Source organism: Bacteroides sp. 43_46 (genome assembly GCF_001915455.1).
Classification (GTDB): Bacteria; Bacteroidota; Bacteroidia; order Bacteroidales; family Bacteroidaceae; genus Bacteroides; species Bacteroides caccae.
The window spans coordinates 1-57,671 of record NZ_MNQN01000044.1 but is presented as its reverse complement, the minus strand read 5'-3'; the positions used below and the strand labels follow the sequence as shown (position 1 = coordinate 57,671).

Sequence of the window (57,671 nt, the reverse complement as noted above, 5' to 3'; positions counted from 1 at the left end):
ATGCTTTCCTCTGGTTTTCGGGAGGAATGCGAAAGACGTATGCACTGCAATACCCAGGCGTACTCGCCGTTTGGAAAGCTCTGGAGGATGCTCACGAACGAGGTTTCCGCCATCTGGAGTTCATGGATGTGGGACTTCCTTTCCGTCGGCATGGTTATCGCGATTTCGTACTCCGCTTCGGAGGAAAACAAAGCAGTACCCGACGTTGGTTCCGCGTCAATTGGCCTTGGCTGAATAAGTTAATGGTCAAATTTTACGTTTAAATGCAATCTCCAGATTACAAAACCATTCTTCATGCTCCCTCCCTACCATTTTTTATACTTTATATCCCAATAATTAAATGCTGAAAAATTTCTTTATTAGGTAAGAATTGTCTTTCTTTGTGCTGTTTTATGCCGTATAAGCACATAATTAAAACCAAATAAAAAAGTATAGTTATGAAGATTTCACACATTGAACATCTGGGCATTGCTGTAAAAAGCATTGAAGAAGCCCTTCCTTACTACGAAAATGTATTAGGTCTGAAGTGTTACAACATTGAAACAGTAGAAGACCAGAAAGTAAGAACTGCTTTCTTGAAAGTAGGCGAAACCAAAATCGAACTGTTGGAGCCCACTTGCCCCGAGAGCACTATTGCTAAGTTCATTGAGAACAAAGGTGCAGGTGTTCATCACGTTGCATTTGCCGTGGAAGATGGTGTAGCCAATGCCTTGGCAGAAGCAGAAAGCAAGGAAATCCGCCTAATCGACAAAGCTCCGCGCAAAGGTGCCGAAGGTTTGAACATCGCTTTCCTTCACCCAAAATCAACTCTGGGTGTGTTGACAGAACTCTGCGAACATTAATCTATAAACTCTAAAACCAACAAGAACTCATGAGTAATCAACTTGAAAAAATTAAAGAGCTTATTGAACGCCGTGCCGTAGCACGTATCGGAGGCGGTGAAAAAGCAATTGCGAAGCAACACGAAAAAGGGAAATACACAGCGCGCGAGCGTCTGGCTATGTTGCTGGATGAAGGTAGTTTCGAAGAAATGGACATGTTCGTTGAGCACAGATGCACGAACTTCGGCATGGAAAAGAAACACTATCCGGGTGACGGTGTAGTGACCGGTTGCGGTACGATCGACGGACGTCTGGTGTATGTATTCGCTCAGGACTTCACTGTTTCCGCCGGTTCGTTGTCGGAAACCATGTCACAGAAAATTTGTAAAATCATGGATCAAGCTATGAAAATGGGTGCTCCATGTATCGGTATCAATGACTCGGGTGGTGCACGTATCCAAGAGGGAATCAACGCTTTGGCAGGTTACGCAGAAATCTTCCAACGCAATATTCTTGCATCCGGTGTGATCCCGCAGATATCAGGTATCTTTGGCCCTTGTGCCGGTGGTGCCGTTTATTCTCCGGCTCTGACAGACTTCACGCTGATGATGGAAGGTACTTCTTATATGTTCCTCACCGGACCGAAAGTTGTGAAAACCGTTACAGGTGAAGATGTAAGCCAGGAAAACCTCGGCGGCGCAAGCGTACACTCTACTAAATCGGGTGTGACTCACTTCACCGCTCAGACAGAAGAAGAAGGTCTGGCGCTGATTCGCAAGCTATTGAGCTATATTCCTCAAAATAATCTTGAAGAAGCTCCTTATGTGGATTGTGCAGATCCAATCGACCGTCTGGAAGATTCTTTGAACGATATTATCCCCGACAGCCCCAACAAACCATACGATATGTACGAAGTAATCGGTGCGATCGTAGACGGCGGCGAATTCCTCGAAATCCAAAAGGACTATGCAAAGAACATCATTATCGGTTTCGCACGTTTCAACGGTCAGTCCGTAGGTATCGTAGCCAACCAGCCGAAGTTCCTGGCAGGTGTACTAGATAGTAACGCTTCCCGCAAGGGCGCACGTTTCGTACGTTTCTGTGATGCCTTCAATATTCCTATCGTATCATTGGTAGACGTACCGGGATTCCTTCCGGGAACAGGTCAGGAGTATAACGGCGTTATCCTCCATGGCGCCAAATTGCTGTATGCTTATGGTGAAGCTACTGTACCTAAGGTAACTATCACTCTGCGTAAGTCTTACGGTGGCTCTCACATCGTGATGAGCTGTAAGCAACTCCGTGGTGATATGAACTACGCATGGCCGACAGCCGAAATTGCAGTAATGGGTGGTGCAGGTGCAGTAGAAGTGTTGTACGCACGCGAAGCAAAAGAACAGGAAAACCCGGCTCAGTTCCTTGCAGAAAAAGAAGCAGAATACACGAAACTGTTTGCCAATCCTTATAACGCAGCGAAATACGGGTACATTGACGATGTGATTGAACCGCGTAACACACGTTTCCGCGTTATCCGCGCTTTACAGCAGCTGCAGACTAAGAAGCTGACTAACCCGGCTAAGAAGCATGGCAATATTCCATTGTAATCCAACTTTTCACATTAAAACAAGAAAGATTATGAGCAAAACCAAAATTGGAATATTCCTTTCTTTGCTGTTACTGGTTGGACTGACCTCTTGCGGAGAGAAAAAGACAAACAGTAAGCTAATGCTGAACGAAGTCCTGATAGACAATCAAAGTAATTTTCAGGATGATTACGGACTGCACAGCGCATGGATCGAAGTATTCAACAAATCATACGGTAGCGCAGACTTGGCGGGATGTTTACTGAAAGTAAGCAATCAGCCGGGTGATACAGTTACCTATTTTATCCCTAAAGGTGATGTACTAACGTTAGTTAAACCCCGCCAGCATGCTCTATTCTGGGCGGATGGTGAACCTAACCGTGGTACCTTTCACACAAGTTGCAAATTGAACCCTGAGACTGCCAACTGGATTGGCTTATTCGATTCCGGCAAGAAGCTACTTGATCAGATTGTAGTACCGGCAGGAGTTCTGGGTCCTAACCAATCATACGCACGTATAAGTGACGGAGCGGCAAATTGGGAAGTAAAAGGTGGAAGTAGTGACAAATATGTGACTCCAAGTACGAATAACAAGACGCTCGACAGCAATGCTAAAATGGAGAAGTTCGAAGAACATGACTCTGTAGGTATCGGTATGTCTATCTCGGCGATGAGTGTGGTATTCTGCGGATTGATACTTCTTTATATCTCTTTCAAGATTGTAGGTAAAGTAGCCGTGAACTTGAGCAAACGCAATACGATGAAGTCAAAAGGTATCGACAAGGAAACAGCCAAAGAACTGTCACAAGCTCCGGGCGAAGTTTATGCCGCAATTTCTATGGCATTGCACGAAATGCAAGATGAGGTACACGACGTAGAAGAAACGGTACTGACTATCACTCGTGTGAAACGTAGCTATTCACCGTGGAGTTCGAAGATTTACACCTTGCGTGAAACTCCCAAAAAGTAAGTCAACCCTTAAAAAGATAAAACGATGAAAGAATATAAATACAAAATCAACGGTAACTCATATAAAGTGACCATTGGAGATATCGAAGACAATATCGCTCATGTAGAAGTGAACGGTACGCACTATAAAGTAGAAATGGAAAAACAGCCGAAGGCGGCACCTGCAAAACCGGTAGTACGCCCATTGCCGAACTCTCCGGCTGCTCCTACCACACCGGTAGTGAAACCGGCTGCACAGTCTACCGGAAAATCAGGTGTCAAATCTCCGCTACCGGGTGTTATACTCGACATAAAAGTGAACGTAGGCGACACAGTGAAGAAAGGACAAACCATTATTATATTGGAAGCCATGAAAATGGAAAACAATATCAATGCAGACAAAGACGGTAAGATTACCGCTATCAACGTAAACAAGGGAGATTCTGTCCTTGAAGGTAATGACCTCGTAATTATTGAATAATATGGGAGATTTTATAAACTTTTTAGGAAACAACCTTGCCGATTTCTGGACGTATACAGGATTTGCCAACGCAACAGGAGGACACGTCGTTATGCTCCTTATTGGCCTGTTCTTTATTTATCTGGCTATAGCCAAAGAATTCGAGCCAATGCTGCTGATTCCTATCGGATTCGGTATTCTGATCGGTAATATACCTTTCAACATGGATGCGGGACTGAAAGTCGGCATCTATGAAGAAGGTTCAGTATTGAACATATTGTATCAGGGAGTGACGTCCGGCTGGTATCCGCCGCTCATCTTTTTGGGTATCGGCGCCATGACCGACTTCTCTGCACTTATCTCTAACCCGAAGCTGATGCTAATCGGTGCAGCCGCACAATTTGGTATCTTCGGTGCTTACATGATTGCATTGGAAATGGGATTTGACCCGATGCAGGCCGGTGCTATCGGTATCATCGGTGGTGCAGACGGTCCGACGGCTATCTTCCTTTCATCCAAACTGGCCCCTAACTTAATGGGAGCTATTGCGGTGTCTGCCTATTCCTATATGGCGTTGGTCCCGGTGATACAGCCGCCTATCATGCGTCTGCTCACCACAAAACACGAACGTGTAATCCGCATGAAACCGCCGCGTGCTGTTTCTCACACAGAGAAAGTGATATTCCCGATTATCGGTTTGTTACTGACTTGCTTCCTGGTTCCTTCCGGTTTGCCTTTGTTGGGTATGCTGTTCTTCGGTAACTTGTTGAAAGAAAGTGGTGTAACACGCCGTTTGGCAAACACTGCCAGCGGTCCGCTGATTGATACGATTACTATCCTGTTAGGTCTTACAGTAGGTGCTTCTACGCAAGCGTCCGAGTTCCTCACTTTCGACTCTATCAAGATTTTCGCCCTCGGTGCTTTGTCATTCATCATTGCAACTGCATCCGGCGTACTGTTCGTTAAGCTCTTCAACCTCTTCTTGAAGAAGGACAACAAGATTAATCCGTTGATCGGTAATGCAGGTGTATCTGCTGTTCCCGACTCGGCACGTATCTCACAAGTTATCGGTTTGGAATACGATCCGACCAATTACCTGTTAATGCACGCTATGGGTCCGAACGTAGCAGGTGTAATCGGTTCGGCTGTTGCCGCCGGTATCCTGTTAGGATTCTTAATGTAGAGATAAGATGCCCTGCCGGATTTCTATTCGGCATGTCTTAAACTATAAAAGTAAAATTCTTCTCTACGAAAATGCCTCTTTCTGCGGAAAGGGGCATTTTTTATTGTTCTTCTTTTCTTTATGTCATATTCTCTGTTATGTTATCCTGTGTTATCGATACGTTAATCTATCTGAAACACATTACGAATATTTCGTAAGTACAATAATTTTAGTAACTTGCGCTTTATAAACGACACACTAAAATTACAATTTATGAAACGGATACTTCTACTACTCCTGCTCTGTTCCACCACCCTATTAATGGCACAGCAGACTGACCCTATCCAAGAGGCTATGGCAAGTTACGACTACGAAACGGCACTCTCGCTCATTGCACAAAAAAAGCCCGCCACTCCCCTATTGCTACAGAAAGGCAAAGCCCTGCGTAGCCTTGGACTGAACGCGGAAGCACTTTCCACCTATCAGGAAATCATAGGCAAGGATAGCACTAACACTCGCGCACTGATTGAGGCCGCCGAATGTTGCCGCACCCTTGCCAAATATAAGCAAGCATCAGCATATTATGAAAAAGTGCTCGACCTCACTCCGGAGAATAAATATGTACGCATACAGTATATCAACCTGCTTCTCGCCCAACAAAAGTTCCGCGAAGCATTGGGTGAAAGCAGCCTAATGACAGAAAAAGACAGTTCTGCTATCGCCCTGCATTTGCAAGCACAGAGTTTCGAAGGTATGAATGAACTTCTGCCTGCCGCGGGTTGCTACTACAATATTCAGGAAAAATATCCCGCCGACTATCTTGCCGCCGCCAAATTAGGGGCAATCAATATAGCAGCCTCTTACTATGACGAAGCAATAGAAGCAACAGAGAAATACCGGAAGATTGATACCACCAACATTGCCGTCAATCGCCAGAATGCTTTGGCGTACTGTCTAAAACAGGATTATCCAACTGCAATCCGCCGTTATCAGTACCTGGTAAACCAGGGAGACAGTACCTTCCATACCTGTTACTATCTCGGTATCAGTTATTATGCCATTGAAAGATATTATGAAGCACATGATTTTCTGGAAGCTGCCCGGAAATATGATCCGGAGAATGTAAACCTCCTCTATTACCTCGGACGTTCCTGTGCCAAGACTTCATGGAAGAAACAAGGAGTAGAGTATCTGGAACAAGCTATCAATTTGTCAATACCGAAAGACAGCAGCATGGTACGCCTTTATATAGGCATGACTGACTGTTATAAAATGGCGCAAATGTATAAAGAACAATTAGCGTCTATAAAAGAACGGTATCAGAAATACGACAGACAAAATCATAAATTACTATATGACATGGCACACCTTTCCTTTTTCGCCTTAAAAGACAGAAAAAGCACAGAACGCTACCTGGAAGCATTTCTAAAAACACGTCCCAAAGATGAGAAAGCAGAACAGGCGAAACTGAATGAAAAGGGAGAACTCGTTTTAGGAATAACCAATTATTATAACGCTGCTGACAACTGGCTGAAAGACCTGAAAAGCAAACAGAAAATAGAGGATTTCTTTCAGAATGGAAATCCTGAGACTACAAAGAAAGAATAAAATCAGCGTTTTACCACTAACTAAAAAGGCTGCCACCGTCAACCGGAAGCAGCCTTTCTTTTTATTTATGAAATAATCCGAAGATTACTGTGCCAACTTGTTGTCAGAACCGAGCACGTTAAGGATTTTGTGCTTATACAGTTTTTCCATGTTGTCGCGAGCCGGACCAAGATACTTACGTGGGTCAAATTCTGCCGGTTTTTCAGCAAAAGTCTTGCGGATAGCAGCAGTCATAGCCAGACGAGAGTCTGAGTCGATGTTGATTTTGCAAACTGCAGACTTAGCAGCCTTACGCAATTCTTCTTCAGGGATACCAATAGCAGCTTTCAAAGCACCACCGTATTTGTTGATCGTTTCAACTTCTTCTTCAGGAACTGAAGATGAACCGTGAAGAACGATAGGGAATCCCGGAAGTTTTTCCATAACAGCATCCAATACTTCGAAAGCCAACGGAGGAGGAACCATACGACCAGTAGCCGGATCGATGTGACACTGTTCCGGAGTAAATTTGTAAGCACCATGAGAAGTACCGATTGAGATAGCCAAAGAGTCGCAACCAGTGCGAGTAGCGAAATCAATTACTTCTTCAGGGTCAGTATATGTGTGGTGATCAGAAGAAACTTCGTCTTCAACACCTGCCAATACGCCAAGTTCGCCTTCTACAGTTACATCAAACTGGTGAGCGTAATCAACTACCTTCTTAGTCAGTGCTACGTTTTCTTCGTAAGGAAGATGAGAACCGTCAATCATCACTGAAGAAAAACCTGAGTCGATGCAAGATTTACAAGTTTCAAAAGTATCTCCGTGGTCAAGATGAAGAACGATTTCGGGATGTGCACAGCCTAATTCTTTAGCATATTCTACAGCACCCTGAGCCATGTAACGCAACAAAGTAGCGTTAGCATACTGACGAGCACCTTTAGAAACCTGAAGAATCACAGGAGATTTAGTTTCAACAGCAGCCTTGATGATAGCCTGCATCTGTTCCATATTGTTGAAGTTGAATGCTGGGATAGCATATCCACCTTTGATAGCCTTAGCAAACATTTCTTTTGTGTTTACCAATCCTAAATCTTTGTAATTTACCATTTTGTTTAAAGTTTATTGTTAGTGAATAAAAATTCTACGCAAAAGTAAGCATTATCCCCCGAATAACGAACATCGGAAAGGAAAATATAGCAGAAAAAGGTTTAAATAGAACCGTATTTTTTTAGCAGGAAGACACAATGACATTATATTGTAATGTCGAGCTAGCAATCAGTTTAATTTATCGTCATAGCATCAGAACAAGTTCAGTGCCCCCAAACAATACACAGTAAATCAGTAATTCGAAGCTATATATTATAAATTTTAAAAGAATTCACTATTTCTTACCAAAATAGTAACAGAATATAAATTAAAAAAACAGATACTGAAATGAAAAAAGGCCTTCATCCAGAATCATACCGTCCGGTAGTATTTAAAGATATGTCAAATGGTGACATGTTTTTATCTAAATCAACTGTAGCAACTAAAGAAACCATCGAATTCGAAGGTGAAACTTATCCGTTGCTGAAGATTGAAATCTCAAACACTTCTCACCCGTTCTATACTGGTAAATCTACATTGGTAGACACTGCAGGACGTGTTGATAAGTTCATGAGCCGTTACGGTGACCGTAAGAAGAAATAATTAGTCTTTCTTGTAAGATGAAAAAGAGGAGATTCCGAAAGGAATTTCCTCTTTTTCGTTTTGAGACATTACACTGGCAACAATATATCCGGAAGTTTTCAGGACTATCAGCCGAAAAATAAATAAAAGAAAAATGTCCGGATTCCGTTTATTACAAAATAAAGGAAGTACCTTTACAGAATTAATAAACAAAAATGGAAATAACTAACTTAAAACAAATGACAAAGGAGGAAGTTTTTAACCTTATCAGACAACGCCTTTCTTTTGGTGACGAATTGCAGCAACAATTAAGGCATGTGGACAAAGACAAATTTATGAAAGAGCATCGCAGATTCGAAATGTCGGGATTCGAAACCCAAACAGGATGGTGTACTGTTTTTAACAATGACATTTTAAACAAATTTGCCGACTTGGGCATTTATAACTATACTTCTTATCTTTTTCTTGACTTTTATATGGGTGTGCCAACCGTTTACCTCAAGTATTTCTCCGAAGATGAGAATTTGGAATACACTCTCGACGGATATACAACAACAGAAATCATATTTACGATTTTTGAATTGACTATCTTCTCAGGAAAACCGACAAGAAGACGGAAATAAAAATACTATTCTCATATCAACCCCACCCCTTTCAGCCTGTCTCTAGAGAACACATGAACTCTCCCCAAAACAGAGGCTCTGTTTGATGTAAACAGACGCTCCAACTGCCACAAACAGACACTCTATTTTCCTCAAACAGAGCCTCTATTTTACCGCACTCCCCAATAAAACAAATTAAGAATCCAACTTGTAGCGACAATCAACGAAAAGCACACAAATCCTGAACATAAACACTTGTAAGTTGTTTACTCTCTTTAAAAAAGAGAAACGAATCAACGCAAAAACTCTAAACATCAGTGTGCTGTATGAAAAAGAAATATGGATTTATGCTCGCAGTAGCCGTCCTATTAGCGGGCTGCGGACAAAAAAAAGAAACGAGTGTTATAACGGCCCGTCCGGTGAAAACCACGATTGTAGAGTCAAGATCGATCATCAGAAAAGATTTTTCGGGTATTGTAGAAGCCGTGGAGTATGTGAAGCTGGCATTCCGGGTCAGCGGACAAATCATCAACCTGCCTGTCATAGAAGGCGAGAAAGTAAAGAAGGGACAATTGATTGCAGCTATCGACCCCAGGGACATCGCCCTGCAATATGCCGCTACCAAATCGGCGTATGAGACGGCTGCCGCACAAGTGGAACGCAACAAGCGCCTCCTCTCCCGCCAAGCCATATCGGTTCAGGAATATGAAATCAGCCTGGCTAATTACCAGAAAGCGAAATCAGAATATGAGTTATCCGTCAATAATATGCGCGACACTAAATTGACGGCTCCCTTCGATGGTTCCATCGAAAAACGTCTTGTGGAAAATTATCAGCGTGTCAACTCGGGTGAAGGTATCGTGCAGTTGGTCAATACACACAATCTGCGCATCAAGTTTACAATTCCCGACGCTTACCTTTACCTGCTCCGCACCAAAGACCCGCGTTTTCTAGTAGAGTTCGACACATTCAAAGGACATGTTTTCCAGGCAAAGCTTGAAGAATATCTTGATATCTCGACAGACGGAACGGGGATTCCGGTCAGTATTACTATTGATGACCCGTCTTTCGACCGGGATTTATATGCAGTGAAACCGGGATTTACGTGCAGTATCCGTTTCACGGCAGATGTAGGCCCGTTGGTACAGGATAGTTGGACAATTATCCCGTTAAGCGCCGTGTTCGGTGAAAGCGAAGGAAAGAAGATGTACGTCTGGGTGGTGGAAGACAACAAGGTACACAAACGAGAAGTGACTGTTAACGCACCTACCGGAGAAGCACAGGTACTTATCTCCAAAGGGTTGAAACCGGAAGAGAAAATTGTTATTGCCGGAGTATATCAGTTAGTAGAAGGGGAAAACGTAAAAGATATAGAGAAATGAACTTAGCCAAATATTCATTAGACAACACGAAGATTATCTATTTCTTTCTTGCTGTGTTGCTTATCGGAGGGATTTCTTCCTTCGGAAAGCTAGGGAAGAAAGAAGATGCTCCCTTCGTCATCAAGTCAGCGGTTATCATGACCCGTTATCCGGGAGCCGAGCCGGCAGAAGTGGAACGTCTGATAACAGAGCCTATCTCTCGCGAAATACAAAGTATGAGTGGTGTGTACAAGATTAAATCGGAATCTATGTACGGGCTTTCCAAAATCACATTTGAATTGCAACCGTCACTATCGGCAAGTTCCATTCCGCAAAAGTGGGACGAGCTACGTAGGAAGGTACTCAATATACAACCGCAGTTGCCGAGTGGTGCATCTACGCCGACTGTGTCGGACGATTTCGGCGATGTATTCGGTATCTATTACGGTCTGACGGCCGATGATGGTTTCTCCTACGACGAGATGCGAAACTGGGCGGAACGGATTAAAACACAAGTCGTCACTGCCGACGGTGTGATGAAAGTGGCACTGTTCGGAGTACAGACAGAGGTAGTAAATATCTTCATCTCGACCAATAAACTGGTAGGCATGGGCATCGACCCGAAACAGCTCGCCAGCCTGCTGCAATCACAAAACCAGATTATCAACACCGGAGAAATCCGCGCAGGGGAACAACAGCTACGGGTAACTGCTAATGGTATGTATACGACCATAGATGATATCCGCAATCAGGTTATCACCACGAAAGCGGGACAGGTGAAGTTGGGAGATATTGCCGTTATCGAAAAGGGCTATCTCGATCCTCCTTCCAATATCATGCACGTAAACGGAAAACGTGCTATCGGTATCGGTGTCTCTACCGACCCGCAACGGGACGTAGTGCAGACAGGTGAAAACGTAAAAGCCAAACTGAGTGAACTACTCCCGCTTATGCCCGTAGGACTGGAATTGCAAAGTCTTTATCTGGAAAACGAAATAGCCAACGAAGCCAATAACGGATTTATCATCAATCTGATTGAGTCCATCTTAATTGTAATTGTGATTATCATGCTGGTAATGGGACTTCGTGCCGGTGTCCTGATTGGCTCATCGCTGATATTTTCTATCGGAGGTACACTACTTATCATGTCTTTCTTTGGTGTCGGACTGAATCGTACGTCGCTGGCGGGATTCATTATCGCAATGGGTATGCTGGTAGACAATGCCATTGTGGTGACGGATAATGCACAGATTGCCATTGCTCGTGGAGTAAACAGGCGAAAGGCATTGATAGACGGTGCCACAGGACCGCAATGGGGATTACTCGGAGCCACTTTCATTGCTATCTGTTCATTCCTGCCACTTTATCTGGCCCCGTCTTCGGTAGCGGAAATCGTGAAGCCGTTGTTTGTGGTACTCGCCATTTCGCTGGGATTGAGTTGGATACTTGCATTGACACAGACGACCGTATTCGGTAATTTTATCCTGAAAGCCAAGGCGAACGGCGATGCAAAAGACCCATATGACAAGCCTTTCTATCATAAGTTTGCTTCTATTCTCCGGACGCTGATCCGCCGCAAGGTGTTGACGCTGGGTTCTATGGTAGCACTTTTCATCATCTCACTCGTCATCATGGGGACGATGCCACAAAACTTTTTCCCTTCTTTGGACAAACCTTATTTCCGTGCAGACGTATTCTACCCGGACGGGTATAGTATCAACGATGTGGTGAAAGAGATGAAATCGGTGGAAGAACATTTGGTACAACAGCCGGAAGTAAAGAAAGTATCAATTACTTTCGGAAGCACACCATTGAGATATTATCTGGCATCTACTTCAGTAGGACCGAAACCGAACTTCGCCAATGTACTGGTAGAACTGACGGACAGTAAATATACGAAGGAATATGAGGAGAATTTCGACGGATATATGAAAGCGAATTATCCGAATGCGATTACCCGGACGAGCCTGTTCAAATTATCCCCTGCCGTAGACGCTGCTATTGAGATCGGTTTTATAGGGCCGAATACAGATACGCTTGTGGCACTAACCAACCAAGCGTTGGAGATTATGCACCGGAATCCGGATTTGATTAATATCCGCAATTCGTGGGGGAACAAGATTCCGGTATGGAAACCTGTGTATAGTCCGGAACGTGCACAACCGTTGGGAGTATCCCGACAGGGAATGGCACAAAGTATCCAGATTGGTACAACGGGAATGACGTTGGGAGAATACCGTCAGGGCGATCAGGTGCTCCCTATTCTGCTAAAGGATAATACGGTGGATTCGTTCCGTATCAATGACTTACGCACGCTTCCGGTGTTCGGCACGGGAAACGAGACAACAAGCCTGGAACAAGTAGTGTCGGATTTTGATTTTCAATACCGGTTCTCTAATGTGAAAGATTACAACCGACAAATGGTGATGATGGCACAATGTGACCCGCGCCGCGGAGTAAATGCGATTGCAGCCTTCAACCAAGTGTGGTCGCAGGTACAAAAGGAGATTAAAGTTCCGGAAGGATATACGATGAAATATTTCGGAGAACAGGAAAGCCAGGTAGAATCCAACGAAGCATTAGCCAAGAATCTTCCGTTGACGTTCTTTTTGATGTTTGTTACGCTACTGTTCCTATTCAAGACATATCGTAAACCGACAGTGATTTTGCTGATGTTACCGTTGATATTCATCGGTATCGTGTTAGGATTGCTATTACTTGGCAAATCATTCGACTTTTTCTCTATCCTCGGATTACTCGGATTAATCGGCATGAATATCAAGAATGCAATCGTACTTGTGGAACAGATTGATTTGGAAGCTAAGATGGGAAAGAAGCCGCTTGATGCGGTGGTTAGTGCCACAACGAGCCGTATCGTTCCTGTAGCAATGGCATCGGGGACAACGATTCTGGGTATGTTGCCGTTGCTGTTCGATGCGATGTTCGGCGGAATGGCAGCCACTATCATGGGAGGTTTGCTGGTAGCTTCGATACTGACACTGTTTGTGTTGCCGGTGGCTTATTGTGCCATTCAACGGATTAAGGATTAAATGGGAATTTACTATTTATAATGGATAAAATGAAAACTCAATTTATAATTATATCACTGTTGCTTCTCGGCTTCACTGCCCGGGCGCAACAACCTTATCTCAGCCGGGAAGCCTATCGCGACAAAGTGGAGGCTTACAGCCAGATATTGAAACAACAAAAACTAAAGACAATGGCAAGTGCGGAAGCACGAAAGATAGCTCATACGGGATTCTTACCCAAAATAGACGTAAATGCGGACGGTACTCTGAATATGAGCGACCTAAAAGCATGGAACGAACCGCTGGGAGAATATCGGAACCACACTTATCAAGGGGTGTTTGTCGTCTCTCAACCTCTCTATACAGGTGGTGCCCTTAACGCTCAACATAAGATTGCGAAAGCGGATGAGAAGCTGAATCAACTGAACGAGGAACTAACTTTGGACCAGATTCATTATCAGAGCGATGCTGTTTATTGGAATGCCTCCGCTTCACAAGCTATGTTACAGGCAGCAGACAAATATCAAAGCATCGTCAAACAGCAATATAACATCATTCAGGACCGTTTTAACGATGGAATGATTAGCCGTACAGACTTACTGATGATTTCCACCCGCTTAAAAGAAGCTGAACTACAATATATCAAGGCCCGTCAGAATTATACGTTAGCATTGCAAAAGTTGAATATCCTCATGGGTATGGAACCTAATGCTCCCGTAGACAGTCTTTCTTCGATTGACACAGCTTTTACCCCCGTACAGATTCTGTCGTTGGAAAATGTATTGCAACGGCGCGCTGATTACGAAAGTACGCAAGTAAATATCATGAAAAGTCAAGCGCAACGTAAAGCCGCTCTCAGCCAGTTTAACCCTCAACTAAATATGTATTTTAGCGGCGGCTGGGCAACGGGAACGCCTAACCTTGGATATGACGTATCTTTCAATCCTATTGTCGGCATTAATCTGAATATTCCTATTTTCCGCTGGGGAGCCCGTTTCAAAACAAACCGCCAGCAGAAAGCATACATCGGAATACAGAAACTGCAACAAAGTTATATAACGGATAATATCAACGAAGAATTGTCCGGTGCATTAACTAAACTGACGGAAACGGAATATCAGGTGAAAACTGCAACAGAGAACATGAATCTGGCTAATGAAAATCTTGATTTAGTTACCTTCTCTTATAATGAAGGTAAAGCAAGTATGGTGGATGTTCTCTCGGCGCAGTTATCGTGGACACAGGCACACACAAATCTAATTAACGCATATTTGTCGGAGAAAATGGCGATAGCTGAATATAGAAAGGTTATCAGTGAATAAATAGTCTGAAAACAGTATTGTAAACAATAGAAAGCAAATCAAAAAAGTAAATCCGGAGATACGAGCATAACTCTGCCCATATCTCCGGATTCTTATCTCTAAAGCCGGTTGTTCTTTTATTATGCAAGGAAGGAAATCAACACACCCGCAGCCACGGCAGAACCGATTACTCCGGAGATGTTACTTGCCATACAATACTGCAAGACGTGATTCTTGGAGTCGTACTTCAAAGCAATCTCATTCGCCACACGGCTTGCCATTGGAACAGCACTCAATCCGGTTGCACCAATAAGAGGATTGATCTTCTTTTTGGAAAAGAGATTCACCAGTTTCACAAACAAAATACCACCTGTAATAGAAAGGGCGAATGCAAGGAAACCACCTATAACGATACCGATTGTTGTCCAGTTCAGGAAAGCTTCTGTAGTCATTGTAGCACCCACTGATAATCCTAAGAAGATAGTGGCGGCATTCATGATACTATTAGAAGCTGCATCGAACAAACGGAAAGTATTACTTCCGATCTCTTTCACCAGGTTACCGAACATCAACATACCAATCAAAGGTACTGCACTCGGCACGAAAAGCGCTACAACCGTAGTTACTACAATCGGGAAAATTATCTTCAATACACGCAAATTCTTAATTTCGGTCTTTGAAGGATATTTCTTCTCCTGCTCTTTCATATTGATACTCAACTCTTTCTTAGAACAAAGAAGTTTCACCACCAACGGAATAATCACCGGAACCAATGCCATATAAGAATAAGCGGCAATAGCAATCGGGCCCAACAGATGAGGAGCCAGTTTGATCGTTGTGAAGATAGCCGTAGGGCCGTCCGCACCACCGATGATACCGAGAGAAGCTGCTTCTTTCGGAGTGAATCCCATTAAGATAGATACCAACAGTACGGTAAAGATACCGAGTTGTGCGGCAGCACCGAAAATAGAAAGACGCAGATTACGCAACATCGGCCCGAAGTCCGTTAATGCACCGACACCCATAAAGATAATCGGAGGCAAGAAGCCGGTTTTAATCAACATATAATAAATGAAGTTCATCAGTCCCAATTCATGGGCAATGTCATGCAAAGGCATTTCCCAAATGTTCTTCATCACTCCGTTTATCATTACCATGCCATTCTCGTCTGCCTGAATCACTCCCATATCACCACCGGGAAAGTTGGCAAGCAACACACCGAAAGCGATAGGGACAAGCAACAACGGTTCGTACTGTTTCTTGATACCCAGATAAAGCAGGACAAACGCGATAGCATACATTATCAGGAACTGCGGTTCGGCAATGATATTGCTGAACGCAGTCATCTCATATAAGTTCTCAAATATCTCGTTCATTATCCTATCTTCATTAATACATCATCTTCTGAAACAGTGTCTCCCGGGTTAGCGCAGATAGCAGTAATTGTACCACCAAATTCCGCACGAATGGCGTTATACGTTTTCATTGCTTCCACATAGCACAGCACATCACCTTCTTTCACCACGTCACCTACTTTCATAGCAGTTTCCTGCGCATTCTTCACTAAAAAGAATTTACCCTCAAGCGGAGAAAGAACATCCTGTCCCTCTCCTGCCGGTGCGGCAGCGGCAGCAGGTGTAGCAGGAAGTTCGGCATCGCCATAAGCTACGGTCACACGGTAAGCCTGTCCGTCTACCTGTACAGTCAATGTCTTTGGTTTTGCATCTTCTTCAGGAGACTTATCTTTCTCTGCACGGCGTTTTGCAACATCTTCCAGGAAGTCCTCTTTCGCTTTTCCACTCTTATAAGCTTCGTATTGAGCCGGATGCATGGCGTACTCGAAGAGTTCCTCGTCATCTTCGCCCACTTCCCACTTATTTTCTTTCATCAACTTGCGGTACTTGTCGAGAGAATCCGGATAGTTGTCCTGCGGATTTCCTTCGAAGAATTTGCGACCTTCGCGCTCGGCCTTTTCGATGATTTCGGGAGCAAGTTTGCCCGGCAAACGTCCGGCTTTCCCCAGAATCATATCCCAAATATCATCGGCAATCATTCCCCAACGGTCTTTGCCTTTCTCCATAGCCATCACATTCATCATGGCAAGGTTCTTCACATACTGGCTGAACGGAGTCACCAACGGAGGATAACCGACACGAGGCCATACATAGGCAACTTCGTCGAACAACTTAATCAGAAGCTGGTCTTGCGTCATAAACGGCAGATTGTGTTTTGCCTTATATTTGTTGATAGATTCCAGATTCGTTTCGAGGTCTGCCATTAAACTACCCATCATACCACCGGGAAGTCCAGGAGCGATAAGCAGAGAATTCATCAGACGGTTTTTCGGGCTGATGTACAATCCGAGGAAATCGTCCATAAACTCTTGAATCATGCCACGCACCTTCATATAGGCTTCCATATTGATTTCCGGCACCTGATAACCGGCATCCTTCAGCATAGCCTGAACACTCAGCAGGTCGGCATGGCCTGTACCCCATGAAAGTGGTTCCATACCTACGTCAATATAATCACAACCGGCTTCGCATACCTCAAGAATACTTGCCATATTAAATCCGGGACCTGCATGACTATGATACTGTACAGGTATTTCGGGATGTGCCGCTTTGATATTCGCCACAATCTTGCCCAATGAAACGGGGCGACCGATGCCTGCCATATCTTTGATACAAATCTCGTCCGCCCCCAATTTGATAAGTTCCAACGCCATATTGGTGTAGTACTCTACAGTATGAATGGGCGAATGAGTGATACAAAGCGAGCATTGTGAAATCATTCCTGCCTCTTTGGCGTATGTAATGGAAGGAGCAATGTTGCGTACATCATTCAATCCGCAGAATGTACGGGTGATATCTGTACCTTGCGCTTTCTTCACTTTGTAGAACAATTTGCGGACATCCGCCGGAACGGGGCTCATCCGGAGTCCGTTCAGTGCGCGGTCGAGCATATGGGTTTGAATGCCTGCTTCGTGAAATGGCTTTGTCCATTCGCGCACGGCTCTATTCGGGTTTTCGCCAAACAATAAATTTACCTGTTCAAAACCTCCGCCATTAGTTTCTACACGGGCAAAACAGCCCATTTCAATAATGGCAGGAGCTACCTTCACGAGTTGGTCTACACGAGGTACATATTTTCCAGCCGACTGCCACATATCTCGGAATACCAAACTAAACTTTACTTCTCTTTTCATGTCTTTCAATGATAATGATATACTTGATTAATTATAACTTTTCTACTTTGGTGACCTTTCCCTTACCTTGTGTCACAACATTCACGGCCGCAGTAATGGCAGCCAGGATATTCCCCGGAATAGGCGCAGGACCTCTCGGCGTTTCCTGTTTGGCAGGAGCCACTTCTTCGGGAGCATACTTGTTGACTAAAGTAATCAGCAATTTACCTAAATAAATCACAATCAGCAGAATAACAAATACGGTAGCCATTCCGACCACCATCAGCAGAATCGCTGTTTCGATATTTTCCATATAATAAACTATTAGTAATTTAAGCCGTTTGTCTAAAAAGCGTCCGAAAATACCAATTTTTTATTATAAAATTAATTAAGAAAGGGATAATAAAGTATAAAACCGCAAGTTTGGGATAGGATTGACAACAAAATGTCCTCGGCATATAAAAGCAAATGGTATGAGAGAAACTCCCTCCTGCTTCTCTCACACCTTGGATAAAACAATTATTAAATAAATGCACTGACTGATAACAACCCGGTTTAGCCCTACTTCTGGTTTCATACCTTCTTAACCTATCAAACTACCAGAAGAAAACCGGTCACAACATAAATACAACATTCTGGCCTCATCGGCTTTCTAAAAAAATTAGTGTCAGACTGGGTTGTAAACCTTCTAAAATTCAACCCAGCCTTTTTAGTCGGAAAACTAAGCTAATTCAACAACTATAACTTCCGGCGAGGGAACCATTTCCGACTCACTATTTTTGGTAGTTACTCATTCTGCTACCAAAATCTATTGTTTGTTTTGACTTTTTTCATGTTAGTCTCACAGCAACTCAAATTCTTTTCTAATCTTAATCTTACTATTCATAGAGTACTTATATTAGGAAGAGAAGCCTTTACTCCATTTTTACCAAGAAAAAACGAAAAAAAAATCGATTTAAATAAAAAAGAGGCTGAATTCAGCCTCTTTTTTTATTCTAAAATAATTTCTTTCTCTCGAAGTTGATAACCGATTCCGGAAGAACCGAAGACATTTTCCAACGTCGCATTCAAGTCTCTAGTCAGAACCGTTCCACTATAAGTCAGCCCTTCACATTTCTCATGCCCGATAACTGTCAATTTGAATATTTGTTCGATATCCGCCACTACATTAATCAGCGGGTCATCTTCATAGCCCAGAACTTCCGGGTATTCGGCTTCCGGTGTTGGTACCTTTCTTTCCACAGGTACTATCTTAGTTTCGTCACACCGAACACTCTGTCCTGCAGTCAATGTCCGTTGTCCCACCGGCGTCGCAACTTTCACGCTGCCCTCTTCACAGTTTACAAGCATTTTCTTTCCTTGTTGTACCACCAGGAATTTGGTTCCGAGCACTGAAACGTCTCCGGCTTCGGTCTGAACCGTAAAAGTCTTTCCGGGAGTCACTTTAAACAAAGCTTTTCCCAATAGTTGAAGTTTACGTTCCCAAAACCATGTGACGCGATTATAAGACAGAGAAGAGTTTCCCATCAGCTTTACTTTACTGCCATCCGGCAGTTCATAATCCATTGCCGTAGTTTCCGTTACTAGTTTTTCCTCTGAGAAATAGTAACCACCTATTCCCAAAAGAACAATAAACATAGCCGCTATTCCCCAATACAGGGCTGCCGACCTTTCACCTCCCCGTTTCCGTTGGCGGCTTACAGTAATCCGACGACTTTCTTCACGATACAACCTCAACTTCTCAGCAATCTTCGCCTTACGGGAAAACAACTCGCCTTTCAGAGGAAGCTTACCTTCTTCGATATATTTTTCTAAAAGTTCCGTATTATCCTCCATGCCTCACATCAATTAAAAATCCATAAATTAGCTCCCACCGCAAGCAGGAAAGTTTTACTCAACTGCTCTCTTAACCTGGATATTGCCGTGTGAGTCGTGTTATATACGGTACGGGAAGTCAATCCCATTACCTGCGCAATCTCATCTGAACTCATCTTCTTATAATACTTCAGATATAACACTTCCCGCTGTTGCTTCGTCAGGTTATTAATTTCTCTCTGCAAGACTTTTAATTGTTCTCTTTCTAATTCAGAGCGGATAATCGCCGTTTCAATGTCGATTTCGAGATCAAACTTATATTCATTCGTATCTACATCGTCCAACGATCTGAATATACCACCATTCTCTTTCTTCAATTCATTGACTATGATATGTCTCAACGACACACACAGATAGGCAGATATAGATTGAGGCACAGCACAGGTTTCTCTTTTTTCAAAGATATATACGAACAACGTCTGTATCGCATCTGTGACCAAATCATCATCACCGGCTATCTTCATGCCATATCCATACAGCAAATCTGCATATTGCTCATAAAGCTGCCGGAATGCTCCTTCATCCCCCCGCTGAATCTTACTCCAGAATAATGTATTCATTTCCCTCCCCTCTCATTTATATGAGATATGTTTCTTTCGTTTTTACCCTTTCTTTTAGTTAAATTCTATAAAACAGCGATTAAAATTCGCTCGTAAAATGGAATTTTATGTGTTTAAAATCCATTTGAGCCATTTGAAGTACATAACCGGAGTCGGCAAGGAACACATCGCGTCCCTCTCTATCCTTTGCCATATACTGATATTTACGTTTCTTGAAAGCTTCCAACTCTGCCGGATCATCACTTTCCACCCAGCAAGCCTTATACAGACTTACCGGCTCCCAACGACAAGATGCATTATACTCGTTCAACAAACGATACTGAATTACCTCAAACTGCAACTGTCCCACCGTACCGATAATCTTACGTCCATTGAACTGATTGACAAACAACTGTGCCACACCTTCGTCCATCAACTGGTCGATACCTTTCGCCAACTGCTTCTGTTTCATCGGATCTGCGTTCTCAATGTACTTGAACATCTCCGGTGAGAAACTGGGTAAACCACGGAAATGCAATATCTCACCTTCCGTCAGCGTATCGCCAATCTTGAAAGTACCGTTATCCGGCAAACCGATAATATCGCCGGCATAGGCCTCATCAATCGTTGTTTTACGCTGTGCCATAAACTGAGTAGGCGACGAAAAGCGCATCGTCTTCCCGTGGCGGACGTGCTGATAAGGTGCATTGCGCACAAACTTACCGGAACAAATCTTACAGAAAGCAACACATGAACGGTGGTTCGGGTCGATATTGGCTGTAATCTTGAAGATAAATCCGGTGAACTTAGGTTCGTCCGGTTTTACTTCACGTTCTTCCGCTTGTACAGGACGAGGGCTCGGAGCAATCTCCACAAAGCAGTTTAACAGTTCCTGCACACCAAAGTTATTCAGTGCAGAACCGAAGAATACCGGTGCGCAATCTCCTGCCAAATAAGACTCGACATCAAGTTCGGGATAAACGCCTTCAATCAGTTCCAAATCACCACGCAATTTGTCTGCCAACGGCTTTCCAATCTGCTGATCCAGTTCCTCCGTATGTATATCGACTTCCACCTTTTCCGTCACCATTTGTTTAGACGGTTGATACAAGTCCAATTTCTGCTCATATATATTGTATACTCCCTTGAAACGTGCTCCCTGCTCAATCGGCCAGGACAAAGGACGTACCTGAATCATCAGTTCTTCCTCCAGTTCATCCAGCAAGTCGAAAGGATCTTTACCTTCACGGTCCATCTTATTAACGAAAATAATTACCGGAGTCTTTCTCATGCGGCACACTTCCATCAATTTCCGTGTCTGGGTTTCCACACCTTTCGCACCGTCGACCACGATGATAACGCTATCTACCGCAGTCAGCGTACGATATGTATCTTCGGCAAAGTCCTGGTGACCCGGAGTATCAAGGATGTTAATCTTGTAATCCCGATAATCAAATTCCATTACAGAAGTCGTCACCGAGATACCACGCTGTTTCTCAATCTCCATCCAGTCGGATGTAGCCGTTTTCTTAATCTTATTACTTTTTACAGCACCCGCCACCTGAATCTGACCACCGAAAAGCAGCAGCTTTTCCGTCAATGATGTCTTACCCGCATCCGGATGCGCAATAATGGCGAACGTTCGCCGTCTCTGTATTTCTGTATTATCTGCCATATATATTATAAGGTGTCAATGCATCTTTTGAGGCTTTCCTCCCAATGAGGGATTTCGATGCCGAACGTTGTTTTTATCTTTGTCTTATCCAGTACGGAATATGCAGGACGGTTCGCCTTCGCCGGATATTCTGCCGTGTGCAGAGGTTTCACTTTACATGAAGTAATTCCTGCCAAGCGATGGATAGCCACCGTAAAATCATACCATGAGCAAACACCTTCATTGCTGAAATGATAGATGCCGCGAACTATACCTTTATTTATAATGGTATAGATAGCTTGAGCGAGGTCATTGGCATAAGTGGGCGTTCCGATCTGGTCGAAAACCACTCCCAGACTGTCACGTTCTTTCCCTAAACGAATCATTGTCTTTACGAAATTATTGCCGAAAGTGGAATAGAGCCATGCGGTACGGATAACTACCGCTTTCTCACAATAATTCATCACATCATATTCTCCTTCCAGCTTAGTAGTGCCATATACAGAATCCGGACAAGGGTCACAATCTTCCGTATAAGGAATGTGGGCAGTGCCGTCAAACACATAATCGGTAGAAACCTGTATCATTGCCGCACCATTAAATTGTGCAGCACTTGCCAACTCTTTCGCCGCTTCACAATTCAACTTATAGGCCAGTTCTGGGTTATCTTCCGCTTTATCTACCGCCGTGTAAGCTGCACAATTCACAATCAATTCTATTCTCTTTTCCGCAATATAAGCCCATACAGCTTGTTTATCACAGATGTCCAGTTCCTGCACATCTGTGAAATAATACGTATGTTGTGGATTCTCTTTTGCAAGTACTTGCATTTCGTTGCCAAGCTGACCGTCGGCACCCGTTACTAAAATTCTCATTTATTCATCAAGTTTTAATTCACCTTTACGGTCTTTATCATAATAGTTTGCCAGCATAGAAAGAAAACTACTGATAGCCTCTATCGCTTTCGCCGTCCCTTCACTGATCGGCTTCTTTTGCAAACGTAGTAAGAGCACACCGTACAACGCTTCAAAGCACGTTTCCAGTTCCGGTTCCTCCTTTTTCCCGTTCTTAGTCCGTAGCTCTACAATAAATGGCAATGCCTTGAAATAGGCAGCACTGTAAAAAGGGAATTTAGGAGAAGAAGATAAAGCATTATGCAACTCCGTCAGGTTGAGAATAACATTCTTATTGATCTGTAAATGTCCTTTCTCACGTACCCCTTCTTCACTCATCATCGTTATCAGATTGCCATACCACTCTCTCATGGCAGCACGCTGGTCCTCCGGATAACGGACAATCACATTAGTCTCCAGTTCTTCCGGTTCACAATGATTGGCACGGATGAGGTCTTCTTCCTGCCACATATATATAAGATATTCGGCAATGTTTCTCTCTTTCAGTTGTTGAGCTATTTGATTCATAATGTTATCTCCTAATAAATTGACTCTCCCAACAAAGTATAAATCAATCCAGCTACAGATACCAACATCACAATGCTTCCAATGACACGATTCAGTATCCAAATGCCACGCAGGTTGAACTTAGTACGTACCTTGTTCACAAAGTAAGTGATTCCGAGCCACCAAGTCAATGCGCCGGCAGCGATAGCAAAATATCCCGTTATCTCTTCAAAGACTAAAACGCCCTGTTGCACAAAGGCAAAACGGGCAAAAAGTCCGATGAACAGGAATATGATTAAAGGGTTAGAAAGAGTGACGAAAAATGCAGTTATAAAATTATGAAAATAAGATCCCTTATTGGACGAAGCCGGACGGATAGAATTTACCGGATTACTGCGAAAGGTATAAATTCCGAAAACAAGCAACATAACGCTGCCGAGCAATTGCAGATAAAAACTTCCTTTATTAATATAATCGGAAACGAAGCTCATGCCATAACCCGTAAGCAGAGCGTAAGCTATATCGCTCAAAGAGGCTCCCAGGCCTGTCACAAATCCGTACCAACGCCCCTTATTCAAAGTCCTTTGGATGCATAATACGCCCACCGGACCGAGAGGTGCGGACACAACAACGCCAATAATAAAGCCTTTAACTAATATATCGAATATTGTCTCTATCTGAATCATTCCGCAAATATCGCACTTTTTTGTGATATGAGAATAGGATATTAACGTTTTTTCCAACGAATCATCCCTAATTCATGAAGCAGGAGAAATTTAAAATAAGACTTCGAAAACGCGGACAGCGCAAATTATTCCCTTTATCCCTAAAAGCTAAATCTTTGTACACAGAGAACTAGCAGCCCGTAGGTATTAATTTATTCGTCTGACAGCTGTCTGACGAATAAATGGTTGCAACATCAGGAACAGTTTTTAGGTATACAACAAATAAATCCATAAGAAACCGATATTAATTCATCGCAACGCAAAAATAAGTCGGCCCATAAAAAGGAAAGCCGACAAGATATTTATTTCCGTTTTATTTCTCACCACCAACGAATTTGCTTATCTTTGCACCACAGAAAAAGAGAAGAGTTTCTCCCGTAGAAACTTCAATCGTAAATCGTAAAATCGTAAAATCGTAAATATACAACATGATTCTTTTTTTCAGAACCCCTTCCAAGAGCGTGATTGCCGTAGAGAGCAATCATCAGCTCACCCCGGACGAAAGTAATAAACTCTGCTGGCTTTTTGGAGAAGCCGTGACGGAAAGTGAAGAAAACCTGAAAGGCTGTTTCGTCGGTCCACGCCGTGAAATGATTACTCCCTGGAGTACGAATGCAGTAGAAATCACCCAAAACATGGGACTCGAAGGTATCACCCGCATCGAGGAGTATTTTCCCGTAAAGGATGAAAACGCCGACCACGACCCGATGCTGCAACGCATGTACAAAGGACTCGACCAAAACGTATTCACTACCAACCGCCAACCGGGACCAATTATCTACATCGAAGACCTTGAGGACTACAACGAAAAAGAAGGCCTTGCTCTTTCAAAAGAAGAAATGGACTACTTGAAAAAAGTAGAAAACGACCTCGGACGCAAACTGACCGATTCCGAAGTTTTCGGTTTTGCACAAATCAACTCCGAGCACTGCCGTCACAAGATCTTCGGCGGAACGTTCATCATCGACGGTGTGGAACAGGAATCCTCCTTGTTTCAGATGATTAAAAAGACTACACAAGAAAATCCGAATAAAATCATTTCTGCTTATAAAGACAATGTAGCCTTTGCAGAAGGTCCGGTTGTTGAACAGTTTGCTCCGGCAGACCACTCAAAACCTGATTTCTTCCAGATCAAGGACATCAAGAGTGTTATCTCGCTAAAAGCGGAAACTCACAATTTCCCGACAACCGTAGAGCCGTTCAACGGTGCTTCTACCGGTACAGGCGGTGAAATTCGTGACCGTATGGGTGGTGGTAAAGGTTCATGGCCGATTGCAGGTACTGCTGTCTACATGACTTCTTACCCACGCACAGACGAAGGCCGCGAATGGGAAGAAATCCTTCCGGTACGCAAATGGTTGTACCAGACTCCAGAACAGATTCTGATTAAGGCGTCTAATGGCGCTTCCGATTTCGGAAACAAGTTCGGCCAGCCACTGATCTGCGGTTCGGTACTGACTTTCGAACATACAGAGAACAATGAGGTTTACGGCTATGACAAAGTTATCATGCTTGCCGGAGGTGTAGGCTACGGTACACAGCGCGACTGTCTGAAAGGCGCACCGGAAGCCGGAAACAAAGTAGTCGTTATCGGTGGTGACAACTACCGAATCGGACTTGGCGGCGGTTCCGTATCTTCAGTAGATACCGGTCGTTACAGTAGTGGTATCGAGTTGAACGCCGTGCAACGTGCGAATGCAGAAATGCAGAAACGTGCCAACAACGTAGTCCGTGCCCTTTGTGAAGAAGATGTGAATCCGGTTGTTTCTATTCATGACCATGGTTCGGCAGGTCACGTCAACTGTCTGTCGGAATTGGTGGAAGAATGCGGCGGTCTGATCGACATGAGCAAGTTGCCTATCGGTGACAAAACGCTGTCTGCCAAAGAAATCATCGCCAATGAAAGCCAGGAACGTATGGGACTTCTTATCAAAGAAGAAGCTATCGAACATGTGCGCAAGATTGCAGAACGTGAACGTGCCCCGATGTACGTAGTCGGAGAAACGACAGGCGACCACCGCTTTGCTTTCCAACAAGCGGACGGTGTACGTCCGTTCGATCTTGCCGTAGAACAGATGTTCGGTTCATCTCCCAAGACATATATGATAGACAAAACCGTAGAACGTCATTATGAAATGCCGAAATACGAATTGTCTCAACTGCATGAATACCTGACCAATGTATTGCAGCTCGAAGCAGTGGCTTGCAAGGATTGGCTGACCAATAAAGTAGACCGTTCGGTAACAGGTAAAGTAGCCCGTCAGCAATGCCAAGGTGAACTTCAATTGCCGTTGAGCGACTGTGGTGTCGTAGCACTCGACTACCGTGGCGAGAAAGGTATCGCTACCTCTATCGGACACGCTCCGCAAGCAGCATTGGCCGATCCGGCTGCCGGTTCTATACTTTCTGTATCCGAAGCACTGACTAACCTTGTCTGGGCTCCTATGGCAGAGGGCATGGACAGCATCTCCCTGTCTGCCAACTGGATGTGGCCTTGCCGTTCACAGGAAGGTGAAGACGCTCGTCTCTACACTGCCGTGAAAGCATTGAGCGACTTCTGCTGCGCCCTGCAAATCAACGTTCCTACCGGAAAAGATTCTCTGTCTATGACGCAGAAGTATCCGAACGGCGAAAAAGTAATTTCTCCGGGAACAGTAATTGTATCGGCAGGCGGCGAAGTTTCCGACGTGAAGAAGGTTGTATCTCCGGTATTGGTAAACAACGAAAAAACAACTCTTTATCATATTGACTTCAGCTTCGACGAACTGAAGCTCGGCGGTTCCGCCTTTGCACAGTCATTGGGCAAAGTGGGTGACGATGTGCCTTGCGTACAAGACGCAGAGTATTTCCGCGATGCTTTCCTTGCCGTACAGGAACTGGTAAACAAAGGATTGATTCTTGCCGGACATGATATTTCTGCCGGTGGTCTGATCACTACATTGCTCGAAATGTGCTTCGCCAATGTGGAAGGCGGTATGGAAATCAGCCTCGACAAGATGAAGGAACAGGATATTGTCAAGATTCTGTTTGCAGAAAATCCGGGTATTGTTATCCAGGTCAGCGACAAGCACAAAGAAGAGGTGAAGAAGATTCTGGAAGACGCAGGCGTAGGCTACCTGAAGTTGGGTAAACCTACCGACGAACGCCACATCCTCGTATCCAAAGGAGACGCTACCTACCAATTCGGTATCGACTATATGCGTGATGTATGGTATTCTTCTTCTTACCTGCTCGACCGCAAACAATCCATGAACGGTTGCGCCAAAAAACGTTTTGAAAACTACAAGATGCAGCCGGTTGAATTTGCTTTCATGCCAGAATTCAAAGGCAAACTTTCTCAATACGGTATTACTCCGGACCGTCGTACTCCGAGCGGTGTCCGCGCAGCTATCATCCGCGAAAAAGGAACGAACGGCGAACGCGAAATGGCTTATTCACTCTATTTGGCAGGTTTTGACGTGAAAGATGTGACAATGACCGACCTTATCAGCGGACGTGAAACACTGGAAGACGTAAACATGATCGTTTATTGCGGCGGTTTCTCCAACTCCGACGTACTTGGTTCAGCCAAAGGCTGGGCAGGCGGTTTCTTGTTCAACGAAAAGGCAAAAGAAGCACTCGATAAATTCTATGCTCGTGAAGATACATTGTCACTGGGTATCTGTAACGGTTGCCAGTTGATGATGGAGCTTGGACTTATCAATCCTGAACACAAAAAGAAAGGTAAGATGCTTCACAATGATTCCCATAAATTCGAGTCTACCTTTGTCGGCCTGACTATCCCTACCAACCGCAGCGTTATGTTCGGTTCATTGAGCGGTAGCAAACTAGGTATCTGGGTAGCTCACGGAGAAGGAAAATTCTCTCTGCCTTACGATGAAGACAAATATAATGTAGTGGCAAAATACAGCTATGACGAATATCCCGGAAACCCGAACGGTTCCGACTATTCTATCGCCGGACTTGCCAGCGCCGACGGCCGTCATCTGGCTATGATGCCTCACTTGGAACGCGCTATCTTCCCATGGCAGAACGGTTGTTATCCGGCAGACCGCAAAAACAGCGATCAGGTAACTCCGTGGATTGAAGCATTTGTCAATGCCCGCAAGTGGATTGAAGAAAAGGTGAGATAAATAATTGCTTTATATTTTTTAAGGCTGGTACTTCCCAAAAAGTACCAGCCTTTTAGTTTATCCCAATATTCCTACTACCTAAATTCGTTTATATACAACTAAAGTTCCACAAATAAGCACTAAATACAAATAGCTGAAAAAGCTCCTCATCCGCTTCAATTCAAGTACGACGTAATCCTTACTCCAAAATTTTGTAGTGTCGAAAAATCTTCTTAATTTTGTCAAACTTTCCCCCTCAGAACAAGATTCAATAACCCTTAAAAGTCCTATTTATATGAAAAAATGGATTTTTCTAATCTTATTGTTTCCTCTAACCTGTATCGCTCAGACGTACCAATATATTGGAGTGGAAGATGGGCTAAGCAACCGGCGAGTTTACTATATCCAGAAAGACAGAACCGGATATATGTGGTTCCTCACCCATGAAGGTATTGACAGATACAATGGAAAAGATTTCAAACGATACAAACTAATGGACGGTGACGTAGAGGTTAATTCGCTACTGAACCTCAATTGGCTATATATTGATAAGGAAGATGTATTATGGGAAATCGGGAAAAAAGGAAAGATATTCCGGTATGACCAGATCCACGACTGCTTCACACTCGTATATAAACTGCCCATAGAGAACTTCCGTGATTTGCCGGCTCCGGTAAGTTTCGCATGGCTCGATCAGAGCAAGCATATCTGGTTGTGTAATGAGGAAACTATCTTTATTTATAACACGGATACAGGAGAAGTCACTCACATAAAGAATGACATCAGTGAAGAAATCAATGACATCGAACAGATTGACGACACACATTACTTCATTGGCACGGAAATGGGAATCCACTATGCCAAGTTGGAAAACAACACACTGGAACTTATTCACTGCGACAAGCTGGAGAATGTGAAAGCACAAATACTCGATCTACATTTCGACACAAAGATTCGTAAATTGTTTATCGGAACTTTCCAACGGGGAGTGCTCATCTATGATATGTCGACCAAGTCCGTCACACAACCTCCACATAGTCTGAAAGATATCAGCATTACACGAATCAAGCCCTTAAACGCCAAAGAATTGTTGATAGCGTCAGATGGCGGCGGTGTACATAAAATGAATGTTGAAACCTATCAGATGGAGCCTTACATTATTGCTGATTACAACAGTAATAACGGCATGAACGGCAACAGTATCAATGATCTTTATATAGAAGAAGAACGGATATGGTTGGCGAACTACCCTATCGGAATCACCGTACAGAATAATCGCTATTCCAGCTATAAATGGATCAAGCATTCTATCGGCAACAGACAGTCTTTGATAAACGACCAGGTTAATTCGATTATCGAAGACAGTGACGGTGACTTATGGTTCGGAACCAATAATGGAATCAGTCTCTTAAATTCCAAGACCGGACAATGGCGTTCCTTCCTCAGTTCTTTTGAGAAGAACCAGGATAGCAGAAGTCATATTTTCACTACCCTGTGCGAAGTGCTTCCCGGAGTTGTCTGGGCCGGCGGATACTTCTCCGGCATTTATCAGATAGACAAGAGATCTTCCAATGTCAGCTATTTTACTCCGGCTTCGTATGCATATGAGAACATACGCCCGGATAAGTATATACGTGATATCCGTAAAGACTCACAAGGAAATATCTGGAGCGGAGGATTTTATAATCTGAAACGTATCAATGTACACACTAAAAATATACAACTGTACCACGGACTGAACTCCATTACTGCAATTCTCGAACGCGATGCCAAAAGTATGTGGATAGGCAGTGCGACCGGATTGTTTTTATTGGATAAAGAATCGGGTAAATATGAACGTATCAAACTTCCCGTAGAATCAAACTATATATATTCTTTATACCAGACCAAGAAAGGATCGCTATATATAGGAACCAGTGGCTCCGGATTATTAATTTACGATCCTCACACCAAACTGTTCACTCATTATCATACGGGAAATTGCGCATTGATTTCCAACAATATCTATACCTTGCTTTCAGACGCTGACGAAGATATTCTGCTTAGCACGGAAAGCGGTCTGACCAGCTTTTATCCTAACCAAAAAACATTTCACAACTGGACAAAAGAAATGGGACTTATGACCACACATTTCAATGCATTGTCCGGTACCCTGCGAAAGAACAACAACTTTATTTTCGGAAGTTCGAACGGGGCAGTAGAGTTCAATAAAGACATGAAACTTCCCAGAACCTATTCTTCCAAAATGATATTCAGCGATTTCAAACTGTTTTATCAAACGATCTACCCGGGAGACAAAAATTCCCCGCTAAAGGCAAGTATCAACAATACGAAAGAGCTGAAATTAAAATATAACCAGAATATTTTCTCGTTACAGGTTTCTTCTATCAACTATGACTATCCTTCTAATGTCCTTTATTCCTGGAAACTGGAAGGCTTTTACGAAGAATGGAGCAAACCGGGGACAGAAAACACAATCCGTTATACTAACCTCGCACCGGGAAAATATACGTTAAGGGTACGTGCTATCTCCAATGAGGACCAGCGTATTATGCTCGAAGAAAGGAGTATAGATATTATCATCGCCCAGCCTTTTTGGCTGACCGTTTGGGCAATGTTGCTCTATATCGTTATCCTTGTCTTTATCGCTGCTGTCTCATTACGTATTCTGATCCTAAGGAAACAACGTAAAGTGTCCGACGAAAAGATTCATTTCTTTATCAACACTGCACACGACATCCGTACTCCGTTGACGCTTATCAAAGCGCCACTGGAAGATCTTCGTGAAAAAGAAGAACTAAGCAAGGAAGGAATATCCAATATGAATACTGCATTACGGAATGTAAATGCCCTGCTACGTCTCACCACCAATCTAATAAACTTCGAGAGGGCGGACGTATATTCCTCCGAACTATATATTTCGGAACATGAACTGAACACATTTACAACCGAAATATACAATGCTTTCCAGCAGTACGCCAATATCAAACATATCAACTTCACCCACGAAAGTAATTTCAGGTATATGAATGTATGGTTTGATAAGGAAAAAATGGAATCAATCCTGAAAAACATAATCTCGAATGCCTTGAAGTACACTCCGGAAAACGGTAATGTACAGATTTTCGTGTCCGACAATACAGACTCGTGGAGCGTCGAAGTCAGGGATACAGGAATCGGAATTCCGGCCAGCGAACAGAAAAAACTGTTCAAGCTGCATTTCCGTGGCAGCAATGCAATCAACTCCAAAGTGACGGGTAGCGGGATCGGACTGATGCTTGTCTGGAAATTAGTGCGGCTGCATAAAGGTAAGATTAATTTGTCGAGTGTGGAAAATCAAGGTTCGGTTATCAAGGTATCTTTCCCGAAAGACAGCAAGCGTTTCCGTAAGGCACATCTGGCAACACTGAGCAAACAACGTCAGGAAAACAGAACCCTAAGCAATGTACCTGCTCCCTCACCCGAAATATACGAAAACGCACATAAGAAGTTGAACGGTGAACACCGGCGGATTCTGATTGTGGAGGATAACGATGAATTACGCAACTATCTGTTGCAGACATTATCAGAAGAATATACTGTACAAACGTGTTCCAACGGAAAAGAAGCGTTGACGATCATCCCCGAATACAAACCGGAGTTGGTTATCTCTGATATTATGATGCCGGAAATGCGGGGAGACGAATTATGCAAGGAACTCAAAAACAACATAGAGACATCGCACATTCCGGTTATCCTGCTGACAGCTCTGAATAATGAGAAAGATATCTTGTCCGGACTTAAAATCGGTGCCGACGAATACATCTTGAAACCGTTTAATATAGGTATATTAAAAGCGACTGTCGACAATCTGCTGACTAACCGTGCTCTTTTGCGCAGTAAGTATGCCAATCTGGAGCTGGATGATGAGGAAGAAGATGACGAATGCATCAACTGCTCACAGGACATTGACTGGAAGTTTATTGCCAACGTCAAAAAGCATATAAAAGACAATATAGATAACCCGGCCCTTACCGTAGATGTACTTTGCAACCTGGTAGGCATGAGCCGTACAAGTTTCTACAACAAACTCAGGGCATTGACCGACCAGGCTCCGGGAGATTATATCCGTCTGATCCGGTTGAAGTATGCCGTGCAATTATTGAAAGAGAACACACATAGCATAACAGAAATAGCAGAAATGACAGGATTCAGTGATGCGAAATACTTCCGTGAAGTATTCAAGAAGCATTTTAACGTAAGTCCCAGCCAATACGGCAAAGAAAAGAGAACAAACAAGAAAGGAGGAGAAAAGAAAGAATGAACATCTATCTCGAATCATTTGGAATTTTTTTTAAAATAGGCGCCTTTACTATCGGAGGAGGGTACGCAATGGTGCCGCTTATTGAGAATGAAATTGTTACGAAGCGGAAATGGATTGCGCAGGAAGATTTTATCGACCTGCTGGCTATCTCCCAATCTGCTCCGGGCATTTTGGCAGTCAATATTTCTATCTTTATAGGATACAAGTTGCGTGGTATCCGAGGAAGTATTATCACAGCATTAGGAACAATTTTGCCTTCCTTCATCATTATATTGGCGATTGCTCTATTTTTCCATAGTTTTAAAGACAACCCGATTGTGGAACGCATCTTCAAAGGAATCCGACCGGCGGTAGTGGCACTTATTGCCGCCCCGACTTTCACAATGGGCCGGTCCGCTAAAATCAACCGCCACAACCTGTGGATTCCTGTTGTTTCGGCACTGCTGATCTGGCTATTGGGGTTCTCGCCTATCTGGATTATTATTGCTGCGGGAGTGGGAGGCTTCCTCTGGGGAAAATTTAGAAAAGTAGAAAGTTGAGAATGGAGAGTCGAGAGTTATCGTTCCCTGTTCATTATTCAAGATTCATGGTAAAAAATTAAAAAGAGATGATCTATCTTCAGTTATTCTATACGTTTTTTAAGATCGGGCTCTTTGGATTTGGAGGAGGTTATGCGATGCTCTCCATGATTCAAGGGGAAGTAGTAACCCGTTATGGTTGGGTGAGCTCGCAGGAGTTCACGGATATTGTTGCAATCAGCCAAATGACACCGGGACCTATCGGGATTAATGCGGCTACGTACGTCGGATTCACCTCTACGGGGAGTGTCGTGGGATCGGTCATTGCTACCTTTGCTGTAGTCCTCCCCTCCTTCATCTTGATGCTGACCATTAGCAAATTCTTCCTGAAATATCAGAAACATCCGGTAGTAGAATCCATATTTAGCGGACTGCGTCCCGCAGTTGTCGGCCTGTTGGCTTCCGCCGCACTGGTATTGATGAATGTAGAAAATTTCGGTTCACCGACAACTGACACTTACTCATTCGTTATCAGTATTATCATCTTTCTAGTCGCTTTCATCGGAACCAGAAAATATAAAGCTAATCCTATATTAATGATTATAGCCTGCGGCATTGCAGGATTATTGCTTTATTAATTGCTGGGGTGGTAGGCGGATACACAATATTGAAAATAAACGACTTATGTATTTTCCTACCACCTCCCCCTACGGGGACTCCTCCTTCCCGAAGGAGGAGAATTGAAGATACTACTGAATTGTTAGTCAGCCTCTTTTTCTATTCTTCACTTATTACAGTTTTACTTTTATCACAGTTTTACTTTCTTGCTAACCGACTTCGATTCATTATGAAGACGGTCTAACGCAGTCACCACATAGCGGTACTTTGTTTTTCCTGTTTCGTATGGAAGTTTGTAGAAAGGATTACGAGTGATAGCAACAATATGTGAAGGGTCGTCAAGATTCACCTTTTCTTTTCTGCCAAAACGATAGACCACATATTGCACAGCCTTATCCATTTCCGTTTCAGCTTTCGGAGCAGTCCAGAAAAGCACATAGCCGTCTTCAGTCCATATTTTCTTCATCTTGCGCACCTTGTCCGGAGCCTTATCATCCATAAAGTCGAATACGGGGATTAATGCCGGATATTTGTGATATTCCGAAACCAGCGCATCGCGATATCTTCCCTGATTTTCAACAACAGCTGCCGCATACCATTGACAGCTACCGCCAATCGTCTGATAAGCACGCTGTAAAGCCATTTTCCGGGGAAGCTGATTCATAGAAGGATTCTGCGGGTCAGCGTGCTGAATCGTATTTGTCACTGACTGGCCGATAAATAACGGACGGTTCTCCGAATGCGTAGCCCACCACTTCACCAATGTCTCATAGTCGGCCGCCTTATGACCGATTTCCCAGTAAATCTGCGGAATATTATAATCAATCCAGCCTTCACGCGCCCAAAGCAGAACATCAGCATACAGATCGTCATAATTCTGCAAGCCATTGGTATTACTTCCCAACGGGTCACTTTTCTGATTACGATAGATTCCGAACGGACTGATTCCGAACTTTACCCACGGCTTCACCCCCCGAATGGTTTCGTGCAATTTCTTAATCAACACATTCACATTACTACGTCTCCAGTCCGCCTTGTTAGTAAAGCCTCCGCCATAACGGGCAAAACTTGCGTTATCGGGAAAATCGACTCCCTTAATAGGATAAGGATAGAAATAGTCATCCATGTGGATAGCGTCCACATCATAGCGGGACACAATATCCGTCACGATTTTACAGATATATTCACGACTCTCGGGAAGTGCCGGGTCGAAGTACAATTGGTCTCCATAAGTAACAAACCATTCCGGATGCTGATTATATATATGTTCCGGCGCCAACTGGTTCTTCAGGGAGGTTTTCACCCGATAAGGATTAATCCAGGCATGAAACTCCATATTCCGTTTCCGGCATTCCTCAATCATGAACTGCATCGGGTCCCACATAGGCGAAGGCATTTGTCCTTGTGTCCCTGTCAGAAAACGGCTCCACGGTTCATGTTGCGAAGCATACAACGCATCCGCTTCGGGACGCACTTGAAAGATAATCGCATTAATACCCGCCCCTTGAAGCGAGTTCAACTGGCTAATCAGTGTTTGTTTCAGTCGTTCTGTGGGAACACCGCGAAACTGTCCGTTGACAGCCTGTATCCATGCAGCACGAAACTCACGTTTGGGATATTTGTCGCCCGTCGGCACCTGTGCCCTCACTCCCACAGTAGTTTTTCAGCTTCATAATATTCTTAAATCGTAATAATGTGACGCAAAGATAATACAAACTCCCGATAAATTCGCTAACTTTGCCGACTACCATAAAACAAGGAGCATTTTATGTCAGAAAATAACTATATTTCGATCAAAGGCGCACGAGTAAACAACCTAAAAAACATCGATGTAGATATTCCACGCAACAAACTTGTTGTCATCACCGGATTATCAGGTTCAGGAAAATCATCTCTCGCTTTTGACACCCTCTACGCAGAAGGACAACGCCGCTACGTAGAAAGCCTAAGTAGCTACGCACGCCAGTTTCTCGGACGAATGAGCAAACCGGAATGCGATTTTATCAAAGGCATTCCGCCTGCGATTGCCATAGAACAGAAAGTAAACAGCCGCAATCCCCGTTCCACCGTAGGAACTTCCACAGAAATTTATGAATATCTCCGTTTGCTGTACTCCCGTGTAGGGAGAACATACAGCCCTGTAAGCGGACAGGAAGTGAAGAAACATTCGACGGAAGACATCATCAACTGTATGTTATCACACCCGGAAGGGACAAGATACACCGTACTGACCCCTATCCACCTGCGTGAAGACCGCAGCCTGCAACAGCAACTGGAAATAGACCTCAAACAGGGATTCAACCGTATCGAAGTGAACGGTGAGATGAAACGTATTGATGAATACAAGCCCGTAGCAGGCGACGAAGTTTATCTGCTGGTAGACCGTATGGCAGTAGCCGACACCAAAGATGCTATCAGCCGCCTCACCGACTCTGCCGAAACAGCCATGTACGAAGGCGACGGAACCTGTATGCTACGCTTTTACCTGCCGGACGGAACAACACAACTGTTCTCCTTCAGCACAAAGTTCGAAGCAGACGGTATCACTTTTGAAGAACCCAATGACCAGATGTTTTCATTCAACTCCCCGATCGGTGCCTGCCCCACCTGTGAGGGCTTCGGCAAAGTTATCGGTATAGATGAGCATTTGGTGGTTCCCGACCGTTCTTTATCTGTTTATGAAGGAGCGATCGTATGTTGGCGCGGTGAAAAAATGGGAGAATGGAAAGAAGAGCTGATCCACAATGCGGAGAAATTCGACTTCCCGATTTTCACTCCTTATTATGAACTGACGGACAAACAGCGCCGGTTGCTTTGGGAAGGAAACCAATATTTCCACGGTATTAATGACTTCTTCAAGATGCTTGAAGAAAATCAATATAAGATACAATATCGTGTGATGCTTGCCCGGTATCGCGGAAAAACACTTTGCCCGAAATGCCACGGTACCCGTCTGAAACCGGAAGCCGGCTATGTACGCGTAGGCGGAAAGAATATTTCCGAACTGGTAGACCTGCCTATTTCCGAATTAAAGCAGTTCTTCGATCACTTGGAACTGAACGAGCACGACAGTAATGTAGCCCGCCGGATTCTGATGGAAATAAACAGCCGTATCCGTTTCCTGATTGATGTAGGTCTGGGGTATCTGACACTGAACCGGCTCAGTAACTCCCTGTCGGGTGGAGAAAGCCAGCGTATCAATCTGGCGACATCACTGGGAAGCAGTCTTGTAGGTAGCCTCTATATCCTCGACGAACCCAGTATCGGTCTGCACAGCCGTGACACCGACCGCCTGATTAATGTGCTGCGCCAACTGCAACAACTCGGTAACACGGTAGTAGTTGTAGAACATGACGAGGAAATCATTCGTGCGGCAGATTATATTATTGACATCGGTCCCAACGCCGGACGTCTGGGAGGAGAAGTCGTCTATCAGGGTGACATGAAAGACCTCAAAAAAGGAAGCAACAGTTATACCGTCCGCTATCTTTTGGGAGAAGAAGAAATTCCCGTCCCCCAACATCGCCGTCCGTGGAATAATTATATTGAACTGAAAGGTGCACGCGAGAATAACCTGAAAGGAGTAGACGTCCGCTTCCCGCTGAATGTAATGACAGTGGTTACCGGCGTTTCCGGTTCCGGGAAAAGCACGCTGGTACGTGATATTTTCTTCCGGGCATTGAAGCGTGAGTTGGACGAATGCAGTGACCGTCCGGGAGAATTTTCATCTATCGGAGGCAGTCTGCGCGACTTACGGAATGTAGAATTTGTAGACCAGAATCCGATCGGCAAATCATCCCGTTCCAATCCCGTGACATATATCAAGGCTTATGACGAAATCCGCAAGCTATGGTCGGAGCAGCCACTCGCCAAACAAATGGGATATACCGCCGGTTTCTTCAGTTTCAACAGTGAAGGCGGACGTTGCGAAGAATGTAAGGGTGAAGGCACCATTACCGTAGAAATGCAGTTCATGGCAGACCTCGTTCTGGAATGTGAATCCTGCCACGGGAAACGTTTCAAATCCGACACACTGGAAGTGAAATTCCACGACAAGAACATCTTTGATGTACTGGAAATGACCGTGAACCAGGCGATTGAATTCTTCAATGAACACGGACAGAAGAAAATTGTAAAAAAGCTACTCCCGTTGCAGGATGTAGGACTCGGGTATATCAAACTAGGCCAATCTTCTTCCACTCTTTCCGGTGGTGAGAACCAGCGTGTGAAACTAGCATTCTATCTGAGTCAGGAGAAAGCCGACCCGACTCTGTTTATCTTTGACGAACCGACAACAGGTTTACATTTCCACGACATCCGTAAACTTCTGGATGCTTTTGACGCCTTGATCCGCCGTGGACATAGCATCGTAATCATCGAGCATAATATGGATGTTATCAAATGTGCCGATTATGTGATTGACCTCGGCCCGGAAGGTGGAGATAAAGGTGGAAACATTGTAGCGGTAGGTACTCCGGAAGAAGTAGCCGCTTGCGGAGCAAGCTATACGGGTCAGTTCCTGAAAGAAAAGCTGAAATAAGTCAAGAGTCAGAAATGGAGAGTTGAGAGATGTTTTGCAGCAAATATAGCGCAATAACTCTCCACTCTCCATTCTCAAATTATTTAAAAGTAGAATCCGAATCCTACTTTAATGCCGAAACGTGAATTATCGGAGTCATCAAAACGCCATTTATAATAAACAGCCGGTTCGATAGTTACTGTCCGCGACAGGAAATAAGCATATCCGGCTTCGATACCCAATCCCCAATCGTTGTTATGACCGCCACCTTTATAACGTCTGCGTTCCCAATCGAGGCCACCACCGATATAAACACCTGTAGTATTAAAATAACAACGTGCTCCCGTACCTAATGTATATATATCTACCGGTTGTGACCAGTCAGCTCCTGCATTTACCATTAATGCAAAACCGTCTGCCAGAAATGTACCGGCTTGCGCGCCGATCCCAAATTTAGCATCATCATTTTTACTGTAAGAAAAGTCCAACCCTGTAACGGAAGGATTTAGAATCATAGTTCCTTTCTCAAATTGTGCCTGCGCAGCTATTGATGCCAACAGCAGACAAATAGCTAAAGCTAATTTCTTCATAAACTTACTTTTTTAAGTGAATAGATTGTTCGTCTTTTTTACGGCGTTCACGCATCTGTTCCTTTTTGCGGAGGACAAGCCAAAGAAGCAGGACAATGACATAAGAACCCGCCACCGTCAGATACTTTTCCGTCTGGCTCACTTCCGTATTGCGGGGTAACAGATAAGCCGCCGTCACGGATACATAAATAAGGAATGCAAGTGCAACTCCCGTTGATCTTTTTATTTTCTTCATTCTGATAATTTTCTTGTTTTCTGCTTGCTCAGCCAGACAAAGAACCACACAATAGCAACCACCACACATCCTACACCGATGTAATAAGAGATTGCGTGCGACAGTCCCAAACCTTCAGGAGCAATACATATATAAGTAGAACACACACTTGTCATAAACAAGGCAGGTATCAAAGTAATGACATACGGTTTCTTGGATACCGCCAGATAAACCGTTATTGCCCAGAGGGTAAACACAGCCAATGTCTGGTTGGCCCAGGCAAAATAACGCCAGATCATATTAAATCCGTTCGCATCACGCAGGCTATACAGAAGTAAACCGATAGCCGCCACGAACATCGGAATACAGATGTATAAACGACGACGCATACTCTTTTGTTCCAAGCCCAGGAAATCCGCCACAATCAGACGGGCAGAACGGAAAGCCGTATCGCCCGAAGTAATCGGAGCAGCAATCACTCCCAAGATAGCAAGCACACCCCCGATTGTTCCCAGCCACTCTTTTGTGATTGCATCTACTATGACGGAAGCATTACTCTCTTCCATCCCATTCTCATGGAAAAAGTAAGTAGCGGCGGCAGCCCAAATCAGTGCAACGATGCCTTCGGTTATCATTGCACCGTAGAACACCGGACGCCCATGACGTTCCGAAGTCATGCAACGAGCCATTAAAGGACTTTGTGTAGCATGGAAACCGGAAATTGCACCACAGGCAATACTCACAAACATTATCGGAAAGATAGGAAGTTCACTCGCCTCCGGGTTCGTATTTTGCAGTCCGTCCCACAGTTCCGGCAAAGCGGGATGATTCACATAAAGCATGACGAGAATCCCCACAGCCATAAACAACAAGGCAATTGCAAACAACGGATATATCTTACCTATAATCTTATCTACAGGCAACAATGTAGCCAAAATATAATACGCAAACACAACGATAATCCAGAACGTAGCATCCAGACTTTCCGGCGTCAGTTTCGCCAGCAATCCCGCAGGACCGGCCACAAAAACCGAACCGACCAAAATCATCAGGATAACGGTGAAACCTCTCATTATCTGTTTCGTCGTAAGTCCCAAATAGCGTCCGATAATTTCCGGCAAACTCTCGCCCTCATGACGCAAGGAAAGCATTCCGGCAAAATAATCGTGCACCGCCCCGGCAAAAATACTTCCCAACACAATCCATAAATAAGAAGAACTACCGAATTTAGCTCCCATTATTGCACCGAATATCGGACCTAGTCCGGCAATATTAAGGAACTGAATCATAAAAATCTTCCAGGTCGGCAATGGAATATAGTCTACTCCATCAGCCTTGGTCAGAGCCGGTGTTTTACGGTCGTCGGGACCAAAGACGCGTTCCATCAAACGTCCATACGTAAAATAGCCTACTATCAACGCCAGTAGGCATAGAGTAAATGTTATCATAGTGTGTCGTTTTTTTAGCTTGGCAAATGTAACATAATCTCACGAAACAGCCCAACATTACCGACACTTTTACTAACTTTGCAGGGATTTAAAACAAAAAATAAAGAATATGCGCCTATCTATTCTCATTCTTTCACTTTTGTTTCCTTTCCTCTCCGTGGCAGCGCAGCCCAAACATGAAGTCCGCGCCGCATGGCTCACAGCGTTGTATGGTCTCGACTGGCCCCGCACACGTGCTGTCAGTCCTCAAAGTATCCGCAAGCAAAAGGAAGAATTGGTGGATATCCTCGATAAACTGAAGGCTGCCAATTTCAATACTGTCCTGTTTCAGACACGCACACGTGGGGATGTGTTATATCCTTCGTCTATCGAACCTTTTAATTCTATCCTGACAGGGAAATCCGGCGGAAATCCCGGTTATGATCCGCTCGCTTTTGCCATTGAAGAATGCCACAAGCGGGGTATGGAATGCCACGCCTGGATGGTAACTATTCCGTTGGGAAACAGGAAACACGTTGCCTCGCTCGGCAACCGGTCCGTCACCAAGCGGATGAAAGATATTTGCGTACCTTACAAGAACGAATATTTCCTTAATCCTGGACATCCGGGAACTAAAGAATATTTGATGAAACTGGTACGGGAAGTCGTGAGCCGTTATGATATAGACGGGGTACATTTCGATTATCTGCGTTATCCGGAGAATGCTCCTCTCTTTCCCGACAAATATGATTTCCGCCGATACGGGAAAGGGCGTACACTGGACCAGTGGCGGCGGGATAATATTTCTGAAATTGTACGTTATATATATAAAGGTGTAAAAGCAATGAAGCCTTGGGTGAAGCTCAGCGCCAGTCCGGTTGGGAAATACCGGGACACTTCGCGTTATCCTTCCCGTGGGTGGAACGCTTTCTTCACTGTTTATCAAGACCCGCAAGGCTGGCTTGGCGAAGGTATTATGGACCAGATATATCCAATGATGTATTTTCAGGGAAACAGCTTCTATCCTTTTGCCCTTGACTGGCAGGAGCAAAGCAACGGACGACAAGTAATTCCGGGGCTCGGCATCTATTTCCTTCATCCCGACGAAGGTAAATGGACACGGGACGAGATAGACCGTCAAATAAACTTCATCCGGAATCATAAAATGGCGGGTGAAGGCCACTACCGGGTAAAATATCTCATGGAGAACACTCAAGGCATCTATGATGAACTAATCGAGAACTTCTACGCATACCCGGCTTTACAGCCACCGATGCCCTGGTTGGACAATGTTCCGCCCACAGCTCCGTCCGAACTGAAAGTAAGGACTATCGACAGTGGATATACGGAATTGAAATGGCAGGCCGCTACCGACAATGATCCACGTAATAATCCGATGTACATTATTTATGCATCGAATGAATATCCGGTAGACACCAGTCGGCCGGAAAATATCGTTGCACAGAATATCAGAGAGACAAGTTATATCTACGCCCCTATCCTGCCTTGGAATGCCAAAAAACATTTTGCCGTTACAGCCGTAGACCGTTACGGGAATGAAAGTACAGCAGCACAAAAATAACTCCCCCCTACCCAGGAGCAAAGAACCGGATTAAATACTACATAAGGCATAAGAATGCACGTTTTACAGTAAGATAACCCGTATTTTGCAGCTTAATAATCCGGTTGGAGTATCAGTCTTTTTATAGCCCACAGACGCAGGCTGTACAGCCCACGCATGCAAACCGTACAGCACACGTATGGAGGCTGTACGTCACACAGCTGTGGGCTATAAATTTAACGCCTTTCAAGGCGGATTATTAAGCCATGATAATCGGATTTATGCGTGCCCATTACAATAAAAACAAGCCAGCTTACGCGACCTTTATCCGGTTGCCTTATCTATGACAGATACCCTGTTTTTTGCAGTAAAAGTATGATAGATACCCCCTAATAGAAGGCATCTATCATACTTATTTCTCTGATAATTAGAAGAATATTAAAATCAATGATAGATATGACAGACATTTATTTCATTATGTAATAAGTAAAAACATGGATAAAAATCAAAGAGGAATAACAACTTTATGTTCCTTCTGATTTCTGAAAATAACAAGCTCTGCCTTTTTACTTGTATCCACGTGCTTCAACGCCTCCTCCATATCATCTAAATTATTGACCGGCTTTCCATTTACACTAAGAATAACATCATTCGAAGCAATAAAATCTCGGACTTGATTACTACCTAAGACATCTACAGAAACGACATAAACTCCCCGTTCCGTATCCATACCCGTAGCAGAACGTTCCTCCAATGTATCCAGATTCTTAAACGTTACCCCTTTCCAAAACATCGTTTTAGTATCCGTTGCATGACCTGCCACAAGCGGAACGGGCATCACAGGACTTGCAGCCAACCGTTTCAAACGAGAAGACAGCACTCCGAAATTATTCATCGGAAAATTACGGAATCCTCCTTTGGTTACGACTTCAGAATCGTCAGCTACATTAAAATTACCTTTCGCAGCATCCATAAACTTGACTGTGGTTACTATAGAATGAGCATCCCCACCAAGTTGGCGAGCTGCAAGATACGCCAAACTGTCTGCAAATATGTTATAATCTACCTCTCTGCCCCAACCACGCACACTTATAGGTTTATATTTGGTCATTACAATGTTACGTGAAAAGACATCTCCGCTATTTTTAAACCACAAATGCGGGTGAAGCGTATTATTGACGATAATATTATTCTCAACAGTCCGATAAAACCCTTCACGCAATTTAATGCCGCCATTCAAACAAAGATTATTGTAAATCTGGTAATTACTGGAACCATCGTCCAAGTCTATATCCCATCCTCTATCACAACGCAAACGATTATGGCGGATAATGATAGGTTCGACCACGTCTGCCAAAATCAACGCAGGCTTTTCATTCGTTATTTGCGTCATTATATTATAATTCGGATGCCAGAAACGGTCACGCCCCCAGGAGTTGATAGTTCCATGGTCACCTGTTTCCTTCACGGTATTAAAAATGTCATTGTATTCGATAATATGTCCTCCCCATGTGCCTTCGCTGATATTAATTCCGGCACGGGGAGTATTGTAAATACTGTTATGACTTACCGTTATGTTGCGACACATGGAAAGCTCCACTCCGGTAATCTGCTTTTCAAACAAACCGATTGTACATATCAAGTTATCAGAGACCTCGCAATAAGCAGGATGATTGTCATTCTGAGGCCCTTTCGTATAATCCATTTTATCCAAAGGAACAAATTTCCCATACCTAAAACTCGGCGAACGTACTCCCGCCACATCCCCGACGAAGCAAATGGCACTGGCTCCGATAGAAGTCAGGTAAGAACCGGTCACTGCCGAATAGCGATTATATTTATCAAAAAAGACACCATTCCCTCCTACGTTATGGATATAACAATCACGCAGAGCACATTTTTCCGTTCCCCTGAAAACAACGGTTCCTCCCCGATATATTGTCCAGTCCGAGCGGAGCAGAGGCTCATACTGTTCCATAAAGGTCCGTATCGTTTGTGTCAGCTCAATTCCTTGAATCGTTATGTTCTTCACCGGCTCGGATGAAGTTCCCGCAAACTCAATCAAGTTTTTAAGTTGCGGGGTCTCAAACGTCAGTTCGTTTATTTTTTCATCAGGTAAAGGATAATAATACAACCAGCCTTCTTTTTTATCATAGTACCATTCTCCCGGAGCATCCAATTCTTCAAAGATATTCTCCACCATCCTGTTTTCATTATGGATTCCCATAGGACGGTTGTTCTGCCAACCACCTTCCAGCTGTAACTCTCCCTTTTCATTTTTGCCTGTAATACGATAATGAAAATCACCCCAATCATGTTTATGCATGGCATGAAGGTATCCCCCTTCCGGAGATTTCCATTTTTTTACTCGTTCCGGGGCTGTTGCCAAAGCAGATGTGCCGTTAAAACGAACAGCTTTTTCATCATAATTAGGGTAACGTGCCATAGATTTCAATTCTCCATTTACGAAAAGCATATCCATAACCGGACTTCCTTTCACTACAGCCCGCATGATACCGTTTTTATATTTCTCCCATTTCAAGTCCAGTACAATCCCACTCGACAGTACGGTTTTCTCTCCGGGATAATTCTTTATTATCAATTCTTTCGAATCATTTCCATCATCAGAAGTCAGCATCAAGGGCTTATCTAAAACATATTTCCCCTCCCGCAAGTAAATTGTAGTGCTATTTTGATCCTTTCGGGCTTTTTCGACAGCTTCGTGAATTGAATGAAAAGGAGCCGACTGACTACCATCTCCACCCGATGATGCGTGAGGGGAAACGTAGTATATTGATTGAGCATAAATACCTATAAATGGTATCATTAACAGAAAAAGAAGAAGTGTTTTTATTCTTTGTGTTTTCATATAATATAATTATTTTGACTATAAATATGAACAAAGATAGCTTAAATAAAATACTCTACTAACGATAAATGAAAATTTAACAATCTCAGGTAACCAATGGGATGAATCCTATATCAAAAACAACCAAGCCCACACCATTCCTTTTTCAATGAGTCGGAGCAACCAACTTTCAATGAGTCGGAGCAACCAACATCCACGCCCGGTAACAGCTTCTCTTATGGACAGGCACCAAAGGTAAATAGCCGGAGCATACTTTCCCCTCCCTGATTTCCAACGGATAAGTGGCCGACATCCGTTCGTGTTCCTTCAAAGCTTCCCCCTCCGAAGGATGATAATCAATTCCCGAACATCCTGCTGAATCCGGATGTACATAGCAGTCATACAGGAAGCGCGTCATGACTCCCATATTCATGCGCAGATTTATTTCTACGCAAGGATGAATCCGAAAAGCTGTTTTTTCATTTTCCGGGAACCGGCAAATCATCATATCAACTCCCAGATAACCTTTATAAACAGAGCTTACCGACTTAGAAAGCTCACACTTCAAACGACTCTCCAAGTCCGTCAAAGCCCCTAAAGGTACGTATTGGGAAAGTTTCCCCCGGATTGCCTCATTAGAGAGCAGGTAGTTTCCTTCATACATTCCACTCTTTCCGGTACGGAAAAGAGAATATCCGGCAAACATCACTTCACCTGCCCCGTCAGAATAAAACTCCAAAGCAAAATCCTCTACCTTATTATATATGGGTTCCGCAATAACCCCTCCCTGTAAAGCAGCCACACGCGTGCACCAACCGGAGATAAAAGGAGTAAATGTACCTTTGCACCAGTTTAACCCTTTCCCACTTCCCGAAAGCGGAGCTTTCAACAAACACCCTTCCCGTTCTTCCACGAAAGATTTCCATTCTTCCGGCGTTTTCAGATAATAAGATTCTCCACAGAAATGTTCATTCAACTGTAGTTCAGGAAGTAACGATACGGACTTAGAACGGTGAGAGTACTCCTGCCATACACTTATTTGTTGCATGGAAGGAAGTAGGGATTCATCCACTCCCAGTCCTGAAAGTCGTTTCCGTAAAGCCGCATCCCACCCCCAAGGACGGATATCCAATGCCGGTTCGGCAGCCAATTCCGGTTCCGTCATTAAATAGACCGGAATATCCAACAACTCCTGCATCCGCTTCAAATAATCGAGATTATAAGCAGAAGAAGCCAGCACCGCACTTCCCCGTTCCGCATACCACACAGGAAGCAAAGCCAGTTCGGAAGCCATACGCCTGGCAGAAGCCGGCGGCATATAATTCGTTTCACCACTTGCCAACGCCAAATCATGCTCCGGATTGAATATATAAAGAGTCTTTTTAGCCATACCAAATGCAATCAATGCTTTATTCTGCAAATATATACAGGAAATAAACAGGAATCTTCACAATAAAGAGAAAGTTGTATTTAAAAGCACATTTTTGCTATCTCTACTTTGCAAATCCTAAAAAAAGCACTATATTTGCCACCCGAAAAACAAAGAACTGAAATGGAATCATTCTATCGCACACACGCTTACCTTGTTGAGCACACCAATGCCCCCGTTCGCCGCGATCTTATGGACGAGATTGACTGGAGTGACCGCCTGATTGGTATCAAAGGGACACGTGGCGTAGGAAAAACCACTTTCCTTCTCCAATACGCCAAAGAGAAATTCGGAACCGACCGTTCCTGTCTGTTCATCAACATGAACAATTTCTATTTCTCGGGGCATAGCATCGTAGACTTTGCCAACGAGTTTCAGAAACGTGGCGGAAAAGTTCTGCTGATCGACCAAGTGTTTAAGCATCCCGAATGGAGCAAAGAACTCCGTATGTGCTACGACCGTTATCCGAACCTGAAAATCGTATTCACCGGTTCGTCCGTGATGCGGCTGAAAGAAGAAAACCTCGAATTGCGTGATATTGCGAAAAGCTATAATCTTCGCGGATTCTCTTTCCGCGAATTTCTGAACCTGCAAACAGGTATGAAATTCCGGGCGTACAGTCTCGAAGAGATTCTCAGTACACACGAACAGATTGCCAAAGGAGTGCTTTCCAAAGTACGTCCGCTGGATTACTTTCAGGATTACCTGCATCATGGATTCTACCCCTTCTTCCTCGAAAAGCGTAACTTTTCGGAGAATCTGCTGAAGACAATGAACATGATGGTGGAAGTAGATATCCTGCTTATCAAACAAATTGAGCTGAAATATCTTTCAAAGATAAAAAAATTACTATATTTGTTGGCTGTCGACGGTCCGAAAGCTCCAAACGTCAGCCAACTGGCAAGCGACATACAGACATCCCGCGCAACGGTGATGAATTACATCAAGTATCTGGCAGATGCACGTCTCATTAATCTGGTTTATCCGAAAGGAGAAGAATTTCCCAAAAAACCGTCAAAGATTATGATGCACAACTCAAACTTGATGTATTCGATTTATCCGGTAAAGGTGGAGGAACAGGATGTACTTGAGACTTTCTTTGCCAACTCCTTATGGAAAGACCATAAAATACATAAAGGAGACAAAAATGCCTCTTTTATGGTGGATGAAGTAATGCCGTTCAAAATTTGCCCGGAAGGTACAAAAATAAAAAATAACCCGGATGTGACGTACGCGTTGCAAAAGGCGGAAATAGGTCGAGGCAACCAGATACCTCTCTGGATGTTCGGCTTTTTATACTAATAAAGATTTATTTACTTAAATATTTAATTTAGTTATGACTAAACAGAAGAAATTCATCACTTGTGACGGTAACCAAGCTGCAGCACATATCTCGTATATGTTCTCTGAAGTAGCAGCTATCTATCCGATCACTCCTTCTTCGACTATGGCTGAGTACGTAGACGAATGGGCTGCCGCAGGACGTAAGAACATCTTCGGCGAAACAGTGAAGGCGGTGCTGCCGGTGCAGTTCACGGTTCTCTCCAGGCTGGTGCGTTGACTACTACTTACACTGCTTCTCAGGGTCTTCTCCTGATGATCCCTAACATGTACAAAATTGCCGGTGAATTCTTGCCATGCGTATTCCATGTATCAGCGCGTACATTGGCTTCTCACGCATTGTGTATCTTCGGTGACCATCAGGATGTAATGTCAGCTCGTCAGACTGGCTTTGCTATGTTGGCTGAAGGTTCTGTACAGGAAGTTATGGATTTGGCCGGTGTTGCTCACCTGTCTACTATCAAGTCACGCGTTCCTTTCATGAACTTCTTCGATGGTTTCCGTACTTCTCACGAAATCCAGAAGATCGAAATGTTGGAAAACGAAGATCTTGCTCCGCTGATTGATCAGGAAGCTTTGGCTGAATTCCGTGCCCGCGCACTGAATCCGATGAATCCGGTAGCCCGTGGTATGGCTGAAAACCCCGACCACTTCTTCCAACATCGTGAATCATGCAACAACTACTATGAAGCAGTTCCCGCTATCGTAGAAGAATACATGAATGAAATTTCTAAGATTACAGGTCGCAAATACGGTTTGTTTGATTACTACGGAGCAGAAGATGCAGAACGCGTAATTATCGCTATGGGTTCTGTAACGGAAGCTGCACGCGAAGCTATCGACTACTTGGTAGCAAACGGTGAAAAAGTGGGTATGGTTGCCGTACACTTGTATCGTCCGTTCTCTGCTAAACACTTCCTGGCTGCTGTACCTAAGACTGCTAAGACTATTGCAGTTCTTGACCGTACTAAAGAACCGGGTGCTAACGGCGAGCCTTTGTATCTTGACGTTAAAGACTGCTTCTACGGTGCAGAAAACGCTCCGGTTATCGTTGGCGGTCGCTACGGTCTGGGTTCTAAGGACACTACTCCTGCACAGATCCTTTCAGTATTCGAAAACCTGGCTATGCCGATGCCGAAGAACCACTTCACTATCGGTATCGTAGACGACGTTACTTTCACTTCTCTCCCTCAAAAAGAAGAAATCGCTTTGGGCGGCGAAGGTATGTTCGAAGCTAAATTCTACGGTTTGGGTGCTGACGGTACGGTAGGTGCCAACAAGAACTCTGTTAAGATTATCGGTGACAACACCGACAAACACTGTCAAGCTTACTTCTCTTATGACTCCAAGAAGTCAGGTGGGTTCACTTGTTCTCACTTGCGTTTCGGTGATACTCCTATCCGTTCTACTTACTTGGTAAACACTCCGAACTTCGTTGCTTGTCATGTTCAGGCTTACCTGCACATGTACGACGTAACACGTGGTTTGCGTAAGAACGGTTCTTTCTTGCTGAACACTATTTGGGAAGGTGATGAACTGGCTAAGAACTTGCCGAACAAGGTTAAGAAGTATTTCGCACAGAACAACATTTCTGTATATTATATCAACGCAACTCAGATTGCACTGGAAATTGGTTTGGGCAACCGTACCAACACTATCCTTCAATCCGCATTCTTCCGTATCACAGGTGTAATCCCTGTAGAACAAGCTGTTGAGCAGATGAAAAAATTCATCGTTAAGTCTTACGGCAAGAAGGGTGAAGACGTTGTCAACAAGAACTATGCTGCCGTTGACCGTGGTGGTGAATACAAACAGCTGACTGTTGACCCTGCATGGGCTAACTTGCCGGATGATGCAAAAGTTGAAAACAACGACCCTGCATTCATCAATGAAGTAGTTCGTCCGATCAATGCACAAGACGGTGATTTGCTGCCGGTATCTGCATTCAAGGGTATCGAAGACGGTACTTGGTATCAAGGTACTGCTAAATACGAAAAACGTGGTGTTGCTGCATTTGTTCCCGAATGGAATCCTGAAAACTGTATCCAATGTAACAAGTGTGCATACGTTTGTCCTCACGCTTCTATCCGTCCGTTCGTTCTCGATGCAGAAGAACAGAAGGGTGCTCAGTTCGAACAACTGAAAGCAGTAGGTAAAGTATTCGACGGTATGACATTCCGTATCCAAGTTGATGTTCTCGACTGTCTGGGTTGCGGAAACTGTGCTGACATCTGTCCGGGTAATCCGAAGAAGGGTGGCAAAGCATTGACCATGAAACATCTTGAAAGCCAATTGGCTGAAGCTGCTAATTGGGAATACTGCGCTAATAACGTGAAGACTAAACAACACTTGGTTGACATCAAGTCTAACGTGAAGAACTCTCAGTTCGCTACTCCGTTGTTCGAGTTCTCAGGTGCTTGCTCCGGTTGTGGTGAAACTCCGTACGTGAAGCTGATTTCTCAGTTGTTCGGTGACCGCGAAATGGTTGCTAACGCTACCGGATGTTCTTCTATCTACTCCGGTTCTGTTCCTTCTACTCCTTATACTAAGAACGAAAACGGTCACGGTCCTGCTTGGGCTAACTCATTGTTCGAAGACTTCTGCGAATTCGGTCTGGGTATGGAACTGGCTAACGAAAAGATGCGTGCACGTATCGTGAAGGTTATGAACGAAGCTATTGCTGCCGACTGCACTCCTGCTGACGTGAAAGAACTGTTCGCTGAATGGATCAACAATATGCTGGATGCTGACAAGACGAAAGAATTGGCAGCTAAGATTATCCCGGTTGTCGAAGCTAACAAAGATAAATGTAATCACTGCAAACAAATCGCTGAACTGCAACAATATCTTGTTAAACGCAGCCAGTGGATTATCGGTGGTGACGGTGCTTCTTACGATATCGGTTACGGTGGTCTTGACCATGTAATCGCATCAGGTAAGGATGTTAACATCCTCGTTCTGGATACTGAGGTTTACTCTAACACAGGTGGTCAGTCTTCTAAGGCTACTCCGGTGGGTGCTATCGCTAAGTTTGCTGCTGCTGGTAAGCGCGTTCGTAAGAAAGACCTTGGTCTGATGGCTACTACTTACGGTTACGTATATGTTGCTCAGATTGCTATGGGTGCTGACCAGGCTCAAACTCTGAAAGCTATCCGCGAGGCAGAAGCATATCCCGGACCATCTTTGATTATCGCTTACGCTCCGTGTATCAACCACGGTCTGAAAGCCGGTATGGGTAAGAGCCAGGAAGAAGAAGAAAAGGCTGTTAAGTGCGGTTACTGGCACTTGTGGCGTTTGGATAGCAAAGAACCGAACTGGGAAGATTTCCAAGGTTTCTTGAAGGGTGAAGTTCGTTACGCTTCTGTAATGAAACAATATCCTACTGAAGCTGAAGAACTGTTCAAAGCTGCTGAAGAAAACGCTAAATGGCGTTACAACAGCTACAAACGTCTGGCTAGAGAAAACTGGGGTGCTGAATAATTAATCACACTCTTATACATATAAAAATGGGAGCCTGCTCAATGCACGGCTCCCATTTTTATTTAAACCGGCTCTGAATAGAAATCAGTACCGACCTTATTTGGTTTATTGAATTCTTCTTATTTATTCTTTGATTTCGGAATCCAACTGTCGACCAATTCACAATGTTCTTTTCTCCACTTACGCGCTATTTCTTCTTCGTCCATGCGGGCGTCTTTCATAGCTGTCATAAAAGAACTAAGTTCTTCCGTCGTCAATTTGATATTTGCAAAGAATTCAGCAGCAAACGGGTCTTTCTCACTGAATCCTTTCCAAGCAACAGCATGTATCTCTTCAAGGTCACCATATACTTTCTTCGGATCATTCAGAAATTTCAAATCAAACTGGTCAAACATCCAATGTGGTGTCCAGCCTGTAATAACAATCCATTCTCCTTTATCCATTGCTTTCTTCAGAGACGCCAGCATAGTTGAGCTACTTGAAGTCATAAGAGTGTATCCGTCAAGTCCGTAAGCAGAGATCGCCTTATCTGTGGTTTTCATAATTCCTGCACCGGCATCGATTCCTACTATTTCAGAAGAAAAACGGTCTTTATTGGCTGCCAGTTCGTCTATGGAATTAATGGTAACATATTGTGGTACGACCAGTCCGACACGTGCTTCTCCATAAACCTCACCCAAGAATTCAAGGCTATCTCCGTATTGGTTCAAGTAATCTTTCATCGTTATCGGCAACCAAGCATCCAAAAAGACATCTGATTTCTTTCCTGACATAGATACGAAAATCGGAGCAAGGTCTGCGTTTTGCAATTCGACTTCGTAACCTTGTTCTTCCAGTACCACCTTAGCCAAGTGACTCATGGCAATACCTTCTAACCAATTGGCATAAGCTATTTTCACTTTCTTTTTATCTACGTCCGAATTCGTACAGGAAACCAGTAAAAGCAGGGCGGACAATACTATTCCTACTAATTTATATATTCTCATTTTCTTTCCTTTCTGTTTTTAGTCTTTCTTGTTTTTTCGTCCTGCCATGCCTTGGGTAATACGGTCTAAGATGATAGCCAAGATAACCACCGCTATACCACCTTCAAATCCCAAACCGATTTTCATTTGGGTAATACCTTTCAAGACGATTTCCCCTAAACCACCGGCAGCAATCATGGCAGCGATTACGACCATGGAAAGTGACATCATTATCGTTTGATTTACTCCGGTCAAAATAGTAGGTAATGCCAGAGGAAGCTGTACTTTATAAAGTAGCTGCCAGCGGGTAGCCCCGAATGACCGGGAAGCTTCCACTACATTTTTAGGGACTTGCCGGATTCCCAGTCCGGTAAGACGAACTACGGGCGGCATGGCGAAAATGATAGTCGCAAACACTCCCGGAACTGCTCCCAAGCCGAAGAAAAGGACAGCGGGAATCAAGTAGACAAAAGCAGGCATAGTCTGCATCAGATCGAGAACGGGACGAAGTATTTTATCTGCACGCGGACTGTTCGCCGTCCATACCCCTAAAGGCACGCCGACAACCAGAGCCAAGCAAGTAGACGACAAAACGAGAGCAAGCGTTTGCATAGTTGCTTCCCAAAATCCCATTCCATAGATAAGCAACAAGCCTAATACGGTAAAGATAGCCGTTCCACGCCCGGCCTTCATCCATGCTGCGACAGCAAGCGCCAGGATAGTTATATAAAAAGGTATTCCGAAAAGTACATGTTGAAATCCTATAATGAAACTACCGATGCCTGAATTCACGGCATCAAAAGAAGTAGAAAAATGCACCATCATCCAATTAATGGCACTCTCTATATATTGTCCTATATTGATCATAAGTCTATTGCGTTTTGAATTATTTCGTTTATTTCTTCTTTATCTTTCCCCGTTACTTCGATGATTAAGGATGATAACGGAATAGTGCCCAGGAACTCACGGGTTTCGTCAATTACCCAAACGGGTGAATTGCTCTTTGTCATCAGGGGGAGAATATCTTCCAGTACCGTATCACACAATACGGAATGGACTTCCGTACGCACAACCGTTTCGATAGATTTTTCCTGTTTGTTACGCAGTTTCAACAGGTCGTTCAAGCGTACTTCACCTACCAGTTTATCGTCGGCATCTATGACGGGAAGTACTGTTATATTCTTCGCACGCATTTTACGAATCAAGACTTCGGGACCTTCTTTTTTCAGACGGGCTACCAATGGTTTGTCAATCATCAAAGATGAAGCGGTGATAATTTTACTCCTGTCAACGTTTTCTACAAAGCGGGCTACATAATCGTTGGCCGGTTCGGTCAGAATCTCTTCCGAAGTTCCTATTTGTACTACTTCTCCATCTTTCATGATAGCAATACGGTCGCCCAGTTTAATCGCTTCACTCAGGTCGTGGGTGATAAAGACAATAGTCTTTTTCATCTTTGATTGCAAGGCGAGAAGTTCATCCTGCATCTGTACACGAATCAAGGGGTCGAGAGCAGAGAAAGCCTCATCCATTAAAAGAACTTCGGGATTATTGGCTAAGGCACGAGCCAGTCCGACACGTTGCTGCATCCCGCCGGAAAGTTCGCCTACCATTTGGTTCTCGTAGCCTTTCAATCCGACGAGTTTCATACTTTCCATGGCTTTCTTTTCTCGCTCCTCTTTCTTCACTCCTTGAAGTTCGAGACCGAACGCTATATTATGTAATACAGAACGGTGGGGTAACAGACCAAAGTTTTGAAATACCATTGCCAGTTCTTTACGCCGGACTTGCAACAATTCTTTTTCAGACACCTTGGATATATCTATTCCATTCACAAGTACTTGTCCCGAAGTGGGACGTATCAGACGATTAATACAACGCAGTAATGTCGATTTCCCACTGCCGGAGAGCCCCATTATCACAAAAAATTCTCCTTCGTTAATTGAAATATTAGCATTTTTCACTCCTACTGTACACCCGGTATCTTTTAGGATCTCCGATTTACTTTTATCTTCTTTCAGCATCTTGAGAGCTTTCTGTTTCTCATTACCGAAAATGAGATATAAATCCTTTATTTCTATTTTGCTCATATAATAATATATTGGTTTAGATTATAATATTTGTTTTGTTTTCAACTGTCGCGCCTACCATTCTCACCAATGATAAACAAGTTGAAAGTTCGCTTGGTTCGGCCACATTACATGATAGCATGGCAACCTTATGAGTTTTAAATGATTAAAAAACAGACTGAGTAGTTTAAAAGGAATAGAATTTGGTAAGATTATCCTCTCAATGAACAGTAAAAACAGTATTTTTATATATGAATGACAGCCTGTTTTTGCATATTATTTCGACAAAGATAGGCAAAATAGATTAAAGATACAAATTTTATTCAGAAACGGAGTAATTCCAAAGGTGCTTTTTCAGGTCTACACACCCATTTTGTTTGAAAGAAACTCCTTCTTCCAATAGGATTTGTTTTTGTTCTTCCCAACCGGGAACAAGACGTCCTGATGCATTGACTACTCTATGGCAAGGAGTGGAAACATTATCCGGCACTTGCTTCAAAGCACGTCCTACCATACGGGAACATTGAGGCATCCCCAGTAACGCAGCAATACTTCCATAGGTGGAAACTTTACCCAACGGAATCTCACACACCACCTGATACACTTCCTGGCAGAAGGTTTCAGACAGACTCGCTTTATCTACTTTATAATCTTTCATTGTTTTATCACTTATTTCATGTCCAAAGCTAGGCAAAAAGTATAAATTTTGCAAATTATAAACATACAACAAACAATATTTGCAACTTTAATTGTTTTTAATAAAAATAACACCGTACTTTGTACTCGTTAAACAACCATATTATTAACAAGACAAACATAAGTGTTATGAAAAAGAAGAATTTTCTGTTCGCCTCTTGTTTATTAGGCATCTTCGCTTTTAGTTCCTGCGAGAAAAACCTTTATGATGAAAGCAAACAGCCTGAAGAAGAAACCAAAATGACTGACTTAATAGTTCCCAAAAACTTTGATTGGTCAGATACTCAAGAAGTTAAAGCTCAAATTACGCCTGCCGAAACAATAGTTTCCGTGTACTTAGACAAAGAATGTAAAGAAGAAGCATTACTTTTCCAAATGGATATGAATATCGAATCTAATGATAACCAATCAGTAGAGTTTCCTATAGCAATACCAACATACGTAGAAAATGTATATGTGAAATATGAAGGAGTAGATAGAATATCTATTGTACCAGTCCAAGACGGAAAAATCGCTATTAAAGCTCCTCAAATACAAAACATTAAAAGCAGAGCTGTCATAAATACAAAAAATAGCAATGAATATGGCCTTCTCAGTATTAACGGAACCCTTATGTTTGAAGATATGTACCCTCAATTAGGTGATTACGATTTTAATGATTTTGTAGCACGGTATAATCTTAGAATTCTGTACAAATACTCACGTGGAAAATACTATGCACATAAAATGTGTATAAGTGTTCAAATTAGAGCAGTCGGAGGTATATATAAATATGAACCATATATCCGTCTGACAAAAGTAAAAGCCGACAATATTATTATAGAAACAACTGAAAAAAATGTAAAATCTATAAAAGGTCCAAACGGAGAGGCAATTATCTCATATAAGAGTCCTACACCTCCCAGCGGATATAAATATTATAATACAGAAAAGAATGAGATGACTAAACCAGATAAGTTTAAAGAGATTTGGATCACTTTAAAAAATCCGATTGAATACGAAGACGTAATGGATAAAAACTATAATATAGATATGTATATTGCCAAAGAAAATCATAAACAAGAAATTCATTTAAAAGGATACGAACCGGTTTATGATCAACATCAAGATTATGCGGACAAAAATAATTTTGTATGGGGGATTAGAACATGGGGAATTTTTGATCATGCTATCGAAGGAAAAAATTTCCTAAAAGCATATCCTCAATTTAAAGGTTGGGTCACTAGCGGCGGAAAAGAATATAAAAGATGGTGGGAGGAAGTAGATTATCGATATGTAATTAGAAATTAAGAAGTTTATCACACTCTTAACATAAAAAAGAGGTAAAAGGAATCATTATGAATCTTTCACCTCTTTTTCTTTTGGCTATAACCAACAGCCTTTTATCCTATTTTTTTCAATAAACCTACCTTTTGATAATCTATATCCGGTATATTATCAAAAGAAAGATAAATATACCTCTTACGAACTATTGAATATATTTTGCAAATTACAAATGAACAAAAAAATAATATTTGCAACTTTTCTTGCTTTATCTACAAATTATTACGAAATTTACAACGGTAAAACAATAAAGTTACTAACAAAGCAAACTACTCTGTTATGAAAAAGAAAAATATCCTATTTGCAACCTGTTTATTGGGAGCATTCGCTTTCAGTTCCTGCGAGAAGAATCTTTATGATGAAAGTAAGCAATCTGAGAAAGAAATCAAAATGACCGATTTAGAGATTCCTGCTAATTTCCCGTGGGAAACCTCCAAAGACGCTAAATGTAAAATCGTATCTTCCACAACTTCTTTAGTGTCTATATTCTTAGATTCCAATTGTACCCAACTGTTATCTACGGTCAATATAGACCCTGCAGCTCCCGCCTTGCCAGTAGTAGTACCAGATTATCTTGAGAAGGCTTATTTAAAATATGAGACTGTTTCAGCAGGTAATAAAGTAATAGAAACAGAAGTGACAAATGGAATGATTAATTTCTCACTTCCCGAAGATGCCAAACCTTCAGTTGCTCCTGTTGTAACTAGAGGTGGTGGCAAAGGAGATTATACTCCGCAACCAGGTATGGAAGATAATATACTCGAGTATCCTATCGGATATGGTACTGTTATGTTTGAAGATATGTATCCTCAATTAGGAGATTATGACTTTAATGATTTTGTAGCCTGGTACAAATACCAATTACAGGATTTCTTCCACAAAGGAGGAACATGGTATACTTATGTCATGCAGGTCGGGTTTCAGATCAGAGCTCTTGGAGGTATTAACGATTTTTCTCCTTACATAAATCTGGCAGGAGTGAAATACGATGATATTGATGAAATAATTTTCCAGGAAACAGGAGACGGGATAGAATTCATAAAAGGTCCGAACGGAGAAGCAATTCTTTCCTATACCAATCCATCTAAGCCGGCAGGTAGCAAATACCTGAATACAGAACCGGAATACATAACCACCTCCGGTGTTAACACATCTATTTATATATATTTCAAAGAGCCTGTCGAGCTATCCAGATTACAAGATAAAATGGTAGATATTTATCTAGCCAAACCTGACCATGGAACTGAAATCCATTTGAAAGGGTATAAGGGAATCTATCCTTCTTCACAAAATGCCAAATATTCAAATGAGGATAATTATGTATGGGGACTGAAAGCTCCTGCTGCACTCAATCATATGATTGAAGAAAATGATTTCATAAAAGGATATCCTAAATTCAAAGACTGGATAGAAGGCAAAGGGCATAAGCAATGGTGGGTAAGCCCTAAGAATGACTACCTCATTCTGCTTAATTAAGTTTCATGTCACAACATATATTTAAAGTCGGAATCATGATAAATCAGACATGATTCCGGCTGTATTTTTCTGAAGAAAGTTTCTAACCCTTCCTCTTTAATAAATCTGTCGGGCTCTCCCCAAACAGTTCTTTATAACATTTGGCAAAATAAGAAGGGGAACTGAAACCGACTTCATAACCAATCTCCGACACTGTCATATCCGATGAAGCAAGCAGAGACGCGGCTTTCTTTAGACGGGCAATACGGAGTAATTCATTAGGAGAATAATTAGTCAA

42 protein-coding genes and 1 pseudogene (1 of these 43 running past the window's edge) are annotated in these 57,671 nt (G+C 43.3%); 22 read left to right on the top strand and 21 right to left on the bottom strand.

The annotated features are described in order from the left end of the window. From BHV72_RS04650 to BHV72_RS04620, 7 genes are all read left to right on the top strand, one after another. Window positions 1-263, top strand: the end of a protein-coding gene (locus tag BHV72_RS04650; RefSeq protein ID WP_217298783.1) for a GNAT family N-acetyltransferase. Its footprint begins 760 nt before the window's first position; only the last 263 of its 1,023 coding nucleotides appear in the window; the start codon falls outside the window, past its left edge; the stop codon is at window positions 261-263. A 174-nt stretch (window positions 264-437) separates the two neighbouring features. Further along, window positions 438-842, top strand: coding sequence for a methylmalonyl-CoA epimerase (mce, locus tag BHV72_RS04645; RefSeq protein ID WP_002561104.1), 405 nt, complete (start codon window positions 438-440; stop codon window positions 840-842). A gap of 29 nt (window positions 843-871) precedes the next feature. Beyond that, the gene (locus tag BHV72_RS04640; protein WP_005678404.1) at window positions 872-2,425 is read left to right on the top strand and encodes an acyl-CoA carboxylase subunit beta; all 1,554 of its coding nucleotides are present in this window, start codon (window positions 872-874) and stop codon (window positions 2,423-2,425) included. Between the two features lie 31 nt (window positions 2,426-2,456). After that, window positions 2,457-3,374, top strand: a complete 918-nt coding sequence (locus BHV72_RS04635) for an OadG family transporter subunit (RefSeq protein WP_005681618.1) — start codon at window positions 2,457-2,459, stop codon at window positions 3,372-3,374. A gap of 24 nt (window positions 3,375-3,398) precedes the next feature. Beyond that, window positions 3,399-3,833, top strand: coding sequence for an acetyl-CoA carboxylase biotin carboxyl carrier protein (locus BHV72_RS04630; RefSeq protein WP_005678402.1), 435 nt, complete (start codon window positions 3,399-3,401; stop codon window positions 3,831-3,833). Between the two features lies 1 nt (window position 3,834). Beyond that, a complete protein-coding gene (locus BHV72_RS04625; RefSeq protein WP_005678401.1) occupies window positions 3,835-4,995 on the top strand; it encodes a sodium ion-translocating decarboxylase subunit beta in 1,161 nt (386 codons plus the stop codon). A gap of 252 nt (window positions 4,996-5,247) precedes the next feature. Further along, entirely contained in the window at window positions 5,248-6,582 is a 1,335-nt protein-coding gene (locus BHV72_RS04620; protein ID WP_005681619.1) for a tetratricopeptide repeat protein, read from the top strand. A gap of 84 nt (window positions 6,583-6,666) precedes the next feature. On the opposite strand, the gene BHV72_RS04615 is transcribed toward BHV72_RS04620, so the two are convergent. After that, entirely contained in the window at window positions 6,667-7,671 is a 1,005-nt protein-coding gene (locus BHV72_RS04615) for a class II fructose-bisphosphate aldolase (RefSeq protein ID WP_005678398.1), read from the bottom strand. Between the two features lie 327 nt (window positions 7,672-7,998). Between BHV72_RS04615 and BHV72_RS04610 the strand changes: the two genes are divergently transcribed. The 5 genes from BHV72_RS04610 to BHV72_RS04590 all read left to right on the top strand — a co-directional run bounded on the left by BHV72_RS04610 (window position 7,999) and on the right by BHV72_RS04590 (window position 14,546). Next, a complete protein-coding gene (locus tag BHV72_RS04610) occupies window positions 7,999-8,253 on the top strand; it encodes a type B 50S ribosomal protein L31 (RefSeq protein WP_005678397.1) in 255 nt (84 codons plus the stop codon). A 194-nt stretch (window positions 8,254-8,447) separates the two neighbouring features. Beyond that, window positions 8,448-8,855, top strand: a complete 408-nt coding sequence (locus BHV72_RS04605; RefSeq protein WP_005678394.1) for a hypothetical protein — start codon at window positions 8,448-8,450, stop codon at window positions 8,853-8,855. A gap of 305 nt (window positions 8,856-9,160) precedes the next feature. Continuing rightward, on the top strand, window positions 9,161-10,216 hold the full coding sequence (locus tag BHV72_RS04600; RefSeq protein WP_022042391.1) for an efflux RND transporter periplasmic adaptor subunit: 1,056 nt from the start codon (window positions 9,161-9,163) through the stop codon (window positions 10,214-10,216). Further along, the gene (locus BHV72_RS04595; protein WP_055171675.1) at window positions 10,213-13,245 is read left to right on the top strand and encodes an efflux RND transporter permease subunit; all 3,033 of its coding nucleotides are present in this window, start codon (window positions 10,213-10,215) and stop codon (window positions 13,243-13,245) included. Before BHV72_RS04600 ends, BHV72_RS04595 begins: the two co-directional genes overlap by 4 nt. A gap of 29 nt (window positions 13,246-13,274) precedes the next feature. Further along, window positions 13,275-14,546 carry a TolC family protein gene (locus tag BHV72_RS04590; protein ID WP_055172000.1) on the top strand — a complete coding sequence of 424 codons (1,272 nt, stop codon included), beginning with the start codon at window positions 13,275-13,277 and terminating at the stop codon, window positions 14,544-14,546. A gap of 119 nt (window positions 14,547-14,665) precedes the next feature. On the opposite strand, the gene BHV72_RS04585 is transcribed toward BHV72_RS04590, so the two are convergent. From BHV72_RS04585 to BHV72_RS04545, 9 genes are all read right to left on the bottom strand, one after another. Further along, a complete protein-coding gene (locus BHV72_RS04585; protein WP_005678390.1) occupies window positions 14,666-15,901 on the bottom strand; it encodes a sodium ion-translocating decarboxylase subunit beta in 1,236 nt (411 codons plus the stop codon). Then, window positions 15,901-17,733 carry a biotin/lipoyl-containing protein gene (locus tag BHV72_RS04580; protein ID WP_005678389.1) on the bottom strand — a complete coding sequence of 611 codons (1,833 nt, stop codon included), beginning with the start codon at window positions 17,731-17,733 and terminating at the stop codon, window positions 15,901-15,903. The genes BHV72_RS04585 and BHV72_RS04580 overlap by 1 nt, the downstream gene beginning before the upstream one ends. Window positions 17,734-17,764: 31 nt before the next feature. Then, entirely contained in the window at window positions 17,765-18,025 is a 261-nt protein-coding gene (locus tag BHV72_RS04575) for an OadG family protein (protein WP_005678388.1), read from the bottom strand. 677 nt (window positions 18,026-18,702) lie between these two features. After that, window positions 18,703-19,548 (bottom strand): FecR family protein, encoded by an 846-nt coding sequence (locus tag BHV72_RS04570; protein WP_022042395.1) that lies wholly within the window; start codon window positions 19,546-19,548, stop codon window positions 18,703-18,705. 8 nt (window positions 19,549-19,556) lie between these two features. Then, the gene (locus BHV72_RS04565) at window positions 19,557-20,147 is read right to left on the bottom strand and encodes an RNA polymerase sigma factor (RefSeq protein ID WP_005678385.1); all 591 of its coding nucleotides are present in this window, start codon (window positions 20,145-20,147) and stop codon (window positions 19,557-19,559) included. A gap of 79 nt (window positions 20,148-20,226) precedes the next feature. Continuing rightward, window positions 20,227-21,801 (bottom strand): peptide chain release factor 3, encoded by a 1,575-nt coding sequence (locus BHV72_RS04560; RefSeq protein ID WP_005678384.1) that lies wholly within the window; start codon window positions 21,799-21,801, stop codon window positions 20,227-20,229. A 5-nt stretch (window positions 21,802-21,806) separates the two neighbouring features. Next, window positions 21,807-22,655, bottom strand: coding sequence for a dTDP-4-dehydrorhamnose reductase (gene rfbD, locus BHV72_RS04555; RefSeq protein WP_005678383.1), 849 nt, complete (start codon window positions 22,653-22,655; stop codon window positions 21,807-21,809). Continuing rightward, complete coding sequence (locus BHV72_RS04550) at window positions 22,656-23,201, bottom strand: DUF4924 family protein (protein ID WP_005678382.1); 546 nt, start codon at window positions 23,199-23,201, stop codon at window positions 22,656-22,658. It lies immediately after the preceding gene. An 11-nt stretch (window positions 23,202-23,212) separates the two neighbouring features. Beyond that, a complete protein-coding gene (locus tag BHV72_RS04545; RefSeq protein ID WP_005678381.1) occupies window positions 23,213-23,866 on the bottom strand; it encodes a LysE family translocator in 654 nt (217 codons plus the stop codon). Between the two features lie 467 nt (window positions 23,867-24,333). Between BHV72_RS04545 and purL the strand changes: the two genes are divergently transcribed. The 4 genes from purL (at window position 24,334) to BHV72_RS04525 (ending at window position 33,476) form a co-directional block, all read left to right on the top strand. Further along, window positions 24,334-28,038 (top strand): phosphoribosylformylglycinamidine synthase, encoded by a 3,705-nt coding sequence (gene purL / locus BHV72_RS04540; RefSeq protein WP_286854943.1) that lies wholly within the window; start codon window positions 24,334-24,336, stop codon window positions 28,036-28,038. Window positions 28,039-28,312: 274 nt separating this feature from the next. Next, window positions 28,313-32,320, top strand: coding sequence for a hybrid sensor histidine kinase/response regulator transcription factor (locus BHV72_RS04535; RefSeq protein WP_022042397.1), 4,008 nt, complete (start codon window positions 28,313-28,315; stop codon window positions 32,318-32,320). Beyond that, window positions 32,317-32,859, top strand: a complete 543-nt coding sequence (locus BHV72_RS04530; protein WP_005678378.1) for a chromate transporter — start codon at window positions 32,317-32,319, stop codon at window positions 32,857-32,859. The genes BHV72_RS04535 and BHV72_RS04530 overlap by 4 nt, the downstream gene beginning before the upstream one ends. Before the next feature lie 68 nt (window positions 32,860-32,927). Next, a complete protein-coding gene (locus tag BHV72_RS04525) occupies window positions 32,928-33,476 on the top strand; it encodes a chromate transporter (protein ID WP_005678377.1) in 549 nt (182 codons plus the stop codon). A 170-nt stretch (window positions 33,477-33,646) separates the two neighbouring features. Here BHV72_RS04525 and BHV72_RS04520 read toward each other — a convergent pair whose 3' ends face one another. Beyond that, complete coding sequence (locus BHV72_RS04520) at window positions 33,647-35,110, bottom strand: glycoside hydrolase family 10-like protein (protein WP_502691057.1); 1,464 nt, start codon at window positions 35,108-35,110, stop codon at window positions 33,647-33,649. 114 nt (window positions 35,111-35,224) lie between these two features. On the opposite strand from BHV72_RS04520, the gene uvrA reads away from it, so the two are divergent. Further along, window positions 35,225-37,996 (top strand): excinuclease ABC subunit UvrA, encoded by a 2,772-nt coding sequence (gene uvrA, locus BHV72_RS04515; protein ID WP_055256007.1) that lies wholly within the window; start codon window positions 35,225-35,227, stop codon window positions 37,994-37,996. An 83-nt stretch (window positions 37,997-38,079) separates the two neighbouring features. Here uvrA and BHV72_RS04510 read toward each other — a convergent pair whose 3' ends face one another. From BHV72_RS04510 to BHV72_RS04500, 3 genes are read right to left on the bottom strand one after another with little or no spacing between them, the layout of a single operon-like run. Continuing rightward, window positions 38,080-38,565, bottom strand: a complete 486-nt coding sequence (locus BHV72_RS04510; RefSeq protein ID WP_005678373.1) for an outer membrane beta-barrel protein — start codon at window positions 38,563-38,565, stop codon at window positions 38,080-38,082. 4 nt (window positions 38,566-38,569) lie between these two features. Then, window positions 38,570-38,800 (bottom strand): hypothetical protein, encoded by a 231-nt coding sequence (locus tag BHV72_RS04505; RefSeq protein WP_005678372.1) that lies wholly within the window; start codon window positions 38,798-38,800, stop codon window positions 38,570-38,572. Further along, window positions 38,797-40,227 carry a carbon starvation CstA family protein gene (locus BHV72_RS04500; protein WP_005681626.1) on the bottom strand — a complete coding sequence of 477 codons (1,431 nt, stop codon included), beginning with the start codon at window positions 40,225-40,227 and terminating at the stop codon, window positions 38,797-38,799. The genes BHV72_RS04505 and BHV72_RS04500 overlap by 4 nt, the downstream gene beginning before the upstream one ends. A 109-nt stretch (window positions 40,228-40,336) precedes the next feature. Here BHV72_RS04500 and BHV72_RS04495 point away from each other — a divergent pair, with 109 nt between their 5' ends. Continuing rightward, window positions 40,337-41,788 carry a glycoside hydrolase family 10-like protein gene (locus BHV72_RS04495; protein WP_122118179.1) on the top strand — a complete coding sequence of 484 codons (1,452 nt, stop codon included), beginning with the start codon at window positions 40,337-40,339 and terminating at the stop codon, window positions 41,786-41,788. 484 nt (window positions 41,789-42,272) lie between these two features. On the opposite strand, the gene BHV72_RS04490 is transcribed toward BHV72_RS04495, so the two are convergent. Together BHV72_RS04490 and BHV72_RS04485 are read right to left on the bottom strand one after the other, a co-directional pair. Beyond that, on the bottom strand, window positions 42,273-44,636 hold the full coding sequence (locus BHV72_RS04490; protein WP_286854936.1) for a PDZ domain-containing protein: 2,364 nt from the start codon (window positions 44,634-44,636) through the stop codon (window positions 42,273-42,275). Between the two features lie 169 nt (window positions 44,637-44,805). Next, complete coding sequence (locus BHV72_RS04485) at window positions 44,806-46,005, bottom strand: hypothetical protein (protein ID WP_286854934.1); 1,200 nt, start codon at window positions 46,003-46,005, stop codon at window positions 44,806-44,808. Window positions 46,006-46,167: 162 nt separating this feature from the next. Here BHV72_RS04485 and BHV72_RS04480 point away from each other — a divergent pair, with 162 nt between their 5' ends. Together BHV72_RS04480 and nifJ are read left to right on the top strand one after the other, a co-directional pair. Beyond that, window positions 46,168-47,346, top strand: a complete 1,179-nt coding sequence (locus BHV72_RS04480) for an ATP-binding protein (protein ID WP_005678366.1) — start codon at window positions 46,168-46,170, stop codon at window positions 47,344-47,346. 34 nt (window positions 47,347-47,380) lie between these two features. Further along, a pseudogene (nifJ, locus tag BHV72_RS04475) lies at window positions 47,381-50,865 on the top strand (pyruvate:ferredoxin (flavodoxin) oxidoreductase). Between the two features lie 119 nt (window positions 50,866-50,984). On the opposite strand, the gene BHV72_RS04470 reads toward nifJ, so the two are convergent. The 4 genes from BHV72_RS04470 to BHV72_RS04455 form a co-directional block, all read right to left on the bottom strand. Further along, a complete protein-coding gene (locus BHV72_RS04470) occupies window positions 50,985-51,851 on the bottom strand; it encodes a glycine betaine ABC transporter substrate-binding protein (protein WP_022042403.1) in 867 nt (288 codons plus the stop codon). Between the two features lie 18 nt (window positions 51,852-51,869). Next, window positions 51,870-52,697 (bottom strand): ABC transporter permease, encoded by an 828-nt coding sequence (locus BHV72_RS04465; protein WP_122295610.1) that lies wholly within the window; start codon window positions 52,695-52,697, stop codon window positions 51,870-51,872. Further along, entirely contained in the window at window positions 52,694-53,920 is a 1,227-nt protein-coding gene (locus BHV72_RS04460; RefSeq protein WP_005681634.1) for a quaternary amine ABC transporter ATP-binding protein, read from the bottom strand. Before BHV72_RS04460 ends, BHV72_RS04465 begins: the two co-directional genes overlap by 4 nt. A gap of 298 nt (window positions 53,921-54,218) precedes the next feature. Beyond that, on the bottom strand, window positions 54,219-54,557 hold the full coding sequence (locus BHV72_RS04455) for an MGMT family protein (protein WP_122295624.1): 339 nt from the start codon (window positions 54,555-54,557) through the stop codon (window positions 54,219-54,221). Between the two features lie 167 nt (window positions 54,558-54,724). Between BHV72_RS04455 and BHV72_RS04450 the strand changes: the two genes are divergently transcribed. Together BHV72_RS04450 and BHV72_RS04445 are read left to right on the top strand one after the other, a co-directional pair. Then, on the top strand, window positions 54,725-55,885 hold the full coding sequence (locus BHV72_RS04450; protein ID WP_229093640.1) for an LruC domain-containing protein: 1,161 nt from the start codon (window positions 54,725-54,727) through the stop codon (window positions 55,883-55,885). Window positions 55,886-56,197: 312 nt separating this feature from the next. Continuing rightward, the gene (locus BHV72_RS04445; protein WP_286854923.1) at window positions 56,198-57,394 is read left to right on the top strand and encodes an LruC domain-containing protein; all 1,197 of its coding nucleotides are present in this window, start codon (window positions 56,198-56,200) and stop codon (window positions 57,392-57,394) included. A gap of 82 nt (window positions 57,395-57,476) precedes the next feature. Here the strand turns inward: BHV72_RS04445 and BHV72_RS04440 are convergent. Further along, the coding region (locus BHV72_RS04440; protein WP_286854921.1) for a helix-turn-helix domain-containing protein at window positions 57,477-57,671 on the bottom strand (195 nt) is incomplete at its 5' end.

What these genes read in the sequence shown, in the direction of transcription:
- BHV72_RS04485 (WP_286854934.1), bottom strand. Translation starts at nt 46,005, where the DNA reads ATGGCTAAAAAGACTCTTTATATATTCAATCCGGAGCATGATTTGGCG.
- BHV72_RS04470 (WP_022042403.1), bottom strand. Translation starts at nt 51,851, where the DNA reads ATGAGAATATATAAATTAGTAGGAATAGTATTGTCCGCCCTGCTTTTA.
- BHV72_RS04480 (WP_005678366.1), top strand. Translation starts at nt 46,168, where the DNA reads ATGGAATCATTCTATCGCACACACGCTTACCTTGTTGAGCACACCAAT.
- BHV72_RS04605 (WP_005678394.1), top strand. Translation starts at nt 8,448, where the DNA reads ATGGAAATAACTAACTTAAAACAAATGACAAAGGAGGAAGTTTTTAAC.
- BHV72_RS04625 (WP_005678401.1), top strand. Translation starts at nt 3,835, where the DNA reads ATGGGAGATTTTATAAACTTTTTAGGAAACAACCTTGCCGATTTCTGG.
- BHV72_RS04600 (WP_022042391.1), top strand. Translation starts at nt 9,161, where the DNA reads ATGAAAAAGAAATATGGATTTATGCTCGCAGTAGCCGTCCTATTAGCG.
- mce (WP_002561104.1), top strand. Translation starts at nt 438, where the DNA reads ATGAAGATTTCACACATTGAACATCTGGGCATTGCTGTAAAAAGCATT.
- BHV72_RS04460 (WP_005681634.1), bottom strand. Translation starts at nt 53,920, where the DNA reads ATGAGCAAAATAGAAATAAAGGATTTATATCTCATTTTCGGTAATGAG.
- BHV72_RS04570 (WP_022042395.1), bottom strand. Translation starts at nt 19,548, where the DNA reads ATGGAGGATAATACGGAACTTTTAGAAAAATATATCGAAGAAGGTAAG.
- BHV72_RS04530 (WP_005678378.1), top strand. Translation starts at nt 32,317, where the DNA reads ATGAACATCTATCTCGAATCATTTGGAATTTTTTTTAAAATAGGCGCC.
- BHV72_RS04640 (WP_005678404.1), top strand. Translation starts at nt 872, where the DNA reads ATGAGTAATCAACTTGAAAAAATTAAAGAGCTTATTGAACGCCGTGCC.
- BHV72_RS04615 (WP_005678398.1), bottom strand. Translation starts at nt 7,671, where the DNA reads ATGGTAAATTACAAAGATTTAGGATTGGTAAACACAAAAGAAATGTTT.
- BHV72_RS04490 (WP_286854936.1), bottom strand. Translation starts at nt 44,636, where the DNA reads ATGAAAACACAAAGAATAAAAACACTTCTTCTTTTTCTGTTAATGATA.
- BHV72_RS04535 (WP_022042397.1), top strand. Translation starts at nt 28,313, where the DNA reads ATGAAAAAATGGATTTTTCTAATCTTATTGTTTCCTCTAACCTGTATC.
- BHV72_RS04500 (WP_005681626.1), bottom strand. Translation starts at nt 40,227, where the DNA reads ATGATAACATTTACTCTATGCCTACTGGCGTTGATAGTAGGCTATTTT.
- BHV72_RS04445 (WP_286854923.1), top strand. Translation starts at nt 56,198, where the DNA reads ATGAAAAAGAAAAATATCCTATTTGCAACCTGTTTATTGGGAGCATTC.
- BHV72_RS04610 (WP_005678397.1), top strand. Translation starts at nt 7,999, where the DNA reads ATGAAAAAAGGCCTTCATCCAGAATCATACCGTCCGGTAGTATTTAAA.
- BHV72_RS04455 (WP_122295624.1), bottom strand. Translation starts at nt 54,557, where the DNA reads ATGAAAGATTATAAAGTAGATAAAGCGAGTCTGTCTGAAACCTTCTGC.
- BHV72_RS04495 (WP_122118179.1), top strand. Translation starts at nt 40,337, where the DNA reads ATGCGCCTATCTATTCTCATTCTTTCACTTTTGTTTCCTTTCCTCTCC.
- BHV72_RS04575 (WP_005678388.1), bottom strand. Translation starts at nt 18,025, where the DNA reads ATGGAAAATATCGAAACAGCGATTCTGCTGATGGTGGTCGGAATGGCT.
- BHV72_RS04595 (WP_055171675.1), top strand. Translation starts at nt 10,213, where the DNA reads ATGAACTTAGCCAAATATTCATTAGACAACACGAAGATTATCTATTTC.
- BHV72_RS04560 (WP_005678384.1), bottom strand. Translation starts at nt 21,801, where the DNA reads ATGGCAGATAATACAGAAATACAGAGACGGCGAACGTTCGCCATTATT.
- purL (WP_286854943.1), top strand. Translation starts at nt 24,334, where the DNA reads ATGATTCTTTTTTTCAGAACCCCTTCCAAGAGCGTGATTGCCGTAGAG.
- BHV72_RS04580 (WP_005678389.1), bottom strand. Translation starts at nt 17,733, where the DNA reads ATGAAAAGAGAAGTAAAGTTTAGTTTGGTATTCCGAGATATGTGGCAG.
- BHV72_RS04630 (WP_005678402.1), top strand. Translation starts at nt 3,399, where the DNA reads ATGAAAGAATATAAATACAAAATCAACGGTAACTCATATAAAGTGACC.
- uvrA (WP_055256007.1), top strand. Translation starts at nt 35,225, where the DNA reads ATGTCAGAAAATAACTATATTTCGATCAAAGGCGCACGAGTAAACAAC.
- rfbD (WP_005678383.1), bottom strand. Translation starts at nt 22,655, where the DNA reads ATGAGAATTTTAGTAACGGGTGCCGACGGTCAGCTTGGCAACGAAATG.
- BHV72_RS04620 (WP_005681619.1), top strand. Translation starts at nt 5,248, where the DNA reads ATGAAACGGATACTTCTACTACTCCTGCTCTGTTCCACCACCCTATTA.
- BHV72_RS04545 (WP_005678381.1), bottom strand. Translation starts at nt 23,866, where the DNA reads ATGATTCAGATAGAGACAATATTCGATATATTAGTTAAAGGCTTTATT.
- BHV72_RS04525 (WP_005678377.1), top strand. Translation starts at nt 32,928, where the DNA reads ATGATCTATCTTCAGTTATTCTATACGTTTTTTAAGATCGGGCTCTTT.
- BHV72_RS04635 (WP_005681618.1), top strand. Translation starts at nt 2,457, where the DNA reads ATGAGCAAAACCAAAATTGGAATATTCCTTTCTTTGCTGTTACTGGTT.
- BHV72_RS04510 (WP_005678373.1), bottom strand. Translation starts at nt 38,565, where the DNA reads ATGAAGAAATTAGCTTTAGCTATTTGTCTGCTGTTGGCATCAATAGCT.
- BHV72_RS04590 (WP_055172000.1), top strand. Translation starts at nt 13,275, where the DNA reads ATGAAAACTCAATTTATAATTATATCACTGTTGCTTCTCGGCTTCACT.
- BHV72_RS04550 (WP_005678382.1), bottom strand. Translation starts at nt 23,201, where the DNA reads ATGAATCAAATAGCTCAACAACTGAAAGAGAGAAACATTGCCGAATAT.
- BHV72_RS04565 (WP_005678385.1), bottom strand. Translation starts at nt 20,147, where the DNA reads ATGAATACATTATTCTGGAGTAAGATTCAGCGGGGGGATGAAGGAGCA.
- BHV72_RS04465 (WP_122295610.1), bottom strand. Translation starts at nt 52,697, where the DNA reads ATGATCAATATAGGACAATATATAGAGAGTGCCATTAATTGGATGATG.
- BHV72_RS04505 (WP_005678372.1), bottom strand. Translation starts at nt 38,800, where the DNA reads ATGAAGAAAATAAAAAGATCAACGGGAGTTGCACTTGCATTCCTTATT.
- BHV72_RS04585 (WP_005678390.1), bottom strand. Translation starts at nt 15,901, where the DNA reads ATGAACGAGATATTTGAGAACTTATATGAGATGACTGCGTTCAGCAAT.
- BHV72_RS04450 (WP_229093640.1), top strand. Translation starts at nt 54,725, where the DNA reads ATGAAAAAGAAGAATTTTCTGTTCGCCTCTTGTTTATTAGGCATCTTC.